This window comes from Streptomyces venetus, from assembly GCF_039540295.1.
In the GTDB taxonomy this organism is placed as follows: Bacteria; Actinomycetota; Actinomycetes; order Streptomycetales; family Streptomycetaceae; genus Streptomyces; species Streptomyces venetus.
Genome location: NZ_BAABET010000018.1, coordinates 1 through 44,366, shown reverse-complemented (window position 1 = coordinate 44,366; position 44,366 = coordinate 1). Strand labels below are relative to the sequence as shown.

Here is a 44,366-nt window from a genome sequence, read left to right as displayed (position 1 = left end):
CTGAGGCCGCGAAGGCGCCTCCGGCACCACCCGCTGGAACAACTCCCACAATTCGTCCGGCACCAGCCGCTCAACAATCGCCACCACGACCGATAGCCTACCGAGGCAACCAAATGAGATGACGTCTTAGTGGGCACACCTGGCGCCGAGGCGGTGACGCGGCGAGACCCTGAAGAGCGCTGCCATGGGCATGGATCACCTGCGCCGCAGCTCCGCCGCTTCCGAGCTGCTTCTCGCGGCTCTTGCTAGACCTCTACGAAACTTGTCGGTGCCTGAAGCGATCCCCTGACGGGCAAGCTGCGAGGCCGATCCAGACTGAGGTGATGATCTGGACGTTGCTCTTCCATTCGCTCGGCTACCGCTGATCTAGGGAAATCAGACGAGAAAACTAGATATTGCGAATGGCGTTGACAGCGGAGGGCATCAAGCCGCTCTAGCGTGCTGGTCGGCACTGAGTCGCGCCGGTGAGTCGACGGGTGAGGAGGCGCATGCCAGATCGCTCCGGAGACGCTCAGCCGGACCACGAGAGCGGTTTCTCCCTGTGGCTGTGGTCGCTGCTCGGAGTGTTTGCAGCTGCTGTCCCCTGTGCCCTCCTTGTGGTGGAGAAGCTTGGCTCCACTCTCTCCCCGGTACCGCTGACCCTCGCGCTTCTCGCCGCGCTAGCCGGATACGTGGTGGCGGTACGCGTCGTAGTACGGGAAACATTCGGGCAGCGCACTGGCCGATCCCGGGTCTTGGTGTGGTTGGCGGCAGGATGCCTCTTTCTCGTCAGCGTGGCGGTGCTCTTCGCATTCCGTCCCCCGCCGCCGCCTCTCACTCGGATGAGGGGGGCGCGGGACGTTGCCGTTGTCGGTTTCGCCGGGCGCGACGAGGCACACGACGGGCAGGTGCTGACCGATGTGGCGGCTGACTTCGCCCGTTCCATGACAGGCAGGATTCCCACCGCGACCGCCGTCCGCAGCTACGCCGGTGAAATCTCCCTGCCCCTCCTCGAGCTCCAAGGCAATGATCAAAGCAGGCTGGAGCGGAAGACGGCGGCGTTCGCCGACGAGACCAATGCCGAGATCGTTGTGGGTGGTCTGGTCGATACGGACCCAGCTGGGCAGACCACACTGCGGCCAGCTGTCTATGTGAGGGCGGACCAGGTTCCCGACTCACCAGAACTCGCCGGCTGGTACCTCGACGGACCGATCCTGATGAGCCGCAGCTGGGAGTCGGCGCGAGGGCGGGCACAGCTCAGCGCGGAGCTGACGCGCCAGACCGGGACTCTTGCTGAGTTCGTGGATGCCTTGGACACCTGGCGTAACGGCAGCCCTGTAGAGGCCGGACAGATCCTCGAGAGCTTGCTCGATCCGAGGCAGCAGAATGGCCGCGACGGGTTCGTGCCGCTTGACCTGATCCGACTGTTCCGTGGCCATACGGCTGAGCAGCAGGCGTTCACGGAAACAGGACACAACCGACAGACCCTGCTGGAGAAAGCTCGCGCGAACTACCTCGCCATCCGCAAGAACTCTTTGGTCGGATGGCGCGCCAGGCTCAGTCTGCAGGGCAACGCCTATCGCCGGGCTCTGGGCCAGGCGCGCAACTGCCAGCCCGGCACTGTGCACGCCGCAGAACTCGCCGCGATCTCGCAGGCCCTGCGGGCCCTGGCCAAGGACCCCGAGTTCACCAAACTCGGGCAGCTCAAGGCCACGGTGAACCTCGCGCAAGTCGAGCAGTGCCGTATTACCGCAGGGTTGGTGAAGGACGACGGCACGGTGGACGAGGCTCTGTCTGCAGTCCGCGCATCCCCGGACATCGCCGGTGCCGCCGAAATCCATGCCCTTGCGGAGTCGATCGCTGCGGTCCATGCTGCCCACCGAGGCGATCTCGCAATGGCCGTCGAGCGCATCCGAGACGCCATCGCGCAGGGGCAGGACTTGGTCGAACGATTCGTGTGGCACGGCCTGCTGGCGTCCTGGAGCCTGGCTCGCTGCGACCTGGGCACCGGCCGCATGGCCCAGCAGGACGCAATCGCCCAGCTGGCCGCAGCGGAACGAACCGGCCGGGTGGACCTCACATTCCGCCGCCAGTACGAGCAAGCCCTAGCCGCGGAACTACACCAAGCCGAAGAGTACTGCGGCAAGATGCGTTGAAAGGTGATGGATGGTGAAAAGGAGACTTTCTCTATGGCTGGCCGGCGTGTGCCTCCTCGCCCTCGGCTGTGAGTCGGACCACGATGCCCCAGAGGCTTCGCCGACCACGAGCGTCACCCACACCTCCCTTGGCGCCCAGACGCCGAGTTCCTCCGCCCGGGACCTGCTGCTGGCGAAACAGTTCGACATGCTGACAGGCGGTGACGGCGGTGTCGACATCGACTGTCACACCAGTCTGCTGAGGCTGATCATGCAGGGCCACCCACTCGACCGTCCCCTGGCCTGGGTGTCGTCGAGCCACGACAAGGTGGAGCTCCGGCCGCAGGATTCAGTGGCCCTGTGTCTGTACAGGCTCCCGAAGAGCAAACCGATCACAGTCACGGTGAAGGCAGGAGATCGCACGAACACCACAAAGGTGAAGCTTGTAGCCCAATCCGATGCCAGCGAGCCATCCAAGGACCCGCTCATCGATGGTCGCAGAGTGGATGTCTGGGACATCGGCGACAGCCTGCTGCAGAGTCCGACCTGGACATTCTTTCCATCCGATCCGGCCTTCAACGCCATCGCCCTCTCCGGTCAGCTGACGCTGACGGCCAGCGCCGGCGACGTGAGGACCACCTACGAGGTACCGCTGCATTGGGACCAGGGGGCGGCTGCGCTGGAAGGCTGGGAGCGCACGCGGAAGATGACCCTCTACGGATACCCGGCCGGCGCACGAGTCCCCGTCGGGCTCTACCGAGTGACCGGCTTCGACCACGCGGTGCTGGAGCGGCAAGTCGGCCAAGTGACCATGCCGCGCGCTCGCATCGCCGTCTTCACTATCCCTCAGGACGTCTTGCGTATCGTGCGCACGGAACATGAATCAGGCAAGGACTTCTACTGTCTGGCCACACCTGAGGTTGAAGGGTGCGTCACGTACCCTCCACCGGCTGCGTCCTAGCCAGGAACGCCCCCCGACGCCGAGCGTCCTCACGGTGCGGTGCCCCAGGCGGGCGGTGCCGAACCCGCCTGAGGTGCTGATGCCTGGTCGCAGCTTCGGACCACGATCGCTTGCTCCTGCCGCCCGGTACGTCCAAAGCAGGAGATTCACCGCGCTCGAGCCAACCGTCGACCCATGCGGGCACCGGTAGGGCAAGTTGCTGCTGGGCCGCGTAGATTGTCGGGCGGTGCTGCTGGATCTACTTCAGGCGCCCGCCGCTGCGGTGGATGGCCTGCGGCCACTACTCCGGCCGGCGCTTGCGTGGTCCCGGGCGGCCCTGACGATCTGACTTACCGCTCGTCAGAGTGAGGGTGCTCCCGGTTCCCGGGCGCGCCGCAGCAAGGGCTCGCTACGAAGAGGCACGACCTGTTCCGGCTCTTCGCCCAAGGAGCCGCCGTGCGCCGTGCCCTGACCGTCCTGGCCGCCGTCGTTCCGCCGTACTGCCCACCGCGATCGCTCCGGCCGCGCAGGCCGCGCCGGCTGCCGAAACCCTGCTGTTGAGCGAAGCGGTGGCCCAGCTGCCCGTCGCTGCGGAGGACCGCACCGGCTACGACCGCGAGCAGTCCTTCGGCGGGTGGATCGACGCCGACCGCGACGGCTGCAACACCCGCATGGAAGTCCTCCTCGAGGAAGCAGTGGAGCCGCCGACGGTCACCGGCCGGTGCACCCTGTCCGGAGGCCGCTGGTACTCCTGGTACGACAACACCCTCATCGACGGCCCCCGCGGCATCGACATCGACCACCTCGTCCCGCTCGCCGAAGCCTGGGACTCCGGCGCCTCCGCCTGGACCCGCCAGCGCCGCGTCACCTACGCCAATTACCTCGACGACCCACGCCACCTCGAAGCCGTCAACGCCCGATCCAACCGACAGAAAGCCGACCAAGACCCCACCACCTGGCTCGTGCCCGACAACCCCGCCGAACGCTGCCACTACCTGGCCAACTGGACCGCTGTGAAACTCCAGTGGGACCTCACGGTGGACCCGGCCGAGCAGGACACGCTGACCTCTGGTGCCGCCGAATGCCCCGGCACGGAGGTCAACGTCAGCCCCGTCCCCTGACCCCGGCCGACGGTGGTTCCCGCACCGATGGGCGCGGGAACCACCGCGCCCAGGGCCGCCGTCGGCAGCGGTCCCCCGGTGGAGTGAACCCGTGGCGCACACTGCCGTTCTGGGCCTTGGCGGGCAGTACCTGATGCGTGCCGCGGCGATCGCCGCCATGGCCCTCTCCCCCATGGTTGTTCCGGGCTCCGCGTCCAGCACCCCCGGCGCGGTGAAGGCCGCGATCGACTGCCCTGACGGCTACGTGTGCATCTACCCCGAGATCAACTTCGGTGGTCAGCCCTGGGTACGGCGTGCCGTGGACGGCAGCGTGAAGGACCTGCCCTCCGCGATCCGCGACCGCGGCAGCTCCATCCGCAACAACTCCGACCGCACCGCCCGCGTGTACGAGAAACGCAACCACAGCGGCCGGCACGTGTGCATCACCCGCAGCGGCGGCTCCATCCACGACCTGCGCGGCTACAACCTCAACGACCAAACCCGCTCACTGAAAATCAACCACAACGACTGCGGCTAACCCATCCCCCACCCACCGACCCAGGCGCCCGATGCCTGCACAGCAGTCAGCCCCGCCCGGCAAGCATCACCGGGCAGGGCTGATCAGCATGCGTGGTCGTGAAGGGCGGTCGCCTACGCGGCGAAAGGCACTGCAGGGCTTCAGCCAAACGATCTTCCCAGCAGGCAATAGGTGAGGCCCGGGGACACTGTCCCCTCCACCACCACCTGCCGGCTAGCCTCTCGCTGAGCCGGGCGAACGGCCGGTGAACCGCACTCCTCCTCTCGCGCTCACTGTGCAGCTCCCTCACGACCGATGCGGCCTCAACAATGGTTGCCGAGCCCTCCGGCATCTACTCGGTCGTGTGAAGGACGCCGCGATCGGAGAACTTCCGTAGGCCCTGGGGCGTAGTGCCCTGCATGAAGCCGATCAACGAAGCACATGTGGCACAACCGGGTCTGGCCGTGATCGACGTCGCCACCGCCGACGACCAGACCGCCTTCGCCATCCAGGAAGCCCTCGCCAGACGGTGGGCGACCGCTCCGGCAGACCGTACGACCCGCGTCCCGGGCGAACCCGGCGTACGGCTGCGCAGCCACCTGGACGTACACCAGAACCTCAACTCCTAACCCCACACCGGGCACGCCGCTGGACACGCTGTGATCGCAAGGTGCGAGCCGCTGGTCTACGCAGAACGGGTATGGCTCCGGCCTCGTCCAAGGCGACTGCGAGCGCTCATGGTGGCAAAATGCCATGCGAGCATTGTCGCGCCTGTGCTGGTCGGCCAAGCGCTCTGCTTACAGTCAGGCGCGAGTGAGCCCGCAGAGCCGAGCCGATGGACGGTTCCGGGCAGCCACTGTGGCCAGGCTGGGCCGCCCACGGTCGGAAACCGCGACTGCCCTCAAGTGCTCTCGGCTTTTCGCTTGCGCTCCCCGTAGTCAAAGGCTTCTCTCAGGGTGAGAAAGCGACACTCGCCAGTAGCAAGGTCCACGTGTACGGGCATGTTGCCGCCGAGGGCCCTTGTGGAGTCCCCCTCCAGGCGAGCGACGCTGCAGTACTGGGCGATGAGGTCTGCTCCGGCGACAAATACGTCATCCTCAACGATACGCACCGGGATTCCAAAAGCCGCCTTGTGCTCCTCCAGGAAGTGACGGGCCAGGTCCAGCCCCTCCGTCCGACTCAGCATGAGAGCCTCCTCACAAGTTCCATCCAGTTCTTCACCACAGCGGGCCAGATCGATGCGTCGTTCCTCCACGCCCGGATCAATCTGGGTCTGGTGGCGCAGCCCCAGGAGCGCTGGGCAGAGGCGGCCGATCTGTTCCCCTCGGCGCTGGCTGCCAATCCGGCGTTCGGACACTACGACTGCAACGCCCACGTGGGGATCGACTACTTCCGCGCTACGCACTTCGAGACAGTATGGCTACCACGGACTGGGCTACCACCTGGCCTATGCCCACATGCGCGCCGATCAGTTGGGAGTGTGACCGTGGCCGTCGCAGTGACCGTGCAGCACAGGCACTGGCCTGACGCCCGGCCGACGGGGTGTGGATCGGCGACGTGCTGCAGCGAGGTGATGAGGGGAGCTCCAGCGCCACAAGGAGAGGAAGCAGATGAGCAACTCGCAGCAGGTTCAGAGCGCAGAAGAAAGGCGCCGACGGGAGGAAGAGCACAGGCGTCGGCTGGAATTTGAGTTCCCAGCTGGAGCACGACCGCCAGCGCAGGGAACAAGAAGCAGCAGCTGCGGCCCAGGCGGCAGCGGATGCCCAGGCTCAGTAGCAGTACTGGAGTTGACAAGAAGCCCATCCATTCGAGCCGCGCGGCCGTGACCCAGGCCTGCCTGGATCGGTAAGTAGCCGAAAAGGTCTTCAGTCGTCGCGGAGCCCTCCGGCATCTACTCGGTCGTGTGAAGGACGCCGCGATCGGAGAACCTCCGCAGGCCCTGGGGCGTAGTGCCCTGCATGAAGCCGATCAACGAAGCACATGTGGCACAGCCGGGTCTGGCCGTGATCGACATCGCAGCCGCCGACGACCTGACCGCGTTCGCCGTCCAGGAGGCGCTCGCCGGGCGGTGGGCGACGGCACCGGCGGACCGTACGATTCGGGTTCCGGGCGAGCCCGGCGTGCGGCTGCGCTGCTACCTGGACGTGCGCCAGCACCTCGACTCCTAACCCCACGACGGGCACGCCGCTGGACCCGTCGACGTCGCCCACGACGCTGGCGTCCTGGCGCCACCCCGCACGCCTGCACCGCCCCCGCACCGACCTCTCCCACACCGACGTACCTCTCCTGACACCGCCGCCGTGACGGCGGCACAGCGCGGCGGCCACGACCGGCGCGCACCCGGCGATCGTCCCAATCCGCGGCCGCGTTCCGCACCGCCCATCCCTTCAGCGACCGGGAGCGGCTGAATCCGAGTGCAAGGCTGGTGATGCCGATGCTGCGCTGAGCGCCCGCGCCGGGCGAGCGTGGCTCAGTTGCCGTACAGCCAGCTGCCGTATTCGGCGCCGTCCACGAGGACGTGCAGGCCGAAGGCGCCGGGGAACAGCACCAGGGCCAGCGCCCCGACCCGTAGCAGTACCGGGGCTGCGACAGTCACGGGCCCAGCCAGCCCCTTGACGGTGCGCCAGTCGCGGCAGCGGCGGATGTCTCCCCCGCAGGCCCACCAGAAGACGAGCCCGATGATAATTCCGACCACGGCCATGGCGGCGGCGAACCCTCCGGCGACGGCGAGGAACGTCGTCCGGTCGTGGTGGTCGCCGAAGAACAGCGAGGCCACCCCGAGCAGAGGCACGGCGGCCAGCCCGTAAAGAGCTCCACGCGCCGCCACGTGCCGGATCCGGAGCAGGGGGCGGATGATCGCGTCCTCGGTGCGCGTACGCGGCACCGCAACCCAGCCGCGCCGCCGGGATCACACCGCCTCCGGGCCGCTCCCGGCTTGACCTTCGAGTTGCGCGCAGCCCGACAATGAAGGGCCCGTACTGGCAGAATCGTTCCGGGCCTCGATCTCCGCCGGTACTTCGCGTCTCACCGCTGGCCGCGGCCCAGGAGCATCGTGTGGAGGCAGGTAGCGCGCTGGTGGCCGCCCCTCCACCGCCGCAGGCAACGTACCTCTATGTCCTTCGAACGGGTGAAGGTCCCTGTCTGTGCGCAACCACCGGATCCGGGTGCGTGTCCTGCACAGGCGACACCACCCGCTCGACCATGGGGAGCCCGCTCTTGCGCAAGAACCTCGTCACGGCTGCCGCTGTTGCGGCGGAAGTGATCTGGCGCACGGTTGTACGAGACGGCGTGAGAACCTTGCGAAGGTGTCCACGCGCTCCGCTCCCCGGCACTCCCTACAGCGGCGACGCCGCACTACGCCGGTTCCTGCTGTGGTGGTTCTGCCGCTACACCTCGCGATGTCTGGCTGGGAGTCGGTTGTCCCAGCCATAGTGGGCTACAACGCTGTTGTACTCGCGGTGCAGCTCATCAAGCTCTCTGGGGTCCCAGTATTGACCAGTCGCTTCATAAAGCAGGCGGTCGTAGCGGCTGAGGTCTTCCAAGCGGGTACTCAACCGGAGGGCGGCACGTACGGGACGCCGTAACCACCAGGAGCGAATCCAGTTGGCCGGATGGGCTGCCAGCGCTTCGGCGTAGCCGCCAATATCCAGGGGATTAGTGGCTGCTTTTGCGACGCTGGGCATGATGTCGAGAAGCTGGTCGACGGTGCCGACCGCTGCCTGGTCGTCCGGGCCGAGGTCGCTGCGCAGTGCCTCCAGGGCTGCGTTGAGCCGGCGGCGCGCAGCCCTGGCCTCCCCCAACGCCGAGTCGCTGTGGAGGGTGTGCTGGAGTGCGTTGAGGCTCCGGCGCAGCTTGCGGTGTCGGCGGCGCAAGTCGTCCACAGCGGCGGCAATGTCCCCGTGGGTGCGGAGGTGGTCGAGGAAGAGGGCCAGCGCGGGCGGGAGGTACAACGGCATAGGCTCCTCGTCCTCGTATACCTCGCCGACGGTCGTACGGAAGGCGTCGGCGACGATCCCGTAGACACGGTCTTGCACCGTGCGGCGTATGTGGTCCGTCAAGAGCTGGTAGGCGGGCAGGCGATATATGGAGGGCAGGAACGGGATGCCGAGGTGGGCGGAGGTGCGCCAGTAGATGAAGGTACGGAGGTGTGAGACGCCGTTAGCGATGGCGCCGCTGCTCCAGTACCCGATGCTACGGAGCGCTTCCGCGCCAAGCGTGCGCAGCGGATCGCGCTGCAGCGTCTCGGCCACGATGAGGTGATCGAAACGCCCTTCGAATTCGCTGCGCATGGCCACCACCAGGTCCCTCCTGCGGATGGCCTGTTCAAGGTCCTCGTCGCACGTGGGGATCTCACTCCCCGGAGAGTGGCTCAGCAATCTACGAACGCTGTCAGCTACCTCTGGCCCGGACGCATAAGGGCGGCGCCATCGAGGAGCTCGCGGGCTGTTTTCGGCATCTTGAAGCAAACCCGATAGTTCGTCCGACACGTCCCCCGATAGAACCCGCGTGTCTACGGGCCGTAGGATGCGTCGCTGCAGCAGAACCTGTCGAAGTGCCAGCTCCGCTGCATCCGTGGGTAGTTGGGCATCCAGTACGTGGAGCTCGTCATAGAGCAGCAGCGCGTCCAGCAAGGTCGACAAATGAGCAACACGCTCCGCCGTGTTGGGCATTCTCGATTGCGAAGGAAGAAAATCGGGCGTTGGGATACCCGCCAACAGCCGCGCTGCCTCGCATAGCGTCGTCTGATCGATAAGCACCCGACTCGGCCTTGTGGTTGCCACCGCCACCTCCCCAGATACCAGCTGCACACAGCAGGCTGGCCTTCCAATCATCATGCCCCGCAGTCATCACCTCCGAGGAGGAGGCCGGAGGAGTTGGGGTGGGGACGGCGAGCGTGGCGCCGGCATGCCGAGGCTCGCGCACAGCGCTGGGATGTCGGCATGGCTGAAGACTTCATACCGAGAGACAACTGTGTCGTCGATCAGTCGCCGAAGGCTCTCCACATCCATCTGCTCTCCCATCCCACGATGATGGGTCACTCCGGACACGTATCGAGGGCTTCTTGCGAAAGATCCGCTACTGCCTGCACCAGCGTTCTGTCTTGGAGCCCTTGATGCGGGGTTCGAGGGTGCGGGGGTCGATGGCTTCGGCTGGGGCGGTGTTGGCGTACAGGCCGGCGGGGTCGGACCATTGGGCCGCCCCATGCCGCCCTGTCCAGGCGCTACTCCACCCCGATCCCAAGCTGGTCAACGCCCGGGACGGAGCCTGTCAATGCATCGTACGTCCGCAGGGCGGCGGAAAGACGCCGTCATGGAAGCCTTCAGCGAAGTACTCCTCGAGGAGCAGACCGTCGAAGACGGCCGCGCCCGGCTCCTGCACAAGCTCGCCAAACAACAAGTCCACGCCCGACCGGCAGGCGGCCACCAGCCCCGCCCGCCGACAGCGATCCTCGAGGCACTGCGTCACCGACCCGCGACCCACCACATCTCTCCGCTCCGAGCCGGGTCATGACTGCACTCGCTACCTGATCAACTCTCCTGACGGGCCAGCACGACGACATCGGATCCGTAAGTGCCTCTTCCTGAACCGGAGAGCGTCACGATCGCTGGCGCATCTGTCCCGCCGTAGCGTGGAAGTGCGGTAGGCAAGTGGAGGCAGCGACGGTGATCGCGGCTTCGCTCGGGTGCGCTCAAGACGGGCAGAGCTGCCGGTAGGGAACTTCGGGGAGGAACCTGTTCCAAGCGGCTGGGGACAGCGAGGCTCCAGCGCGTGCGCAGACCGTGTCGACGGCTCGGTCCGGATCGATGTCGTACTTCTGCCACGGCACGTGCTCACCTGCGGCGTACAGTGTGCCGCCGTCCGGGCTGAAGGCCAGGGACAGGATGCTGTCGCCCGGAGTGGGTAGGGCGGCGAGGGGTTGCTGAGAGGTCACGTCCCACAGTTGCATGGTGCCCTGGTTCCCAGAGATGGCGAGGGTGGTGCCGTCCGGGGAGAAGGCCATCGCGGTCGCTTGCTCGCGTGCGCCGTGTGTGGCGCGGGAGAGGGTGCCGGACAGTGTGCCCAGCGGCGTACGCAGCGTGCCGTCCCACAGGGAAACCTTTCCCTGGTACGTCGCCGCCACGGCGATCCGGCGCGCGTCCGGACTGAACGCGAACACACAGTCACTGCATTCCCCGAGTTCGTCGGGCAGGGTCTTGCCGTCGGACACTCCGATCATGGCACCGGTGTCCGTCAGGAGCTTCGTGCCGTCGGCGCTGAGCGCGCCGATTCCCTGGACCTGCTCATCGCGGTTGCCACGTTTCGGCTCGGGCAGAGTGCGCAGCCGCCTTCCGCTGCGGGTGTCCCAGACCTTGATTCCGCCTTCCGCTCCGGTGGTCATCACCTTCCGGCCGTCCGGGCTGAGGGTCACTGACATGAACTCGAAGTCCGCATCACCAGGGGTGAGCGCCCTGACCTGCCGGTTTCTTCTTGTATCCCACACGCGGATCCCGTCTACGCCGTGCGGGATCGGCGCTTCGTCGAGGCCGTAGGCGAAGCGGTCCCCGTCGGCGCTCAGTGACATCGGCAGAAACGGGCCGTTTTCCCCGGCCGGGGCAGACCGCTCCAGCCCGGGAACGTTCGCCATGACCTTGCCGCTGCGCGCGTCGAGCAGGGTGAAGTGGTCGACGCGGGCGCCCGCGTGGGCCAGGGCCAGCGTGCTGCCGTCCGCGCTGAACGTGGCGTTGTTGACGGGTTGCGCACGCCAGGAGGAGGGGATGGACCGGCCCAGATCGAGGGTGTGCACCACGGGTCGGGTACCGGTCCCGCTTCCGATGTAGCGGATCGCACGGGAACTCATGTCGAGTTCGATGTCGCCGGGGTACCCGTACTCGTCGGCCAGCGCGTGGCGGAAGACCGGGGCCTGCGGCCGGTCAAGGCGCCAGAGAAGGATCTCGTTCCTGCCCGCGCCCGCCACGAACTTGCCGTCGTCACTGAAGGCATACTGTTCCGGGCCCGTCTGGCGGAGCATGGGCAGTTCCTTCCCGGAGGAGAGCCGCCAGCGCCGTAGTCCCTGCTCGTCCGCCACCGCCAGGGTGTGTCCGTCGGGCGAGAACTGTATGTACTGCAGGGTCGAGCAGGGAACTTTCGTGATCCACTCGGCAGTCGATCGGCGGTCCTGGCGCATGTCCCACAGCTCGACGTGATCGTCCTCGGTGCAGTACGCCAGCAGGCGGCCGTCCGCGCTGACGTCCGCCGCAACCGCCTGGGGGGCATCTGGGGCGGAGAGCAGCCGCCGCCCGGTGCGCGTGTCCCACACCTCTGTGCCGCGGTTGTCGGTGCTGAAGTACATCGCCCGCCCGCTGCTGCTGAATCCCGTGGAGGACAAGGTGTCGGAGGCGGAACGGGAAGGGCCAAAGGCAGGTCCGCGATACCCCCCGGCGCGGATGTCCCACAGCCGCACCTGCATGCCGGCACCCGTGGGGATGGCGAGCGCTGAGCCGTTGGGGCTGTGCTGGAGAGGGACGATCCCCTCCGGGTCCACGTTATGCGGCAACGCGCGGTAGGTGCCCGTCACCCGGCCGGTCTCCGCGTCCCTCACCGTGATGCGCTTCCCCTCTATTTGAGTGAGGGTGCGGCCGCCGCCGCTCAGAAACGGCTCGGCGTCGTAGTCGGAGGGCGGCGACTCGAACCTCGCCCGTTCCCGCTGCTCCAAGGCGCCCAGCAGGGCCGACTTGGTCTCCGGAGTATGGCTCAGTTCCCACGCGGCGACGCTGAGTTGGAGCGCCCGCCGGGGGTCGGAGGAACGCAGCCCGTTTGCCACGCTGGCGGCCCTGCGGGCGGCGGCAAGAACCCGCTGTCGGTCGCTCTCCTGAGTCTGCTGCCAGGCGACGATGCCCGCCAGGAGGGCGAGCACCACCACGGCGGACAGTGAGCCGACCAGCGTGCGCAGCCGGCGTGCGGCCCGGGCCGCCGCCTGCCGCTCCTGATCGCGTGCAGCGCCACTTGCGGTGAGGAAGTCCGCCTCCAGCACGGTGAGGATGGTGCTGTGTCCAGTGAACGCCTCCTCGGCCGTGGCCAGCCTGGTGCCGCGGTACAGGGCCCCCGGGTCGCGTCCGAGGTCGTCCCAGGCGCGGGCCGCCTCGGTCAGCCGGCGGTGGACGCGTAGATGCTCGCGGTCTTCCTCGATCCATCCGCGTAGCCGGGGCCAGGCGGAGATCAGGGCCTCGTGGGCGACGTCGACGGTGTTTTCGTCGAGGGTGAGTAGCCGGGCGTTGGTCAGCCGGTCGAGGACGAGGGCGATGTCGTCCTGGGAGGCGGTGCCGAGGTCGAGTTCGCTCCGGTCGACCGGACGTCGGGTGTCTTGGGAGCCTTCACCGGGAGTGATCAGCCGCAGCAGGATCAGCCGGGCCAGTCCCGCGTGGTCGGGGGCCAGCCGGGTGTAGATCTCCTCGGCGCTCTGCGCAACGGCGCCGTGTAGGCCGCCCGCCGCCTCGTATGCCTCCATGGTGAGCGTCCGGCCCCGGCGCCGCCGCCAGGTCTCCCGCAATGCGTGCGAGAGCAGTGGCAGGCCGCCCGGCTCGCCGTCCGCCTCCTCCACGAGGCGGGCGGTCAGCTCGCGCTCGACGATCAGCCCGGCGGCATGGGCGGGCCTGACGACGGTCTCGCGCAGCTCGGCCGGACTCATCGGTCCCACCATCAGGTTGGCCTCGCGCAGGGCCTCCGCGAGTTCACGGTGCTCGGCGCAGCGCCCGTAGAAATCGGCACGCACGCCGAGGATGACGCGCAGCCGACTTGCGGGCTCGGCGGCGGCGAGCAGACGCGCAACAAAGTCGGCCCGCTCGCCGGTGTCGCGGCAGAGGGTGAAGATTTCCTCGAACTGATCCACGATCAGCCAGGTGTCCCCCTCGCCCGGGGCTGGTTCGCACACGCTGTCGTGGGTGCGCAGCGGATGCTCGCCCGGGGTGAGGATCCGCACCGCCGCCGGCCGGCGCGGTCCCTCCAGGCTGCGCAGGCGGGGAATCAGCCCCGCCCGCAGCAGGGACGACTTGCCGCTGCCGGACGGCCCGAAGACCGCAAACACACGGTGCTCCGTCACCGCGCGGACCAGCGTATCGGTCACCTCGTCCCGGCCGAAGAACAGCTCCGCATCGCCCACATCGAACCGGGCCAAGCCACGGTAGGGGGAGGGATCGGTCTCCTCCGACACGAGGTCGGCCGCCCGGGCCTGCTCCGTGACCGCCTCGCGCCAGCGCCGCTCCCACGCCTGCTCCTCGCCGCCACACGCCCGCACATACGCCAAGGCGACCTGCAGGGAGGGCAGTTGCTCTCCATTGGCCGCTCTCGACAGGGTGGAGACCGAGATCTCCACCTGCCGGGCCATCTGCCGGTAAGTGATGCCGCCCGCGTCCTGACGCAGCTTGCGCAACTCGAACGCGAACCGCTGAACCGGCCCCCGCTCCGGATCGAGGTCCGCCTCCGGACGCCCCATATCGCTTCCTTCCCCCGTGCCGCTCCACGTGAGCTGCAGCGGCGTCTCATCACAACACCCGCCCCACCACCGTGAAAGACACCATCTCGCCAACCCAAGCCTGTGACCTGCTTTGTTTCACGCCCGGGACACAGCTGCCCAACAACCCGAAACCCGGTGAACTCGAGCCAGGACGCCTCCAGTGGCCGCCCGAACCGGGGCCGGCGTCCTTGAGCATCTGCAGATTCCATCTGAGGATCTGAGCCACGACTGAAGGGGAAAGACAATGTCAGCAGGCAAGAGAGCAGCGGCTTTGATGGTCGCTGCTGGCTTCGCTGTGGCGCTCGCGACTCCCGCCTCTGCGGCAGAGGTATACGCCAGCGATTGGTATAACGGGCTCGGAAGCAACTATGCCCACTCCCGGACTACGGCCCCTGGAACTCCGGGTGCGGCTGTATACGCCCACATCTTCTGGAACGGCACGCGGGTAGGGGTGGACATTGAGACCACCGACACCAAGCGCGATGGGCGAGGAGCGGTGGCGTTCCTCTCCTACGAGGTAAAGATCGGGAGAGAGTGGTTATCGGCTTCGGAGACCATGGCGCATGCGTCGGGAGGGTTTGCCAGCAAGGGCTACAAGGAGGCCCACTCGAAGTATCCAACGAGGTACCTGTCCGTGATGGCCTGCACTGTCAAGAGCGGAAGCTTCGTTAAGTGCAGTGATCCCGCGTAGCGGGCGGCCTCAAGCGGACGTAGGGCGCTGTGCGGTGCAGCTGGGCGTCCTGGGGCGTTGGTGACGGACGACACGCCTTGAGTGGTCCTTGAACGAGGTGAGGGCCTCTGGGTTCGGTGGATTGTGAAGTCTGCACCGGTTCGGCATTCTGCGCCTCGCGTTCGGCTCCCGCAACCGCGTCGCCGACCAGCAGATTGCCCTCGGCATCGATGTGCTGCGGGCGCTCCTCGGCGTCGGGGAGCAGGGCGACGGAGGAGTAGGAGAATCCGCAGTAATAGGCGATGCCTTCGCTCAGGTTGGTCTCCAGCACGGCCTGCATTCCCTCTGTGATGGGGTCATCGGATGTGGCGCCGGCCAGGCCCAGCCACAGCATGCGCTTGCCCGCTAGGCGGGGCTTGCTGCGGCCGTAGGCGAATCCGTAGTTCCACACGCGATCGATCCAGCCCTTGAGGAGGGCAGGCACGCTCTGCCAGTACACGGGGAACACGGTGACGACGACGTCGGCGTCCAGAACGCGCTGCATATGGGCCTGGACTTCGTCCGAGTACCGCTTCTCCCGGTTGCCCCAGTCCGGCTGGTCCGCCACGTTCATCCGCGGGTCGAACCCTTCGGCGTGCAAGTCGAGCAGGTCGACGCGGTATCCGGCGGTCTCTAGTCGCGCGGTGGTACGGCGGGCGGTGTGCGCGGTGAGGGAATCGGCCCGATGGTGTGCGATGACCACAAGGGCGGTCTTAGCAACGCTGCTGCGGTGCGACACGGCTTCTCCTGGCTGGTCTCGGTCAGTTCGACCAGTCCAGTGCACCCGTGATCCGTTAGACGATCCATAGGGGAAACGCTCTGATGCATAGGAGTTCGTCTACGATGGCATGTGTGGATCCTTTGAGTGCGCTACTCAGTGGCATCCGGGCCGAGGGCTCGGTCGTCAGCCACGCCGTGCTGGAAGCGCCCTGGACCATCCGCTTCGTCGACGGCGCCCCGCTCACGATGGTCACCGTGCTGCGGGGCGGTGGCATCCTGCTGCTGCCGGACGGCGCCGAACAAGCGGTCGGCGCCGGCGATACGGCCATCGTGTGCACCCCCGACACGTTTCACCTCATGGACCAGCCGGCCACTCTCGACCGCCCACACATCGAGTACGAGATCGCCTGCTTCGCAGCGGATGCCGAATGCACTGCCCAAGACATCGGCGGCATCCGATGGGGCAACGAACCAGACGGAGCAACCGCACTGATCGTGGGCGCATACCGCGCCTCGGGCCATCGCCATGAACGGCTGCTCCGCGCGCTGCCGCCCGTACTCGTGATCAACGAGGGCACAGAGGTCTGCGCCTGGCTGGAGGCGGCCGCCGCCGACGCCGCCCTGCGCTCGGCCGGCTCCCAGGCCCTGATGGACCGACTGCTGGACTGGGCCCTGGTGTGCACGCTGCGTACCTGGTTCGACCGGGCGGGCTCGGAAGCCCCCGACTGGTATCGCGGCCTGAACGATCCGATCCTCGCCCCCGCTCTCGAAGCCTTCCACGCCCGGCCCTCCAGGAGATGGACGGTAGAGGCGCTCGCCACCGAATCCGGTGTCTCCCGAGCGCTGTTCGCCAAACGCTTCACCAAGGTGATGGGTCGCCCGCCACTGACCTACCTCACCGAATGCCGTATGGGCGAGGCCGCGGCACTTCTGTCCGACACTGACTCCTCCATCGCTCAAATCGCCACGTCTGTCGGCTACGCCGATGCCTTCGGCTTCAGCGCCGCCTTCAAACGCCATCGAGGCATGAGCCCTAGCGCCTTCCGCGCCCGTAACGCTCTCTGAGAGGCCGGTTTGTAACTTATGTTCGGTTCATCGCTGGGCTCGGGTGGGAGGTGCTGTTCGGTCCTCCGTGTCAGAGAGGAGCGCGAGGCGGCCCGCCAGGGCTTCATCAGCAGCCAGTGTCGTCGCCGGTTCCCCGGCTGGGCTGCACCCTTGACCTCAACCTTGGTTGAGGCGCAACACTCGGCGCATGGAGATCACAAAGAGCAACACCATTCTCTTCCGCAACACCATGCGCATCACGGACGGTCACCTCGACGGTTTCCGGCGCGCCATCGCGCAGGCGGTGACATTCGCTCAAGAGCACGGCCCTCAGCTCATGGTCGAGGTCTTCATCGACGAGGAGCGGATGCTGGCGCACAGCTTCCAGCTCTACCGCAACTCCGAGGCCATCCGCGCCCACTGGCGGCTCTCGGATCCGTACATCCGCGAGGTCATGGAGCACTGCACCGTGCAGCACTTCGAGATATTCGGTGCACCGGACCATGACATCGTGGCGGCTCTCAAGACCCCCGATGGCGGATCCTTCCCCTTCGTCGTCTCGCCGCGCCTCGCCGGCTTCAACCGTCTTGGGACGCCCAGCTTGGATGAATCACACTCTTAGCAGGGTTCAGTGCATCTGCTGTCGCCTGATGGTGTGGCTGCGGGGCAGAATCTGCCGGTCTGCCCCTGTTGATCTGGTGCTCTGACCGGTTGAGTGAACGCAAGCCGTATCCGCCTGACTTATCGGACGAGCAGTGGTCGTTGATCGAGCCGGTGATCACCGCGTGGAAGGACCGATCCCGCTCGGTCAGCGGCCACCAGGGGGCCCACGACATGCGGGAGATCGTGAACGCGATCCTCTACCAGGGGCGGACCGGCTGCCAGTGTGCCTACCTCCCGCACGACCTGCCGCCGAAGAGCGCGACCTACTACTACTTCGCCGCCTGGTGCGACGACGGGACCGGCCAGGTCATCCACGAACTCCTCTGCTGCCAGCTACGGGAGCGGGCCCGCCGATTAGAGGACCCCACCATGGTGGTCCTGGACACCCAGAGTGTCCACGTGACCGCCGGGGTCCCCGCCTCCACGAGTGGCCACGATCCGGCCAAGCGGGTGGCCGGCTACCTGCGGCCGCCCCCTGCCCGGCCCTCGGAGAAGCCGCAGACAGCCCAGAACCTAACGAAGCACTACTAGGGGCCCGGTCACGCTGCTTTCGCGTCCTCACCGGCGAGGAACTGATGCAACAGCGTGAGCAGGGCGCGCGGCCGGTGCAGCGGGATGATGTGGCCGCAGTCTTCGATGACATGTCCGGTGAGATCGTCGGTGAACGGGCGGAGTTGGCGTTCCAGCGCAGCACCGACAGGCCGGGCGCCCAGCGCCATCGTTGGCACCGTCAGGCGGGCAGTGGCGACCGCCTGCTCGATCTGTACCGCGCTCTCGGGCAGGGCCCGATAGTACGAGAACGCGCAGCTCAACGCCTGACGGCCGGTGTATGCGCGGACGAAGGCGTCCCGGAGGGCGGGGCGCACCCCGTCGCCGAGCGTGCCGGCGCTCAGAAACCAGTCGACGTAGGCGGCCTCGTGGCCCTCCAGCACGGTCTCGGCAAGGCCGGGCGCGGCGGAATGGAAGCCGAACCACCACGGCGGCCCGTCGGCGAGGAAGTCCTCGGCGCCGGGTAGCCTGCCTAGGAGGGACTCCATGACGACCAGGCGCCGGACGAGACCGGGGCGGCGCAGGGCGAGGAGGAAGGCTGGCGCGGTGCCCGCGTCGATGCCTACCACCGCGACCGAGGACACGTCGAGCGTGGTGAGAAGTGCCGCGGCGTCCTCGGCCAGGGTGTCCGCGTCGTACCCGGAGGCGGCCCGGCTGCTCGCGCCGAACCCGCGCAGGTCCGGCGCGATGACGCGGTAGCGGCCGGACAGATCGGACATGACGTCCGTCCACAGCTCCCAGGTATGCGGGAAGCCGTGAAGTAGCAGGACGGCCGGGCCCGATCCGGCGAGGGCGACGTTCAGTTCGACGCCGTTGGCGGGGACGCGTCGCAGCTCGGGCATGGAGGGGCTCCAGGTGTGGTGCGTTTTGGTGACTAGGTCACGCTAAGGAACTATGCTGGTCCGTCCAAGACGGCACTTTCCCTTCAGGTGGTGAGCCCCGGGTGACCACGTCGAAGCCCGGCGGACGTGACCAGCGGCCCGGTGAGCGCGGTGACCTGCTGGATCCGCGCTGCCCGACCCGCCAGTTGCTCGACCGTATCGGCACCAAGTGGACGTCGATGGCGGTCAAGGTGCTGGCCGAGGAGGCTCCGGGCGAGCTCCGTTTCGCGGAAGTGCGGCGCCGTATCCCGGGCATCTCACAGAAGATGCTGTCCGTCACCCTGCAGAGCCTGGTCCGCGATGGCCTGGTCGCGCGCCGCGTGGAACCCACCGTGCCGCCCGCCGTCCACTACCGACTCACCGAGCTCGGCCTGTCCCTCGAAAGACCGCTCTCCGCCCTGCGGGTCTGGGCCGAGACGCACATGCCGGAGATCAACCGCAGCAACCAGCTCGCCGACGAGCCACCCCCCAACTAGGTGTGCTGTGTTGGCGTGCGGCCCTCCCAGGCAGCCGACTTCGACTCGTGCGGGCCGGCTGGTCCGTCCCCGGACACCGTCCGGCCTAATCTGCTTCCCGCAACACCGCTCAAGCACGCCCTTCACAAGGAACCGACCCAGGTGGCCTGACGGTCCGATCGCCAACGCGACGAGAGGGGCGGACTGCTGGTGGGGAAAGATGGCTAGGGCGATCACTTAGGGGCGAGGCGTGCGGCTGACCATCGATACCGAAACCGACAGCTACGAGCAGGCGATCGCCGCGGTGCAGGCGGCCTATGGGCTCCGTCCCGATGTTCCGGCCGACTGGCTGGACGCACCGGCGGCCGAGCCCCGCCCCGGACCGGAAGACCTGGCGGAGGACGACCTCGGGGGCGGCTGGACGGACCGGCTGCTGTTCCAGATGATCGCGTCCCTGATGCCCGGGGCCCGGGCGGTGGTGCGTCGCATCGTGGAGATGGGCGGCACGGTGTCGTACGGCGAAGTCCAGCAGTACTTCGCCGACCACCCGAGGGACCCGATCCCGCCGACGAAGATCGGCGGAACCCTGACCAGCATCAGGGCGGTACAGCGCCGCCTCGGCCCGGCCGGCGCGCACCAGCTGCTCCAGAGGGACGAACGAGCGCGGCTCTACCACATCGACCGGGACCTGGTGGAAGGACTCCAGCGGGCCTTCGTCCTCGCCGACGCCCGGCCCGATCTGATGCGCCGTTGACCGACGGACGAGGTGTGTCACGTAGTGCGACGGCGTTTCGTCACGAGCCGCTGTGGACAGGTGTGTTTTGTCGAGTCCATTCGATCGATTCGGGTGCCACTTGCTCCATGAGGTTCCCTGTCGGCACGTACGCAGTTTTATAGGCGTGACCTGGAGAAGGGGCTGTTGCGCGGAAAGTGTAACTGTCCGGCTTTCCGCCGCTTTTCCATGTTGCGGGGATCCTCACGAGGTACTTTTTTCCCTCTGATGAGACGACTAAGTGGGCCTGGAAGGTGCACGATTTCGTTCGAGTGAAGAATTGAACTACGAACTCTCGCTGGTCCCCTTGGTCTAATGCGATCTGAGTCTTCAGGGGCTCGCCAGGCTGGCCATTCTTGTCCAACTCCCGAGTAACTGGTCGTGCCGCTTCTACGTTGAGAGCCATGTCAACTGGCACGACTCCCTCTCCTCCGTCCCCAATTCCCGGGTTTTGCAGGATCGTCCCCGAGAGGGGCTCTGAGCATTTGAGCTTTGAGATCTGCACACCTTGAACGAGTGTGGTTTTCTCGTGCTCGCTCAAGACGTTGATCCCTACGCCGGTCGAGTTGAGTGGAGTCCAATTCTTCTCGAGCCACGCCCATGTAAGGCGGTTTGGATCGAAGGATTCCCAATCGAACGCGGTGTTGTTGTATCGGGCTCCATGATTCTCGGCGGAGGCCCACCACCCGGGGCCGTAGTATGACCCACCAGCCGAGATAGTAACTGGAGAGCCAGCCGCGACGGCTTCCTTAGCGTCCTTCTCCTCGCGTTCCCTCTCGTTGGTCTCGAAGGAAGGGATGAGGCCAAGGCTGGATGCGATAAAGGCCCCAGTCGTGACGATCAAAGTGGGAATGCCTAGCCATAGCGAAATGCGCAGAGCCTTGCTCGCAGTTCGGTTGGCCTCACGCGCGGCTTCATTGGCTTCCCGGGCATAGCGATCAGGATCGGCAGGCGTCACCCAGGTCAGCGGTGCCCCAGGCTGAGGACCTGGCGCGGGGTGGGTCGGCCCTGACGAAGCTAAGGGGGGAACGCTCGGGTTCCCCGCAGATGGCGCGCCGTTCGCGGGCCCTCCAGGTAGTGGTGGACCGCTCGCGGGATGGGATGGTCGTGCTGGAGGGAGCGGCAGAGCGCTCGGGTCGCCCTGTCCTTGCAGCGGTGAGTTGCTCGGCCCCCTAGCAGTAGGCTGCCCTCCGCCGGGACCGGACGAGTGTGGTGGTTGCGCGGGCATAAGGCCCCTCTACGCTGCCTGTTAGTCCGAATTTCAATGCACTGCACAGTAGTTGTGGCAGAAGCGCAAACTCCTGTCCACTGGTTGGTGGCTGCATGGCGTGACATGTGGTGTTGCCTGGCCGGACTGTGACGCTGCTACGCAGCCAATCTGTAGGGACGGGTGACACAGCCAACCGCAGGTTGACGTCAGCGTTGCGCACTCGCGCCACCTGCCCCATAGAGAGAGCTGCTTGCGTGCTGCGGCAGCGGTGCGAAGAGCACAGGCGTCGGCAGCGGTAGCGCGTGACTTGAGCATCGGCACCACGCCGACACCTGCTCGTCCTCGCACTCGACGACCGCCAGCGGGCCGTTCTCGAAGCGGGGGTCCACGGCGGCCGCCGTGGTGGTCTTCTTCGCTGCCGCGTTCTTCCCGGCGCCGCGAAGACGACGGCCTGGTCGTGCTCGCCGCCGGGCGGGCAGGAGCCTTCTCGGCCGCCGAGGGTGACGGAGCGGGGTCGGCCGGAGCGGGCAGCGAATGTCTCCGGTACAACGGGCTCACGGGGCGCCTCGGTCTCGGGGGCGGGAGGTGTTCGGTCAGTTTCTCCAGGAACCGGGCGTAGCTGGCGCGCTGCGGGGCTGCGGCTCGGTCCGACCGGCCTCCCAATTCACGGCGCGTACTCCTTGTATGTTCCTCACTGGCAGCATGCGTGGCAGCGCCTATCGTCCACGCGGTGCAGGCACTCGGCGACGGTGTGGTCGCGGCGGGCCCAGTCGCGGATGGCCAGATCGATGGGCAACAGGCGGTCGCTGGAGCGGTTACGTCCTGGTGAGTCCCTGCGGGAAGTCGAACACCCCATCGGGGTCGTAGTCGTGGGCAACGGAACGCAGACGTTGCAGATTCGGGCCGTAGTAAGCCTGCGCCCAGTCCGGCAGGGCCGGGTCGATGTAGTTGACGTAACCGCCCCCAAAGCCCAGGGAGGCCAGCCCTGCCACGACATCGCGGACAGTGCGCGTCACTTCGGCCTCGGATGCTGCTGTGGCGCTCGCGTAGATCTGCGCGGTGGCGAATGCTTTGCGGTGCGGAAACGCGGTCTGCTGGACGCCCACGTCCGCTACTGCGCCCCCCAGCGGGTCGAGGATGATCGACACGCCTGGGCGCCCGACGAGCAGGCTGGCCACGGCGTCCGGGGAAGACGCCTGCTCGCTCAGGATCCGTGACGAGGCGACGAAGGACTGCCGCTCGGGACTCCCGGAGAAGAAGCGCATGGCACTGAAGAACTCCCGATCCTGGACCGTCCGACGGTTGGGCAGGACACCGGAACGTGAGATCAGGTCGTCCAGCAGGGGGTTGCAGGAACTGCTGGGCCCGACGAAGCAGCCGGCCACCCGGCAACTCGGCACGTCTCCACCCGTCATGTTGCAGTTCGCCCACAGCTCGCGGGGTGCGGCTGAGATCCATGACTGCCACGCGCTCAGCACCTCGGGCACCTTGCCCGGCGGGAAGCCGACCACGAACACCGTCAGTGCCGGAGCCGGATCGGTGGCGAACGTGAACTGCGTGACGATCCCGAAGTTGCCACCGCCTCCGCCGCGCAAGGCCCAGAACAGGTCCGGGGTCCGAGCGGCGGAAACTGTAAGGGTTCTTCCGTCGGCGGTGACCATCTCAGCGCCCACGAGGTGATCACAGGTGAGCCCGAACCTGCGCTGCAGCACACCGATTCCACCTCCCAGGGTCACTCCCGCGATACCGACGGTGAAGCAGGACCCCGCGGGCAGGCAGCGGTTCGCCTGAGCGACACCGCCGTAGACATCCCGCAACGGCGCCCCCGCGCCCATGGTTGCAACGCCGTTCGACTGGACCTCCACGGCCGACATGCGCCGCAGGTCAAGGGTGAGACCACCGTGCGGCGCCGAGTAACCGACATAGGAGTGGCCACCGCTGCGAGCGGCCAGAGGAACGTGGTTCGCGGCTGCCCGCACCGCTTCTCTGACGTCGGACGTCGACTCGCACTGCGCCACCGCGACGGGTACGTGATCGTCATTGAGGGGGTTGAACACTTTCCGGGCGTCCTCGAAGCCTGGATCTCCCGGCCGCAGCAGCGCTCCACGCATCCGCTGGCGCAGACGGTCCCAGTCCACCTTCGCCCCGCGGTGGGCGGCGCTGGACGCGGCGTGCGCTGCCCTGCCTTCGGTGCCGACGGTGGGCGCATGGAACAACCGATTCCGCGCCATGGTCACCATCTCCTCCGACACACTTCAAGTAAGTGGCTGGGAGTCTGATTTATGGCGATATGATCACGTTAACACGTGGTGAATGCCGGCTCCAGTTGAGCACCGAGACGAGCTGCACTTGAGCGTTCAACGCATCTGGCCTGCCCACGCGCCCAGCGCCGTTGTGAGGGCGACTCTGGGCTCTTGTGGAGGCGTTCTCAGGTCTTGGCCATGTCCACGAATCGCGAGTAGTGGCCCTGGAAGGCGATGGTGACGGTTCCTGTGGGCCCGTTGCGGTGCTTGGCCACGATCAGGTCGGCTTCTCCGGCGCGCGGTGACTCCTTCTCGTAGGCGTCCTCGCGGTGCAGCAGCATGACCAGATCGGCGTCCTGCTCGATGGAGCCGGACTCACGCAGGTCTGAGACCTGAGGCTTCTTCTCGGTGCGCTGCTCGGGTCCGCGGTTGAGCTGAGAGAGGGCGATCACCGGGATCTCCAGCTCCTTGGCGAGCAGCTTGAGGCTGCGGGAGAAGTCGGAGACTTCCTGCTGGCGGCTCTCGGGCCGGCGGGAGGCGCCGGACTGCAGGAGCTGGAGGTAGTCCACGATGAGCAGGTCTAGGCCCTTGGCCTGCTTGATGCGGCGGGCCCGGGAGCGGATCTCGGTCATGGTCAGCTCGGGTGAGTCGTCCACCAGCAGCGGGGCCTGCTCGATGGCCTGCGTGCGCTTGGCCATGCGGTCCAAGTCATCTTCGGTGACCGATCCGGCGCGGATGTGGTGCAGAGCTACCCGCGCTTCGGCGCTGTAGAGCCTCTGGAGGATCTCCCCGCGGCCCATCTCCAGCGAGAAGAAGACGGAGGTCTTGCCGTGTTCGATGGATGCTGCGCGGGCGAAGTCCAGGGCGAGGGTGGACTTGCCCATCGCCGGGCGGGCTCCGATGACGATGAACTGGCCGGGCTGGAGGCCGTTGGTCAGCGCGTCCAGGTCGATCAGGCCGGTGGGCAGGCCGGTCATCACGCCGGTGCCCTTCATCCGGGCATCGAGGTCGTCCCAGAAGCCGGGTACGTCTTCGCGGACGTAGACATAGCCGGCGGTCTGCTCGCGGGTGGCCAGAGCGTCCAGCACTTCGGCCTCGACGGCACTGCGGACGTCGTCCAGCTCGCCCTGTGCGGAGTAGCCGAGCTGCGTGATCCGGGTGCCTGCCTGAACCAGGCGACGCAGCACGGCCTTTTCGTGCACGATCTCGGCGTAGTAGGCGGCGTTGGCGGCGGTCGGAACGGTCTGGACCAGGGTGTGCAGGTAGCTGGCGCCGCCGACCTTGGCGAGGTCGCCGCGCTTGGTCAGCTCCGCGGCGACGGTGATGGGGTCGACCGGTTCCCCCTTGCCGTACAGGTACAGGATCGCGGCCTGGATCGTCTCGTGAGCGGGCTTGTAGTAGTCCCGCTGCTGCATCGGGGTGTCGAGCACGTCAGCGATGGCTTCCTTGGTCAGCAACTGGCCGCCGAGTGAGGCCGCCTCCGCGTCCAGGTCGTGCGGCGGGACGCGCTCGAAGTCGCTCCGGCCGCCGCCCTGCCGCTCAGTTTGGGCTGGGACGATGGTCATACGGATCTCCTGGTGATCTGTCTTTGGCAGCCGAATCGTGACGGGACCAGACCGCGGCAGAGATGTGAGGGCAGGTCAGCTGGACGTGCCCGAAGCACCGGCGCGCAGTCGGGCGAGCAGCTCGGCTCCATTCGCCGGAGCAGAACCGGAATCCACAGACTGACTCCGCCGACGCTCTTCCAGGCGGCAGGGGGAGCAGTCACCATCAGGGAAGTTCGGATGCCTGGTGCACATGGCTGCGGTCGAGTCAGGGCGAGGGCACCCCTGCTCGAGAACCACGCCGTACAAGCGCAGATCCTTGATCCACTTCGGCAGGATGTGAGCGGGAGACCTCGCACCCTCGGTGTTGCGCAGAATGTCCCGCTCCAACAGCTGCTGATCCACCTCATGGATCGAAGGCCAGCCCAGCTCCCGCATCTCCTGCAGCAGCAACGGTGCGTTCTTGCGCGCGGTCGCCCGCCCGGCCTGCCACGGCTTGCGCAGCATCTGCAAGAACCGCTCAGCAGCCGCCACCTCTTCCGGAGTGAACGCCTCCTCCTCCCGCTGTGACGGAAGCGACCCCGAAGAGTCAGTGAGGGGGTAGGGGGAGGAGGTATCCACCTCCTCCGGGGGGTGTGGGGGGTGGACACCGGATCGCGGGTTTTCCGCATTCTGGCTCTGACCAGGCGAAACGCGGGTTTCCCGCTTGGCTTTGTTCACGTGTAGAACGGACAGCACTTCGACGTCGGTTCGGGAGGGCAGGCAACACATCAGCCGCGAACGGCCCACGGCCGCCCTCGTGGACCGCCCTTTCGACCACGTCCTCACCGTTGACCCAGAACCGCAACTGGGCAGCGAACCGGGGTCCCGGCGGCAACACCCGGATCTCCAAACCATCGAACATCAGACCACCCGATGGGGCGCGTTGGCGCACCGGCCGTGCCGTCCCCATCCGGCGTGCCTTCGTCCAGGATGCCGATCCCGGCCTCCGCCTGGTCACCCGGCCCGGACCGTTCTCCAAGATGCTGCGCAGTAACGAGCGGCTGGACCTTTTCCTCCTGATCCACTGCGTCACCGCGCGCGCCGACTGGGGCGTCGCTCACCGGTCCGAGACCTGGGGCCCGCGCCGCGGGAATCTCCTTCGCCACCAACGGCACGGCGAGCGCCGCAGTCTCCCGGCACCTGCACAAGCTCAAGGAACTGAAGCTGATCAGCACCGAGCCGCACGGCCGGATGACGAAAATCACCAAGTTGCTCGAGGACGGCTCCGGCGACCCGTACACGCTGCCGTCGGGCGACAAGACGGGCTCCCGCAAGAGCACGCTCTCGATGCCGGCGAAGACGATGCTGCTTATCCTCATGAGCCAGCGCAGCCCGTCCTTCGCCCTGCACAAGGCCAGGGAGTACGCGCTCTGGTACGGGGTCTCCCCGTCAACGGTTGGGCGCGGCATCGAGGAGCTGAAGAAGAAGCGCCTGCTGTACGAGTTCCTCTCCGAGCAGCAGTTGGACGGCTTCTCCGTCTTCGGGCAGAGCACGCATGTCCGCTGGGCTCTCGCCGCGCCGTTCGACCTGAACGTCAACAAGACGGAGCGCGAGGCGGCAGAGGCCGCCTGGACTCCTGAGGGCTCGCCCGCACCGCGCTGCGGATCGGCTCCCGTATCCCCGCGCTCTCGGGGGCCGCGATTCCGCGATGAGCACCGCCGGGGCGCTACGGCCCCGGCCCCACGACTCCCGGCCCGGCGCACCCGGGTCGGGCGCGGTGCAGGCCGCCGTCCTGCAAACGGGCGACGGCCCCCTGTTCCAGCAGGGAGCCGCCCAGTGAAGAAACCGACAGTCACTCCCCAAGGAGGCACCATCAGCATGGCCAACGAGCCTAAGGGCACCGACCGGCCGGCGTCGACCCAGCATCATCAGGGCCACGGCAAGCTGCGTCACATCTGGTCCGAGATCCGGACCCGGCTGCGGCAGCTGCTGGACGGCGGCCGCCGCCGTCGCCTGCGCGCCCTCGCCCGTACGGCGGGCTACGGCATCGTCCGCGGCGCCGCCGGCGCCGTGGGCGCGAGCGGGACCGGGTGGATCATCTGGTGGATCCAGCAGCGCTGACCCGGCGCCCCCGCTGATCCTCTCTCCCCGAGCTGGTGGTCCCGGTCCCGAGCCGGGGCCACCTGCGGAGCACACGCCGGTCGGTGACGGCTCAGCGCCACCTATAAGGCTGTCGTCCAGCTCACCGAGCCGACAGGGTCGTAGACCACCGGTGGATGGGAGTCTTAGCGATCTTCGACGATGAAGCACGCCCGGCGACGGTTCAGCAAGCACCGCGGCTTACAAGATGTTCGCCCAGGCCGCCGTCCTGCTACTGCCGGCCGGGCCCATGCTGGTGGTTTGCGCGACACCCCTGTCCGCCCAGGACATAGCGCGGGCCATGACCGATGCACTGTCCGAGTCCGAGCACGAACCCGCCCGGACCCTCGCCAATCTCCTCGCCGAACAACTCGGCGAGGAGCACCCCCTGGTGCGCTGCACCCGCTACGGCATCGCCTTCCACCACGCAGCGCTTCCCACCGACGTACTCGAAGGCGTCGAAGACGCCCTGCGCAACGGCGTTCTGAAAGCTGTGGTCAGCACTACCACCCTGACCGATAGGGTGAACCTGCCCGTGCGTACCGTGGTCATCCTGGCCGGCCTAGAATCCGCTGACGGCGATGGTGGCAGTGGCGCGCCCCGAGCCTCGATGCAGCGAAGCTCCTCAACGCCGTCGGACGGGCTGGAGGAGCTGGGCGGGAAACCGAAGGCTGGATCTTCCTCGCTCTCAACCGCAAGAGCGACGGCAGCGACCATGCCCTGTTCACCCCTTCCCCCGACGATCTGCAGGTCCACTCTTCCCTCACCAGCGCCCGGGCCCTAGCCGACCTCGCTGAAGCCGAAGATCTGATCGCCCGCAGTGCCGACGGCCTGATGAACATCTCCAACACCATCGCAAGCGACTTCATCAGCTACGTCTGGCTCGCCCTGGACATCCACGACCACATCACCTTCGACGGCAGCCCGCTTCAGGCCGTGGACCGGCTGCTGGCCATGGAACAGCTCAGCACCGAGGACAAGGCCCGCTGGCAGCGGCTGGCCCAGCGCACCCAGCGGCGCTACGACGCGACCCCTCCGGGGGTGTGCCGACGCTGGACCACGACGGGGACCAGCCTGCCCAGCGCCCGCGCCTTGGACGAGCTGGCGCGACGCCTGGCCGAACGCGTACAGCGCGACGCCAACCCCGATCCCTTCGGCATGTCGAGCGCCCAAGCCCCCATGTCTCTCTCGCTGGAGAGCACCTTCAGCGTCCTCGACCAGGAGGGCGCCTTCCAGACGCTCCTCACACTGCCCGAGCGGGAGAAGCCCTGGGGCTTCTACAACCAGCGACGGGGCCGCCGACAGGAGATCCACGTCGACCTGCACGCCGCGATGCGGGACTGGATCGCTGGGACGCCCATTCCCGAGCTCGCTCGTCGGTGGCTGCCCAATGTCGCCGTCGACTGGCGCTAGGAGCAGACCGTCAAGAACATCAGCCAGATCTTCGAGCACTACCTGTCCTGGACCCTGGGCGCACTGGTCCATCTCACCAACGATCATCTCGCCAAGCTGGATGCCACTGTGCAACTTCGGCCCGACGCTCCGTGGTGCCTGCGGTACGGGGTCGACACCGTGCAGGCACTGCCCTGCTCACCTCTGGACTGCACTCGCGCACGCTCGCCCACGCCATCGGCCAACAGGCCAACGCCGAGCTGATCACCACCTCCGGGATCCGATCCTGGCTCGCCAATCAACACATCACGGGCTGGCGCGAGCGCTACCGTCCAAGCGACCTCGGTCTAGAAGACCTCATCGAGTACGTCCGCGGCCACGGACGTAGCCTTCTGAGTCGGCTGCTGGCCGACGGCACGATCGAACTCAGCGTCATGCCCCACGAGGATGCCTGGCTATGGTCAATCGGAGTCGTGCATTTCGATTGGGCCGAGTCCGGGCCTGCACGTGCCATCACCGTCGTGGACAGCAACGGCACCCCCCTGGCGCGGGTCCGTGCTGAGAACCACGCCGACCTCACCGCGATCCTCCGTAGTGGTGTCCCCCTGGACGCCCATCTCGAAGACGCCCAACTGCGCATCACCCGGACCGGGCCAGATGACTAGATGATCAATTCGACACTGGGGCACTCCTGGCCGCCCGCTACTGCTGATCACCTACTTTCGGATGCCCCACCTTCCTCGGGTGCGTGGATGACCAGGGTGCGGTCGGAGTCGTAGAGCTCGTATTCGAGGTTGCCGGTGACCAGGCCGTCGGTGGTGCCGTAGTAGCCGAAGGTGGGGTGTGCGGTGAAGACGAAGCCGGTGGGTGCGCTGAAGCGCGGGGTTGACCGGCTGGTTGCTGGAGGCGAGCAGGCGCAGGTTGAAGCTGGTGGACTTGCCCGGGGCGACCTGGGGCCTGGTCTCCTGGTAGACGAACAGTTGGGTCTCGTCGCCGGCGGGCTGGGGGACGACGAGGGTGATGGGCAGGGTGTAGGTGTTGTCCTTGAGGTTGAGGTCGCCGTCGCACTGGATTTCCAGGGTTGCCTCGTAGATGCCGCCCGGGGTGTCGTCGAGGGCGCGGACGCGGAAGACGCCGTCCAGGGAGGCTCCAGCGGCCGCATTTCGATGCCGGTGAAGGTGTGGGTCAGGCGGCCGCCGACCGCGTCGGGGCCGTCGAACGCCGGCCAGGGCAGATCAGGGTTGTCCATGAAGCAGGCGCACGTGAGGCTCCATCTGCCCACAGGGGCCCGACGATCTGGTTCCGTAGTTGCAACGCCTGTGGCGGTCGGACGACGTCGTCGCCGGCATTTCGGGGCGGCGCCGGGTGCGCCGAACAGGTCTCCCTAGTGTCGAGTGCCGTCGGGGGGTCGCAGGGCGGCGTGCGCGCTGGCACAGTGGGCGGCCTGCTAACCACCACAGAACTGGAGAACACCGCAGCGACACGGTTGGCAGAAGAGGAGACCGAGGACCTCCTCGACACCTTGCTCGGCTGGTCGTCGCAGGTAGGCCCTGACCCGAACCTCGCGGCCACCCGTGAGGCGGTACAGATGCTCGCCTGGCCGATCAGGTGCGAGTCGGCCAGGGTCCCGTGATTGCTGCGGGGCACAATGCGCGGGTGGATTCGGTGACGGCGGTGGCATTGATCGGAGTCGGCGGCACTGTGATCACCGCGTTGAGCGGTGTGGTCGGCTCGGTCCGGACGGCTGGGATCGGTAGCCGCGGCAATGCGTCCCTAGAGGACCGGAAGTCGAGGCGGGCCGCCTATAGTGCCTGCGCCGCGGCCCTCCTCGTGCAGCGGGATGCGGCCCTGCGGCTGATGAACGACCTGGACGTCCAGGACCTGGATGTGGAGACGGCGAAGGAGAAGGTGGCGCAGGCACAGGCGTTGCGCCACGACGTCGGGCCGACAGTGGGCGCCGTGGTGGTCGAGGGACCCGATTCCGTGGCGGATGCGGCGGAGGCAGCGGCATTCGAGCTCAACAGGTGGCTGGATGATTTGGCCTGGTGGGTTGAGCTGGGACGGCCGCACGAGAAGCGCCGGGTCGTAGAGCTGGGCGCTTCTAGCTCAGTGGACAGGGTGGGCTACTTAATGGCTGTGTGCCGTGAGGCGTTACATCCGGACGAGGGGGGCCAGCGACGACAAGGCAGGCGGCTGCCGATGCGCTGGGACATGGGTCGGAATGACGAGCCGGACGGGAACTGAACTGCGCATCTCGTGCAGCTGGTCGGCGACGCCGCAGCAGGAGGCTTCCCGTCGTTACGTCAGACTCCTCGGCAACTGAAAGCGCCACGGAAAGAAGCAAAAGGCGGCGGCAAGCATCGGGCGTCCTTCCCAAACGCCCTGCCGGTCACCCAGCGTTCTTCGGTTGGGGCGGCTGTGCCGCCCCAACCGAAGACGCGCAAGATTCGCGGGTCAGGAGTAGTCGCCGTGTCCAGCCCTACGCAGGATGTCGCGTTCCCGGCCGGTCTGGGTGTCGAGTGAGTCCTCGTGGTCGATGACGATCGTGTCGTTAGCCGGCTGGGCTCGTACCTGGCGCCCGTAGGTGTCTGTCGCCTTCACCAGGAGAACGTCCTGGTGTGCGGCGGGCCAGCTCTGGATCAGGTACGACTCCACCGCTTCGTCCAGCGTCGTCTGGTCGACGGCCCTGTCCCGGCCGCGCGCGTGGACGCGCAGCCGGTACGAGCCTGGTCCGTCGGACGCCAGCGAGGGCAGATCCGCCGGGTCGTCCATATAGGGCGTCACGAGCAGTTCCCCGGACGGGGAGTTGCATGAGATCTCAGCGATCTCCTCCCAGTCCTGGGCGGGATCGGGCCGCTTCGAGTGCGGCTCGACGGTGACGTGGACGTCTCCGGTGTGAATCCCGGTTCTCACCTCGATGGCTCCGCCGTCGGCGGACACCAGGCCAGTGTGGCTTGCGTCCAGGTCGTCGGCCACAGGCCCTTGCGGGTCCGTGATCTGGAAGAGGTGGTACTCAACGTCCACCAGCGCCGTGCCTGGAGGTGTTGACTCGTTCACGGTGTCCTCGTCTGGTCTCATCTGGCTGGGGTTACCTGATCCATACCAGGAACCGGTCCCCTTCCAGGACGCGGCTGTAGGTGTAGAAGCCCTTGAGGGCCTTGCCCGCGTCGGTGTTCTGCCTGGCATTGACCATGCGGCGGCTGAAATCACCGCCGCTGTGCTTCGCGCCTTGCCAGGTGCTGGCGAAGGGGTACTCGTCGCAGGACTTTCCCGGCGGGCGCACAAGGCTCGACGGGCACGCCTTCTCCCTGTTCTCCTTGATCTTCCTGCGGTCGGTCAGCCGGGTCAGGTAGTTCGTCGTGCCGTACTTGCCCGGCAGGCCGGCGGACTGGGCGTCCTTGACGTGCTTGGCGACCTCCGGCCACGGCCCGGTCTGGCTGTAGCTGAGCACCGGCACAGCCTGCAGGTTTACGCAGCCGACCTGGCGGGGAGCACCAGGCAGTGCGTTGTCGCATCGGACGTCCACGGTGGAATGCTTCGTCGGCTCTGACGGCGCCACCCACTCCGGATTGGTGAACGTCCAGGAGGCGACGCTCCGGCCCGTTCCCCGCTGCTTGGCGGCAGCGGTGTTGATGGTGGTGTCCATGAAGAACTGCCCGTAGGGCTCGGCGCTCCTGGAGATCGTCTGCACCGGGAAGCTCTTCTTCACAACCTTGCATTTGCCGACGCAGGAGGCGCTCCCGGACGCCTTTGTGCCGTTCACTCCCCGCCCCCACCGGGACGACTCCAGCAGCCTCACCTGGTAGGCCCAGGTCTTGGAGTCGCGGGCCGAGAAGGAGTAGCCGACGACGAGGTACTTGATACCGCCGACCTTGCGGCCCGTGCGCACGTCGATGGCGTTGACCTCAGCGCGCCAGATGCCGCAGCCACGCATGCGCTCGATGTACCAGGTGTTGTCCACGCCGGCGTCGATGCACCACTTGGGTTCCTTCCAGGGCCTGGGCCTGGCTGCCGCGGCCGCAGTGTCCGGCTCGTCGCCCGGTGCATCCGCGGGGGCTGCGTCTTCCTCGGTGGTCTGCGGGGTGGCTTCCGATCCGGCCTGGGCAGCGCCCGGTTCGGCCGCCAGGAGGGCTGACTCAGCCGCAGATGTGTCGGCAGGAGCCTCGAGTTGGGACAGAACAGCCTGTTCGTCGGAGTTGAGCTCGACGGCCGGCTCCAGGGACGACGCGCAGGCCGCGTACTGCGCGCCGGGAATCCCGGCAGCGTCCTTCACTCGCTGATCGCAGGTGGCCTTGTGGCCAGCGGCCAGCCCGACGCGCTCTCCGTCCTCCGCGGCTTCCGGGGCCGCCGCCGGTTCCCCTGCCGTGCTGTCAGCGCCCAGGGCGAGGTCTTCCGCCGACGGTGCGGCGTCCGGGTCGTCATCGACGTCTTCCGACGCCGGTGACGCCTCATCAGCAACTGGATCAGTTGCGGTTACACCCGTGGTTAGCGAGGTGTCCGCACCCGTTTCCCGCTCGCCCGCCGCCTGCGCGACGCCCAGATGACCGCCCAGCAGCCCCAGCGTCACAGCCCCCACGGCGAGCAACGATCTCGGTCTCAAGTTGTAACCCCCTGTTTGGTCAGAACAGCGCGAACCCACCCACTCATGTGGCATGTCCGCGCCGGGTCGATCCGATCAAAACACAGAGCACTGGCAGTCGAGCAAGGGAGTATGCGTCCACGGAAAGCGAGTCAGATGCCGGCCGCCGTGGGCGCCTGGGTGGGGTCGGCCAGTTCGAAGCGGCTGAGCCCGCGGATGACCGCCGGGGATGATGTCGCCAAGTGGGTCGATGCTGCCCGGTTGGCCGGCGTCTTGGGTAAGGTGGGCGGCGAGGATGCCGACGAGGAAGACGGTGCCGCGGGCCACTTCGTCGCGCCCGTATAGGTCCATAGCGGCTTGGAGGCGCTGCTGTGTCTGGTGGCGTTGCTCGGCGGAGGTCTCGTTGTCCAGGAGCCGGCAGGTCTCCCACGCTGCGCGTACGGCTTCGTCGGCGACGGTGGCGTCACGGGGCATGGGCTGACGGTTGCGATCAGGTCGAGTGCTGTGCGTATCCCCAGGTGGTGGCCGTAGCAGCAGTCGGGCGCCGGGGCCCGGCGGGTCAGCAGTCCAGGTGCGGCTCGAGGATCCCGACGGTCGCGCCACGGTGCCGGGGCACCAGTCAGGGCGTGTCGCCGGAGTAGTAGAAGCGGCAGCTCACACCCGGGCCCCGCGTACGCGCCTCGCCGGGGCGCGGGTCGTACAGGGCGCGGCCGCCGGGAACCGCCCGAGCTCGGTGGACAGGGCCACCCCGTCGTCGACTTCCACGGTCCGCCATCCGTGGATGTCCAGCAGCAGGCCGTCCAGCGGTCCGCCGTACCCGTTCGGAGTAGGTCCGGTGCGGCAGCGGACCGGGGTTGAGGTCGTCGTGGTCGTGGCCGTAGACCCGGCCGTTCAGCAGCTGCTCATCGCAGTTCATCCGACCAAGCGTTGCAGCCGCCACCGACAACCCGGGCTTGCATAAGCGGCCGCGCGGGGCGGCGCGAAGGGGTGGGTCGGTCGGGGGCTGGCACGGTGTCCTCGTTCCTCCGGCCTGCTGGCCGGGTCGGCAGTCGTCCGGCCCGCGCGCGGATGTGCGCACGGGCCGGGGCCACCGTGAGGAAGGACCCCTTGTCCGCGGTCTGACGACCAGACCCGGCAGGTGTCCGTTTTCGCCTTGACCAACCCTTGCAGGGTGAGTTTGTCCGTGGCCGACGTCACACCGCCGGGCCGAGTTCAGCGGCGGGACGGGTGCTGGACGGCGAGGCTCCGCGCCGCCAGTCCGAGGGCTTCTGGCCGCGGAACGTCTCGCCGCTCTCGATCCGGGCCTTGTTCCGGGCGAACTCCCGCTCGGCTGCCGACATCTGCCGGGGCGCGCAGGCGGGGTGCCCCCAGTGGTCGGTCACCTTCGTGAGGTCCTCGCCCTTGGCGTAGTCCTTGAAGCAGGCCGGGCAGATGCCCGGGTACGCGGCGCGTACCGAGCCGCGCGGTAGCGGCACCGCTTCCTTCGCCGCCGGCTTCTTCGCGGCCGGCTTCTTCGCGGCCGGCTTCCCGCCGCCCGCCTTTTTCTTCGCCGCCTGTGCCCGCTTGATCGCCTCGCGCTGCGCGCAGGTTTCTCCAAGCATTGTTCAAGGCTGCCCCGGCACGGTGAGAGCACAGCAGCCGAACCACTCGAAAGGCAGGTAAGCATGGGTAAGGTGCGCAAGGCGGTGTCGGTTCTCGCTCTCTCAACCGCTGTGCTGACCGGCACCGCCAACGGTGCCGGCGCAGCCGGTAGCTCCCCTACAGAAACGGGGCCGTGCACTGTGTCCGGCGCTTTCTGCGCGACCAGCGACAACGGTGGCCCCCGCATCGTCCTGTACTGCGGTATGTCCCAGCCCGTGTACGCCACGTGGACCGGGGGTGGTTACTGGAACAACCGACTCCCCAGGAACGGCGTGGTCAGGATGTTCGACGAGACCACCGTGAAGTACGTAACGCCGCCCAACTACGGTCCCGTCAGGGGCAACTGGGGCCCCATCTACAGTCTCCGCGCCGACTGCTGAAGCCCGGTGCGGGGCGGCGCCGTTGTCTGCATCCCCGGCCCGCCTACCTTGAAGCCTCCGCCGGCGGTTCCGTGGGCGGAGGCTAATGGTGTTAATAGCTCGTGCCCGGTGTCCGGTTACGCTCTGCGCCCGTGCCGCACATTCGAGTCCGAGGCAGGCGAGTTGCTAGATGACCGGTGACGGCTTTTCTGGTCAATGGTTGGGCTGGCCTCTTTTGGTCCGTTTCGTGTGCTGGTGCGGTCGGGCGGTATGTGCGCTTTGGCGGGGGCGTGGGGCGCGCGCCCCGGCAGATATCCTGCCCGAGCCCGACTTCTGCAACATCCAGCCGTCCACGGCACGTCGTCCAGGTCCAGCAAGTCCGCGCGGCACAACTCGGACAATAGGGCGGCATGCAACCTTGGCCTGACGTCGGCCGTAGGGACATCGCGCCAGGCGACACCGGTCCGCAGCACGTACATGACTCCCGCGAGAGCCGCCCGGTCTGGAACACGCAGTCGCCGGGATAGCGCTGCCGCCGCTCGTGAGCAGGCGGCAACAGCGGAGCCACCCGCTCCCACAGGGCCATCCGGAACAAGATCAGCACGCACCCAAACACCTTTTTGGAACGAACAGTTAGGGAAGTCCTGAATCGACATGGCAGCGGAACCGAACGGCGGGTATACAGATGACCGCTGATCGGAGGCGGGGATGACGCTGCGGTTCGGAGTTCTGGGTGCCGTCACGGCCTGGCGGGACGGGACGTCGGCGGATGTGGGTCATGCCCTACAGCAGCGGGTGCTCGCTGCTCTCCTCGTCGATGCAGGGCACGCCGTTCCCGCGGATCTCCTGATGGACCGCGTGTGGGGTACACACGCACCGAGGCGCGGCCGGGAGACCCTATACGGGTACATCTCCCGGCTCAGGCGGGTGCTGTCGCGGCTGAACGCTGTCACCATCGAGCGTTCCTCTGCCGGCTACCGTCTCCCCGTCGATCTGCACCAGGTGGACATGCACCAGTTCCGTCACCTAGTGGGCCGAGCACGTGAGCAGGGCGATGTCGGGCAGGCGGCAGCCCTGTGGGAGAAGGCACTGGGGTTGTGGCGCGGGGAGGCGTTCACGGAGATCGACACGCCGTGGTTTGTTGGTCAACGCAGCTTTCTCGACCGTGAACGACTGGCCGCTCAATTGGACTTGGTTGACTCCCGCCTCCGCATGGGCGAGCACGACCGCATCCTGGCCGAACTCGTCCTCCGGGCCGACGCCCAGCCATTGGACGAGCGTGTTGCAGGTCAGCTCATGCTCGCGTTATATCGCAGCGGGCGCAGTGCCGATGCTCTGGCGCACTACCAGACGGTCCGAGGGCGGCTGGTGGAGGAGTTGGGCACCGAACCCGGACCTGCCCTGCAACGCCTCCACCAGCGCATGCTGACAAACGATCCCCTGCTCGATCCGAGAGAGACAACGCGCATCGCCTCTCCGGACAAGCCGGTACTAGCTGCTGTCCCACGTCAGCTGCCGGCCCCACCCGCCCTCTTCGTCGGCAGAGAGAACGAATTGGCCGCCTTGGACGTTCTGCTCGACGGTACCCCGGGCCGGGACAGCGCACAGCGTGTGGCCACCATCGTGGGCGTCGGCGGCGTCGGTAAGACCTGGCTGGCCCTGCACTGGGCTCACCGGCACCTCGGAAACTTTCCCGACGGCCAGCTGTACGTGAACCTCCGCGGTTTCGACCCGTCGGCCGAGCCGCTGCCCGCGGCGGTGGCGGTGCGCGGCTTCCTCGACGCCATGGGCGTGGCTGCGCAGGCGGTGCCCGCGCGGTCGGACGCACAAGCCGCGCTGTACCGGTCGCTGACCGCCGACCGTCGGATGCTCATTGTTCTGGACAACGCCCGTGATGCCGAGCACGTGGCTCCTTTGCTGCCCGGCGGTCCGGCGTGCGCCGTCGTTGTCACCAGCCGTAACCGGCTCCCCGGACTCATCACCGCACACGGTGCCCGTCTTGTGCCTGTCAACGTGCTCTCGGACGCCGATGCCCGTGACCTCTTCGTCCGCCATCTCGGCGGCCTATACGCACGAGGAGAACGGGAGGCTGTCACCGACGTGCTCCGGCACTGCGCGGGCCTGCCCCTGGCCCTGGCCATCACCGCTGCTCGTGCTTCCAGCCAGCCCGCTTTCTCCCTTGGGGTTCTGGCCGACGAGCTGTGCCAGGAGTCCGGCCGACTCGACGCCCTGGACGCCGGCGACATCACCAGCAGTCTGCGTGCTGTGTTCTCGGCCTCATGCAAGGCGCTGACCCCGGCGGCTGCCGACAGCTTCTTCCTGCTGGGTCTCGTCCCGGGCCCCGACATCAGCGTTGAAGCCGCCGCACACCTCTTCGGCTGCCGACGCCCCCATGCGGGGGCGCTGCTCCGGGAACTGGAGACCGCCCACCTGATCCAGCAGCACGTACCGCACCGCTACCAGCTCCACGACCTCCTGCGCCGGTACGCTACGGAACAAGCCCAAGACGGTTCCCCAGCACGTCCCCAGGCTGTACATCGAGTGCACAACTTCTACCTGCGGACGGCCCGTACGGCAGCGGAAGCGATGCAGCCCGAAACGCTGCGTCTGCCACCGCCACAGCAGGAGGTGTCAACCGCCGACGTATCGACCTTCGCTGACAGTGCCACAGCCATGCGATGGCTCGACGCCGAATGCGCCAACTTGGTGGCCACTGTCATCAGCACCGCCGTGACCGGCCCGCGCAATACCGCTTGGCTGCTCGCCGACGTCCTCACCGGGTACTTCTCCGCGCGTATGAACGCCGCCGACTGGCAGAGCACCGCCGAGGCCGGCCGGCGCGCCGCCGAGACCGACGGTGACTGTCAGGCCCAAGCCGCTGTCGAGTTCAGCATCGGCCGTCTGTACACCCGCCAGGCCCGGTATGAACAGGCCGGCCGTCATCACGCCCGAGCACTGGCCCATGCCATCGACGGCGACTGGACCGACGGGCAAGCCCTGGCACAAAACTACCTCGCGGCGACGCGCTGGCGTACCGGCCGCCTCACCACCGCCTTCGACCTGCTCTCGCGCTCCCTGCGCATCAACCGGACCACCGAATGGGGGCGCCTGTTCGGCCAGGCTCACACCCTGCTCCTGCTGGGATGCGTGCTGTCGGAGCAGGGCATGCTGCACGCGGCCACCGACCACGCCCTACAGTCCCTGGCCCGATACCGTCAGGCTGGCTCCCCCGCCGGCACCGGCATGGCCCTCGGAAACCTCGGCGAATACCACCTGCTTCAGGGAAACCTCGACGAAGCACTCGACCAGATCACTCGTGCCCGCGCTATCGAGGAACGGATCGACCAACGGCCCACACCGGACACCTTGCGCCTGCTCGCCGGAGTGCACCGGGACGCGGGCCGACTCGACCAGGCCCTCTCCATCGCGAAGAAAGCCGTCGGCATCGCCGACGCCCACGGCGACCTCCGCTCGCAAGCCGACACCTTGAACATGCTGGCCGCAGTGCACCACCGCCGAAGCGACCCTGGTCGGGCCCTCGTCCACTACCGGCGGGCCCTGCGCCTGGCCCAGCAGACGAGCCCCTACGTGGAGACGGAGATACACATCGGGCTGGCGACCGTCCTCACCGTCCTCGCACAACACAGTCAGGCCCGCCACCACCTCACCACGGCCCTGGAGCTCACCCGCCGCAGCGGATACCGCATGCTCGAAGGACAGGTCCTCACCGCACTCACCGCCCACCACCTCGCCCGGGACGAACGCGAACCCGCCGCCCGACACGCTTACCACGCCTTGCACATCCACCAGGAGACCGGTCACCACCCCGGTGCCCGCCACACTCGTCAGCTCCTCGCCCGCGCTGTCGCATCGGCGCCCGACTCCACGTAGCCGCACCCGGTGGACAGGACCGGGATCTTCTTCGGGTCCACGAGTGTTCAGTGCCTCGCGTTCGGCTCGCAGCGCACCAGCCCGCCCAGCCACTCCTGGAAGTGAGGTGTGTCACGGTCTGCTGCGCCTCGATGTCCAGTACGGCGTTCAGCGACGACGTGACGGCGCCGCGCTGGGGCTCGGTGTAGAGGACGAAGTTCAGGTAGCCCTTCGTCGGATCGGTCAGGTTCGGGCCGCGGGCTTCGTAGGGCAACGTGGCGCTCCAATCCGGGCGCCGGGCGGCCGGGGCGCGGCTGCGGGAACGGTGAGGTCAGCCGACGCGGTGTTCCCGGCGCAGGGTGAGGCCGCGGTTCAGGAACTGTGCGGTGTCGTCCGGCCCGAGCCCGACGGCGCGGGCAACGGCGGTGCCTTCGTCGTCGCGGACGAAGGCGAGCAGGATCTTGCGGCTGGCGGGGTCGGTCACGACCCGGCGGGCGGCTTCGACGGTGTGGGCGACGCAGCCGGTGGTGCCGTCTTCGACGATGTCCCGGCGCGTGCTGTCGTCCCAGACGTTCAGCTGGAGGTTGGCACCCTCGGTGGAGCAGTCCTCCTTGGAGTCCGCGCCCAGGACGCACCGCCCGAGCATCGCGGCGTGGGCGTGACGCTGGAGGTAGACGGCGGTTCCCAGGAGCCGGTCGACCTCCTTCGCCGCGGTCTCGCGGGCCTTCTCGGGGCTGACGAGCGAGGTCTTCGTCCACGCCCGCAGACCGCAGTCACCCACTCAACACCGCCGTCAGAGCGTGCACAGGGGGGCGGTGATCTTGTCGGTAATGTTTCTGGTCAGCGAATCCGTCCAGCGGGGTCCGCGGACGTGTTGGCCTTTCGTGGGTGGAGGGTCAGGCGGGGAGGGCCTCAATGCGGGCGGGCACGTGCTTGTGCCACGGGACGCCGGCGATGGGGTCGCGCCTGCGCAGGTCGGTGAGGGTGTTGAGGGCGACACCAGTGCGTTCGGTCCCGCCGTTGCCGGTGGGCAGATCGAGACCGAAACCGTTGGGCAGGGCGGCGTGCCCAGCCTGCATGCGGTCGTCGATCTCGACGGTGGCGTTTGCCGTGCCGCGCTCGGTGGTGATCCGGGCCGGGGCACCGTTGTCGAGTCCGAGCTGCTCAGCGTCGTGCGGGCTGATGCGCAGCGTGCCGCCCTTGTCGCGAAGACGCCAGGTGGTGTCGCGAATGATGGTGTTCGCGGTGAACGCACGCCGCTGTCCGGCGGCCAGAACGATCGGGAACTCCTCAGTGGTGTGCACGGCCGGAGTGGTGTCCAGGTCGGCGTGCAGGTCGAGCAGTTCGGGGATGGGAAGCGGGATGCGGTGGCCGGGATGCGGCACGTAGCCCCAGGCGTCGTCGTACTCGTCCTCAGTGAAGATGACTCCGGAACGGCCCTTGAGGATCGCTTCGAACAGGGCTTCCGCGTCGGCGTGCCCGGCGCGGCGCATGGCCTTGGGGTACTCCTTGGCGATGCGCTGGCAGAGCGCCCACAGCACAGCGGCGGAGCGGGCACCATGAGGCAAGGTGGGGCCGAGGGTTTCGTACAGCAGATACGGGGCCAACTTGATGGTGCTCTTGTCGAGAACAGCCAGGGCGGCGAAAGCGAGTTTGTACGGGGTGCGGCCGAGGCGGGCCGCGGCGCGCAGCAGGGAGAGGCGACTGCGGGGGACGGCACCGAGTTCCCGGACCAGGCGGGCGTAGATCTCGGGTTCGGTCAGCGTGCCGGGCAGCGGGTCGAGAACGGGGGCACGCAGGTGGAAGGTGTTGTGCGGGAACTCGAAGGTGAAGAAGGTCGCTTCCCACTTCTCGTACTGGGACGCGGCCGGCAGCACGTAGTCGGCCCGGCGCCCGGTCTCGGTCAGCGCGATGTCGATGACGACGACGAGGTCGAGCTTGTCGAGGGCCTTGGCGAAGGCGGCGGAGTCGGCAAGGGAGTGCGCCGGGTTGGATGACTCGATGACCATCGCCCTGAACCGGTCGGGATGGTCGTTGAGGATCTCCTCGGCGATGACGTTGCAGGGCACCAGGCCGCCGGGCATCCGCGCGCCGGTGACGGGGGTACGGCGCGGGCGGGTGCTGTAGCGGGCGAGCGGTACGACCCACGAGTGCGGCTGCATCGCGCCCTGCTTGGCGAAGTTGCCGGTCAGCAGCCAGATCAGCTTGTTGAGGTAGGAGACGAGGGTGCTGTTGGGGCCCTGCTGAACGCCCAGGTCCTCGTACGTCGAGACACTGGAGGCGGCTGCGATCCGGCGGGCCGTCGTGCGCAGGAGCTCCTCGTCCAGTCCGCACGTGGTGGCACAGTGAGCGACGTCCACAGCTTTCAGCTGCTCGAGTACGGTTGCTGCCCCGGTCGTGTGAGTGTCGAGGAAGGCGTGGTCGACGAGGTCCTCCTGGACCAGGACGCCCAGGATGCCGGACAGGCACCAGGCGTCGGTTCCGGGCCTGAGCTGAAGATGGATGTCGGCGAGGTCGGCCGTCTCGGTCCGCACCGGATCAATGACGATCATGGTGCGGGCAGGGTCCTTGGCGATGTCCTTGAGCACGGTGCGGGCCCGGGAGACCCCGTGGGTCTGCCAGGGGTTCTTCCCGATGAAGATCGAGACCTCGGCGTTCTCGAAGTCTCCCACGGTGTGACCGCCGGTCAGATGGGCGTCGACGAAGCCCTCGCCGGTCTTCTCCTGGGCCAGGGGGTTGGAGCGGTAGCGAGCGCCCAGGGCGCCCATGAGGGCACCGCTGTAGGCGCCGCCGAGGTGGTTGCCCTGGCCTCCGCCACCGTAGAAGAAGATCGACTTGCCGCCGTGGGTGTCGCGCACCGACGCGAGCCGGGCGGAGATCTCGCGCACCGCGGTGTCCCAGTCGATGGGGGTGAAGCTGCCGTCCGCCTCTCGGCGCAGAGGCGTGGTCAGGCGTTCCACACCGTTTTGGTAGTGGTCAAGACGCAGGGTCTTGTTGCAGGTGTAGCCGATGGTGGCGACGTGTTCCTTGTCGCCACGGATCTTTGCGAAGCGCCGGCCGTCGGTCTGGATCTGGATGCCGCAGTTGTTCTCGCACAGAATGCACGCGGTCTTGTGCCAACTGGCAGTGTCGGCCTGGTCAGTCATGTGATTCCTCCTCGTCAACACCGCCAACCGTCTTGGCGCGGGCGCCCGCCGCCCCGGGACGGGGCGGCGGCGGGTGGGGACGTGCGGACCGTGAGGTCAGCCCATCGGGTTGGTGGTGTCGCGCAGCGTGGCCAGGGCAGGGGCGTACATGCGGGCCTTGATGGTGCCGAGGGTGTCGCCGGCCTTGTTCACCTGAGCCTGGGCGATCTCGATCGCGGTGGAGCGCACGGCCTCCTCACCGACCGCCTGGTCGACGATGCCGGCGGCCGCAGCGTCAGCGCCACCGTAGCGGCGGGCGGTGAGCATGGCAGCGTGGGCGGTCTGCGGCGCCAGCCGGGACTGGATGAGCGCGGCCATGCCAGGGGTGAAGGGGATGTTGATGTCCGCTTCGGGCAGGCACCAGTAGCCGCGGTCGGAGCGCATCACGCGGAAGTCGTGAGCGAGGGAGAACATCGCGCCGGCGGCAAACGTGTGCCCCTGCAGCGCGGCCACGGTGATGACCGGCAGCGACAGCATCCGCGCGAACAGTTCATGGACGGAGACGACGTAGTCCTGGTGCTGGTCGGCGTGGGCGAACAACCAGTCCAGATCGAGCCCGTTGGAGTAGAACTTTCCGGTGGCGGCGGTGACCAGGGCGCGAGGGCCTTCCTCCTTCTCCACCTCGTCGAGGGCGGCGCTGACGGCGGTGAGCCATTCGGGGTGGAAGCGGTTCTCACCGTCTCCCAGGTCGAGGACGAAGACGTTGTCCTGACGGTCGAGCGAGGGCATGGCGACTCCTTCGAGCTACGTAGATGAAGCGGCTGGGCGGCTGCGCGCTACGGCCGGGGACCGGATTCAGCACCGGGACGGTCGCGCAGGGCGTAGAGGAGCAGGTCGTGGATCTCGGCGGCTGCTGCCTCGATCGGGGCGGTGCTCTGCTCGGCCCGGCACATGATCACCGCGCCTTCGACCGCGGCGATGATGAAGGCACCGAGTCGGCGGCTGCGTTCCTCGCTCAGGCCGTGCCTCAGGAGGAGGGCCGCGAGGGCCTCCTGCCAGCGGGCGAAGACTGCGGCGGCAGAACGGGCAAGCTGGGGCGCATCGTCGTTGGTCTCCACGGCCACCGCCACGATCGGGCAGCCGGCCCGGAAGCCGCTCTCCACGAGTCGGTCACGCCACAGCAGGAAGAACGCGTCGACGGCCGCCACCGGATCATCCGCCTGCATGGCAGCGTCGATCAGCCCCGCGATGAAGTCCCCCGCCAGTGCCACCGCTTCGTCGATGAGCTGCGTCCGCCCGCCGGGGAAGTGGTGATACACCGAGCCCCGAGGAGCTCCGCTGTGGGCGAGCACCCGGTCGATGCTGGTCGCGCTCGCCCCGTACTCACGCAGCAGAGCGGCAGCACTGAGAATCATCCGGTCACGGCTGTCACTCCTCCGCGGGCTCATCCGCCCACCACCCTTCCGACGGCGACGTGGCCCGCCAGACGGGCTACCTATCGGTAACTTATGGGGTATGGCATAGAACATGCAAGAGGGATCTGGCGGCGGCTCACAAAAGAGCAGGTCGTCCCGATCAGCGACGAGGAGCTGCAGGACCTGCCGCTGCCGACGGCCAAGGCGATCGAGATCGTCGCGTTCATGCCGCTGGACTCCGTCGACCCCCTGAAGATCGGCGAGGGCTACTACCTGACGCCGAGCGGGCAGGTCGCCGCGAAGCCCTACAAGCTGCTGCGCATGGCCCTGGAGCGGAGCCGCAAGGTCGCCGTCGCGAAGTACGCCTGTCCGGCCGCGAGCGCCTCGGCCTGCTCCGGGTCCGCGAGGGCGCCATCGTCCTGCACGCGATGCGCTGGCCCGACGAGATCCGCTCGCCGGAGGAACTGCTTCCGCCGCCGGTCGAGCTGAGCGACGAGGAGCTCGACGGCGCGCTCACGCTCATGGACAACTGACCCGCGAGGACCTTGAGGGCGAGGAGTTCCAGGACACCTACACCGAGGCCCTTGAGCAGATCATCGAAGCCAAGCGGGAGGACCGCGAGCCGCCGAAACCGCGGGAGCTGGAGTCGAATGCCGGGGCAGATCGTCGACCTGATGGCCGCCCTGAACGAATCCGTGCAGCAGGCCCGGGCCTCGCGCGGCGAGGACGCCGACGTGCACGAGTTGCCGAAGAAGAAGAAGAAGACTGCGAAGAAGCAACCGGCCAAGAAGACCTCAGGGCGCCGGCCGCGCAGCGCTTAGACCTCGATGCCGAGCACCGTGTCCGGCCTGCACTTCGTACACGCCGGCACCCCAGCACACCCCGGTGTGTACGGCGACGATGTTGCGGCGAT

38 protein-coding genes and 3 pseudogenes are annotated in these 44,366 nt (G+C 67.6%); 21 read left to right on the top strand and 20 right to left on the bottom strand.

Features of this window, described 5'->3' with window-relative positions:
- Positions 1 to 488 precede the first annotated feature (488 nt).
- The 5 genes from ABEA82_RS37605 (at position 489) to ABEA82_RS37585 (ending at position 5,300) form a co-directional block, all read left to right on the top strand.
- Complete coding sequence (locus tag ABEA82_RS37605) at positions 489 to 2,135, top strand: hypothetical protein (RefSeq protein WP_345666260.1); 1,647 nt, start codon at positions 489 to 491, stop codon at positions 2,133 to 2,135.
- Positions 2,136 to 2,145: 10 nt separating this feature from the next.
- Positions 2,146 to 3,075, top strand: coding sequence for a hypothetical protein (locus ABEA82_RS37600; RefSeq protein WP_345666259.1), 930 nt, complete (start codon positions 2,146 to 2,148; stop codon positions 3,073 to 3,075).
- A gap of 536 nt (positions 3,076 to 3,611) precedes the next feature.
- Complete coding sequence (locus ABEA82_RS37595) at positions 3,612 to 4,175, top strand: GmrSD restriction endonuclease domain-containing protein (protein ID WP_345666258.1); 564 nt, start codon at positions 3,612 to 3,614, stop codon at positions 4,173 to 4,175.
- A 91-nt stretch (positions 4,176 to 4,266) separates the two neighbouring features.
- Positions 4,267 to 4,692, top strand: coding sequence for a peptidase inhibitor family I36 protein (locus ABEA82_RS37590; RefSeq protein WP_345666257.1), 426 nt, complete (start codon positions 4,267 to 4,269; stop codon positions 4,690 to 4,692).
- Positions 4,693 to 5,090: 398 nt separating this feature from the next.
- Positions 5,091 to 5,300, top strand: a complete 210-nt coding sequence (locus ABEA82_RS37585; protein WP_345666256.1) for a DUF6207 family protein — start codon at positions 5,091 to 5,093, stop codon at positions 5,298 to 5,300.
- Between the two features lie 272 nt (positions 5,301 to 5,572).
- On the opposite strand, the gene ABEA82_RS37580 is transcribed toward ABEA82_RS37585, so the two are convergent.
- The gene (locus ABEA82_RS37580) at positions 5,573 to 6,046 is read right to left on the bottom strand and encodes a hypothetical protein (protein WP_345666255.1); all 474 of its coding nucleotides are present in this window, start codon (positions 6,044 to 6,046) and stop codon (positions 5,573 to 5,575) included.
- 583 nt (positions 6,047 to 6,629) lie between these two features.
- Between ABEA82_RS37580 and ABEA82_RS37575 the strand changes: the two genes are divergently transcribed.
- Positions 6,630 to 6,839, top strand: a complete 210-nt coding sequence (locus ABEA82_RS37575; RefSeq protein ID WP_345666254.1) for a DUF6207 family protein — start codon at positions 6,630 to 6,632, stop codon at positions 6,837 to 6,839.
- 302 nt (positions 6,840 to 7,141) lie between these two features.
- Here ABEA82_RS37575 and ABEA82_RS37570 read toward each other — a convergent pair whose 3' ends face one another.
- From ABEA82_RS37570 to ABEA82_RS37555, 4 genes are all read right to left on the bottom strand, one after another.
- The gene (locus ABEA82_RS37570; RefSeq protein WP_345666253.1) at positions 7,142 to 7,555 is read right to left on the bottom strand and encodes a DUF6336 family protein; all 414 of its coding nucleotides are present in this window, start codon (positions 7,553 to 7,555) and stop codon (positions 7,142 to 7,144) included.
- 502 nt (positions 7,556 to 8,057) lie between these two features.
- On the bottom strand, positions 8,058 to 8,960 hold the full coding sequence (locus ABEA82_RS37565; protein WP_345666252.1) for a hypothetical protein: 903 nt from the start codon (positions 8,958 to 8,960) through the stop codon (positions 8,058 to 8,060).
- A gap of 787 nt (positions 8,961 to 9,747) precedes the next feature.
- Entirely contained in the window at positions 9,748 to 9,912 is a 165-nt protein-coding gene (locus tag ABEA82_RS37560) for a DUF6009 family protein (protein ID WP_345666261.1), read from the bottom strand.
- Positions 9,913 to 10,360: 448 nt separating this feature from the next.
- Positions 10,361 to 14,140, bottom strand: coding sequence for an nSTAND1 domain-containing NTPase (locus tag ABEA82_RS37555; protein WP_345666251.1), 3,780 nt, complete (start codon positions 14,138 to 14,140; stop codon positions 10,361 to 10,363).
- 265 nt (positions 14,141 to 14,405) lie between these two features.
- Here ABEA82_RS37555 and ABEA82_RS37550 point away from each other — a divergent pair, with 265 nt between their 5' ends.
- Complete coding sequence (locus ABEA82_RS37550; protein WP_345666250.1) at positions 14,406 to 14,852, top strand: hypothetical protein; 447 nt, start codon at positions 14,406 to 14,408, stop codon at positions 14,850 to 14,852.
- Here ABEA82_RS37550 and ABEA82_RS37545 read toward each other — a convergent pair.
- Positions 14,830 to 15,609, bottom strand: a complete 780-nt coding sequence (locus tag ABEA82_RS37545) for an NAD(P)H oxidoreductase (RefSeq protein WP_345666249.1) — start codon at positions 15,607 to 15,609, stop codon at positions 14,830 to 14,832. The genes ABEA82_RS37550 and ABEA82_RS37545 overlap by 23 nt on opposite strands.
- A 113-nt stretch (positions 15,610 to 15,722) precedes the next feature.
- Here ABEA82_RS37545 and ABEA82_RS37540 point away from each other — a divergent pair, with 113 nt between their 5' ends.
- The 3 genes and pseudogenes from ABEA82_RS37540 to ABEA82_RS37530 all read left to right on the top strand — a co-directional run.
- Positions 15,723 to 16,655, top strand: coding sequence for an AraC family transcriptional regulator (locus ABEA82_RS37540; RefSeq protein WP_425588591.1), 933 nt, complete (start codon positions 15,723 to 15,725; stop codon positions 16,653 to 16,655).
- A 187-nt stretch (positions 16,656 to 16,842) separates the two neighbouring features.
- Positions 16,843 to 17,256: a hypothetical protein gene (locus ABEA82_RS37535; RefSeq protein WP_345666247.1), complete on the top strand. Its 414-nt coding sequence runs from the start codon at positions 16,843 to 16,845 to the stop codon at positions 17,254 to 17,256.
- 89 nt (positions 17,257 to 17,345) lie between these two features.
- Positions 17,346 to 17,765: pseudogene (locus ABEA82_RS37530) on the top strand (transposase); the annotation flags it as partial.
- Between the two features lie 71 nt (positions 17,766 to 17,836).
- Here ABEA82_RS37530 and ABEA82_RS37525 read toward each other — a convergent pair.
- On the bottom strand, positions 17,837 to 18,688 hold the full coding sequence (locus ABEA82_RS37525) for an alpha/beta fold hydrolase (protein ID WP_345666246.1): 852 nt from the start codon (positions 18,686 to 18,688) through the stop codon (positions 17,837 to 17,839).
- Positions 18,689 to 18,789: 101 nt separating this feature from the next.
- Between ABEA82_RS37525 and ABEA82_RS37520 the strand changes: the two genes are divergently transcribed.
- Both ABEA82_RS37520 and ABEA82_RS37515 read left to right on the top strand, forming a co-directional pair.
- Positions 18,790 to 19,203: a winged helix-turn-helix transcriptional regulator gene (locus ABEA82_RS37520; protein ID WP_345666245.1), complete on the top strand. Its 414-nt coding sequence runs from the start codon at positions 18,790 to 18,792 to the stop codon at positions 19,201 to 19,203.
- 229 nt (positions 19,204 to 19,432) lie between these two features.
- A complete protein-coding gene (locus tag ABEA82_RS37515; RefSeq protein WP_345666244.1) occupies positions 19,433 to 19,936 on the top strand; it encodes a BAR domain-containing protein in 504 nt (167 codons plus the stop codon).
- A 40-nt stretch (positions 19,937 to 19,976) separates the two neighbouring features.
- On the opposite strand, the gene ABEA82_RS37510 is transcribed toward ABEA82_RS37515, so the two are convergent.
- From ABEA82_RS37510 to ABEA82_RS37490, 4 genes are all read right to left on the bottom strand, one after another.
- A complete protein-coding gene (locus ABEA82_RS37510) occupies positions 19,977 to 20,798 on the bottom strand; it encodes a hypothetical protein (RefSeq protein WP_345666243.1) in 822 nt (273 codons plus the stop codon).
- Positions 20,799 to 21,979: 1,181 nt separating this feature from the next.
- Positions 21,980 to 23,416, bottom strand: coding sequence for an FAD-binding oxidoreductase (locus tag ABEA82_RS37500; protein WP_345666242.1), 1,437 nt, complete (start codon positions 23,414 to 23,416; stop codon positions 21,980 to 21,982).
- Positions 23,417 to 23,592: 176 nt separating this feature from the next.
- Positions 23,593 to 24,972, bottom strand: coding sequence for a replicative DNA helicase (gene dnaB / locus ABEA82_RS37495; protein ID WP_345666241.1), 1,380 nt, complete (start codon positions 24,970 to 24,972; stop codon positions 23,593 to 23,595).
- Between the two features lie 75 nt (positions 24,973 to 25,047).
- Positions 25,048 to 25,671 (bottom strand): hypothetical protein, encoded by a 624-nt coding sequence (locus ABEA82_RS37490; RefSeq protein ID WP_345666240.1) that lies wholly within the window; start codon positions 25,669 to 25,671, stop codon positions 25,048 to 25,050.
- A 513-nt stretch (positions 25,672 to 26,184) separates the two neighbouring features.
- Here ABEA82_RS37490 and ABEA82_RS37485 point away from each other — a divergent pair.
- The 6 genes from ABEA82_RS37485 to ABEA82_RS37460 all read left to right on the top strand — a co-directional run bounded on the left by ABEA82_RS37485 (position 26,185) and on the right by ABEA82_RS37460 (position 30,708).
- Positions 26,185 to 27,054: a hypothetical protein gene (locus ABEA82_RS37485; RefSeq protein ID WP_345666239.1), complete on the top strand. Its 870-nt coding sequence runs from the start codon at positions 26,185 to 26,187 to the stop codon at positions 27,052 to 27,054.
- 319 nt (positions 27,055 to 27,373) lie between these two features.
- The gene (locus ABEA82_RS37480; RefSeq protein ID WP_345666238.1) at positions 27,374 to 27,856 is read left to right on the top strand and encodes a hypothetical protein; all 483 of its coding nucleotides are present in this window, start codon (positions 27,374 to 27,376) and stop codon (positions 27,854 to 27,856) included.
- Between the two features lie 50 nt (positions 27,857 to 27,906).
- On the top strand, positions 27,907 to 28,485 hold the full coding sequence (locus ABEA82_RS37475) for a hypothetical protein (RefSeq protein ID WP_345666237.1): 579 nt from the start codon (positions 27,907 to 27,909) through the stop codon (positions 28,483 to 28,485).
- Between the two features lie 131 nt (positions 28,486 to 28,616).
- The gene (locus ABEA82_RS37470; protein WP_345666236.1) at positions 28,617 to 29,129 is read left to right on the top strand and encodes a hypothetical protein; all 513 of its coding nucleotides are present in this window, start codon (positions 28,617 to 28,619) and stop codon (positions 29,127 to 29,129) included.
- A 183-nt stretch (positions 29,130 to 29,312) separates the two neighbouring features.
- Positions 29,313 to 29,852 (top strand): hypothetical protein, encoded by a 540-nt coding sequence (locus ABEA82_RS37465; RefSeq protein ID WP_345666235.1) that lies wholly within the window; start codon positions 29,313 to 29,315, stop codon positions 29,850 to 29,852.
- Between the two features lie 268 nt (positions 29,853 to 30,120).
- Positions 30,121 to 30,708: a hypothetical protein gene (locus tag ABEA82_RS37460; RefSeq protein ID WP_345666234.1), complete on the top strand. Its 588-nt coding sequence runs from the start codon at positions 30,121 to 30,123 to the stop codon at positions 30,706 to 30,708.
- A gap of 210 nt (positions 30,709 to 30,918) precedes the next feature.
- Here ABEA82_RS37460 and ABEA82_RS37455 read toward each other — a convergent pair whose 3' ends face one another.
- The 5 genes and pseudogenes from ABEA82_RS37455 to ABEA82_RS37435 all read right to left on the bottom strand — a co-directional run.
- Positions 30,919 to 31,542 carry a hypothetical protein gene (locus ABEA82_RS37455; RefSeq protein ID WP_345666233.1) on the bottom strand — a complete coding sequence of 208 codons (624 nt, stop codon included), beginning with the start codon at positions 31,540 to 31,542 and terminating at the stop codon, positions 30,919 to 30,921.
- A 10-nt stretch (positions 31,543 to 31,552) separates the two neighbouring features.
- Complete coding sequence (locus tag ABEA82_RS37450) at positions 31,553 to 33,040, bottom strand: NucA/NucB deoxyribonuclease domain-containing protein (RefSeq protein ID WP_345666232.1); 1,488 nt, start codon at positions 33,038 to 33,040, stop codon at positions 31,553 to 31,555.
- 622 nt (positions 33,041 to 33,662) lie between these two features.
- Positions 33,663 to 33,959: pseudogene (locus ABEA82_RS37445) on the bottom strand (hypothetical protein).
- A 277-nt stretch (positions 33,960 to 34,236) separates the two neighbouring features.
- Positions 34,237 to 34,644: a hypothetical protein gene (locus ABEA82_RS37440; RefSeq protein WP_345666231.1), complete on the bottom strand. Its 408-nt coding sequence runs from the start codon at positions 34,642 to 34,644 to the stop codon at positions 34,237 to 34,239.
- Positions 34,645 to 35,405: 761 nt separating this feature from the next.
- Positions 35,406 to 35,699, bottom strand: a pseudogene (locus ABEA82_RS37435) (transposase); the annotation flags it as partial.
- Between the two features lie 52 nt (positions 35,700 to 35,751).
- Between ABEA82_RS37435 and ABEA82_RS37430 the strand changes: the two are divergent.
- On the top strand, positions 35,752 to 38,934 hold the full coding sequence (locus ABEA82_RS37430; protein WP_345666230.1) for an AfsR/SARP family transcriptional regulator: 3,183 nt from the start codon (positions 35,752 to 35,754) through the stop codon (positions 38,932 to 38,934).
- Positions 38,935 to 39,244: 310 nt separating this feature from the next.
- On the opposite strand, the gene ABEA82_RS37425 is transcribed toward ABEA82_RS37430, so the two are convergent.
- The 4 genes from ABEA82_RS37425 to ABEA82_RS37410 form a co-directional block, all read right to left on the bottom strand.
- Positions 39,245 to 39,694, bottom strand: a complete 450-nt coding sequence (locus ABEA82_RS37425; protein ID WP_345666229.1) for a hypothetical protein — start codon at positions 39,692 to 39,694, stop codon at positions 39,245 to 39,247.
- Between the two features lie 115 nt (positions 39,695 to 39,809).
- The gene (locus ABEA82_RS37420) at positions 39,810 to 42,059 is read right to left on the bottom strand and encodes a molybdopterin-dependent oxidoreductase (RefSeq protein ID WP_345666228.1); all 2,250 of its coding nucleotides are present in this window, start codon (positions 42,057 to 42,059) and stop codon (positions 39,810 to 39,812) included.
- A gap of 96 nt (positions 42,060 to 42,155) precedes the next feature.
- On the bottom strand, positions 42,156 to 42,827 hold the full coding sequence (locus tag ABEA82_RS37415) for an enoyl-CoA hydratase-related protein (protein ID WP_345666227.1): 672 nt from the start codon (positions 42,825 to 42,827) through the stop codon (positions 42,156 to 42,158).
- 47 nt (positions 42,828 to 42,874) lie between these two features.
- Positions 42,875 to 43,453 (bottom strand): TetR/AcrR family transcriptional regulator, encoded by a 579-nt coding sequence (locus ABEA82_RS37410; RefSeq protein ID WP_345666226.1) that lies wholly within the window; start codon positions 43,451 to 43,453, stop codon positions 42,875 to 42,877.
- Between the two features lie 93 nt (positions 43,454 to 43,546).
- Between ABEA82_RS37410 and ABEA82_RS38850 the strand changes: the two genes are divergently transcribed.
- Positions 43,547 to 43,942 (top strand): Ku protein, encoded by a 396-nt coding sequence (locus ABEA82_RS38850; protein ID WP_486389424.1) that lies wholly within the window; start codon positions 43,547 to 43,549, stop codon positions 43,940 to 43,942.
- Positions 43,943 to 44,103: 161 nt separating this feature from the next.
- On the top strand, positions 44,104 to 44,274 hold the full coding sequence (locus tag ABEA82_RS38845; RefSeq protein WP_486389423.1) for a hypothetical protein: 171 nt from the start codon (positions 44,104 to 44,106) through the stop codon (positions 44,272 to 44,274).
- The last annotated feature ends 92 nt before the right edge of the window (positions 44,275 to 44,366 follow it).

What these genes read in the sequence shown, in the direction of transcription:
- ABEA82_RS37605 (WP_345666260.1), top strand. Translation starts at nt 489, where the DNA reads ATGCCAGATCGCTCCGGAGACGCTCAGCCGGACCACGAGAGCGGTTTC.
- ABEA82_RS37600 (WP_345666259.1), top strand. Translation starts at nt 2,146, where the DNA reads ATGGTGAAAAGGAGACTTTCTCTATGGCTGGCCGGCGTGTGCCTCCTC.
- ABEA82_RS37585 (WP_345666256.1), top strand. Translation starts at nt 5,091, where the DNA reads ATGAAGCCGATCAACGAAGCACATGTGGCACAACCGGGTCTGGCCGTG.
- ABEA82_RS37575 (WP_345666254.1), top strand. Translation starts at nt 6,630, where the DNA reads ATGAAGCCGATCAACGAAGCACATGTGGCACAGCCGGGTCTGGCCGTG.
- ABEA82_RS37565 (WP_345666252.1), bottom strand. Translation starts at nt 8,960, where the DNA reads ATGCGCAGCGAATTCGAAGGGCGTTTCGATCACCTCATCGTGGCCGAG.
- ABEA82_RS37555 (WP_345666251.1), bottom strand. Translation starts at nt 14,140, where the DNA reads ATGGGGCGTCCGGAGGCGGACCTCGATCCGGAGCGGGGGCCGGTTCAG.
- ABEA82_RS37550 (WP_345666250.1), top strand. Translation starts at nt 14,406, where the DNA reads ATGTCAGCAGGCAAGAGAGCAGCGGCTTTGATGGTCGCTGCTGGCTTC.
- ABEA82_RS37535 (WP_345666247.1), top strand. Translation starts at nt 16,843, where the DNA reads ATGGAGATCACAAAGAGCAACACCATTCTCTTCCGCAACACCATGCGC.
- ABEA82_RS37525 (WP_345666246.1), bottom strand. Translation starts at nt 18,688, where the DNA reads ATGCCCGAGCTGCGACGCGTCCCCGCCAACGGCGTCGAACTGAACGTC.
- dnaB (WP_345666241.1), bottom strand. Translation starts at nt 24,972, where the DNA reads ATGACCATCGTCCCAGCCCAAACTGAGCGGCAGGGCGGCGGCCGGAGC.
- ABEA82_RS37485 (WP_345666239.1), top strand. Translation starts at nt 26,185, where the DNA reads ATGACGAAAATCACCAAGTTGCTCGAGGACGGCTCCGGCGACCCGTAC.
- ABEA82_RS37480 (WP_345666238.1), top strand. Translation starts at nt 27,374, where the DNA reads ATGACCGATGCACTGTCCGAGTCCGAGCACGAACCCGCCCGGACCCTC.
- ABEA82_RS37475 (WP_345666237.1), top strand. Translation starts at nt 27,907, where the DNA reads ATGAACATCTCCAACACCATCGCAAGCGACTTCATCAGCTACGTCTGG.
- ABEA82_RS37455 (WP_345666233.1), bottom strand. Translation starts at nt 31,542, where the DNA reads ATGAGACCAGACGAGGACACCGTGAACGAGTCAACACCTCCAGGCACG.
- ABEA82_RS37440 (WP_345666231.1), bottom strand. Translation starts at nt 34,644, where the DNA reads ATGCTTGGAGAAACCTGCGCGCAGCGCGAGGCGATCAAGCGGGCACAG.
- ABEA82_RS37430 (WP_345666230.1), top strand. Translation starts at nt 35,752, where the DNA reads ATGACGCTGCGGTTCGGAGTTCTGGGTGCCGTCACGGCCTGGCGGGAC.
- ABEA82_RS37420 (WP_345666228.1), bottom strand. Translation starts at nt 42,059, where the DNA reads ATGACTGACCAGGCCGACACTGCCAGTTGGCACAAGACCGCGTGCATT.
- ABEA82_RS37415 (WP_345666227.1), bottom strand. Translation starts at nt 42,827, where the DNA reads ATGCCCTCGCTCGACCGTCAGGACAACGTCTTCGTCCTCGACCTGGGA.
- ABEA82_RS37410 (WP_345666226.1), bottom strand. Translation starts at nt 43,453, where the DNA reads ATGATTCTCAGTGCTGCCGCTCTGCTGCGTGAGTACGGGGCGAGCGCG.
- ABEA82_RS38850 (WP_486389424.1), top strand. Translation starts at nt 43,547, where the DNA reads ATGGGGTATGGCATAGAACATGCAAGAGGGATCTGGCGGCGGCTCACA.
- ABEA82_RS38845 (WP_486389423.1), top strand. Translation starts at nt 44,104, where the DNA reads ATGCCGGGGCAGATCGTCGACCTGATGGCCGCCCTGAACGAATCCGTG.